This window comes from Chryseosolibacter indicum (genome assembly GCF_018598585.1).
GTDB lineage: Bacteria > Bacteroidota > Bacteroidia > Cytophagales > Cyclobacteriaceae > Chryseosolibacter > Chryseosolibacter indicus.
Genome location: NZ_JAHESD010000008.1, coordinates 57,672 through 115,342 on the forward strand (window position 1 = coordinate 57,672; position 57,671 = coordinate 115,342).

Below are 57,671 nucleotides of genomic sequence, written 5' to 3' on the forward strand. Positions count from 1 at the left end.
TAATTATTAAACTCGCTCTTCGACCTTGTTCATTATCTTTGTTTGAACCTGGATTGATTCGTGGTGGATAAGCTTTAATAGTTCATTAGTAAATTCAGGGTTTAATCCCATTGCTTTTCCTAAGTTAATACGCGTCTCAACAATTTCTTCCCAACGGTTTACCTGTAAGATAGTAACGTTGTTCTCTTTCTTGTACTGACCAATTTTTTCTGAGATCTTCATCCTCTGTGAAAGTTTCTGCATAATCTCATCGTCCAGTTGGTCGATCTGTTCCCGTAAGATGCTGAGCGTATCTTTGAAGGTTTTGTTATCAGAAGAAGGCGTGCGTACCACAAGGCCATCAATGATTTTTGAAAGTGCTGCAGGAGTAACCTGTTGTTTTGCATCGCTCCATGCAGCATCAGGGTTGATATGACTTTCAATCATCAATCCCACCATATCAAGGTCTAATGCCTTCTGAGATATTAAGGCAATCAATTCTCTGTTACCAGCAATGTGGCTAGGGTCACAAATAATATCAAGTTCCGGAATTCTTGTTTTCAATTCTATTCCCATATCCCACATGGGCGCATTGCGGAAAGGTCCTTTTTCGAATGCAGAAAACCCACGGTGAATGGCAGCAAGCTTTGTGATGCCCGCTTTGTTTAAACGTTCCAGCGCACCGATCCAGAGTTCAAGATCGGGGTTTACGGGGTTCTTTACCATTACTGGAATATCCACACCTTTAAGCGCATCCGCAATCTCCTGTACAGAGAAAGGGTTTACTGTAGTACGTGCACCAACCCATAGTATATCTACTCCAGCCTTTAAGCATGCCTCTACGTGTGCTGCATTGGCAACTTCTGTGGTAACAGGAAGTTTTGTTTCCTTCTTCGCCTGAATGAGCCATTTCAATCCTTCTTCACCTGCACCTTCATACTGACCAGGGCGTGTGCGTGGTTTCCAGATACCAGCACGTAATGCGTGTACTTTACCCGTTGCTGCAATTTGTTTTGCTGTAGCGATCATTTGATCTTCTGTTTCAGCGCTGCATGGACCGCTGATAATAACTGGTTTGCTTGCTGTTGGTAACCAGGTAGAGATAGACTGTAATTGCAATGCCTTCTTCATATGGATTGGTTTTATTTTGCTACTAATTGATTTTGTTGTTGTTTATGTTCAATGCCTTCAAGTACTTTTCTGATTCTGTTTGCATCTGTCATGATGCGATGCAGTTCTTTTACGTCGCGTTTCATCAGGTAGTATTGAAACTTCTGTAAATGCATGATGTATTCCAATAATGCCTGGCTAAGATATTCTGCATTCTGTTCGAATATAGGAGCCCACATTTCAGGAGAACTCTTTGCCAAGCGAACCGTTGACGCAAAACCACTGCCTGCCAGGTTGAAAATATTCTTTTCGTCCTTCTCGATATCAAGAACGGTTTGTCCGAGAAGGAAAGCACTTACGTGAGATAAATGTGATACGTAAGCTACATGTTTGTCATGTTCAACAGGATCCATAAAAATGGTTCTCATACCCAATACTTCAAAAACACGGTTTGCTACCTCAAGGGCTTCTGCTGATGACTTCTCCTGTTCGCAGATAATATTTGTCTTTTGTGTAAATAAACCACTAAAGGCTGCCTCTGGTCCCGAATTTTCTGTGCCTGCAATAGGATGCGCAGCAACAAACTGTTTACGTTTGGCATTGCCTTCTATAGCTTTGCAGATTTGTGATTTCGTTGATCCTGTGTCGATAACTACTGCTCTGGGTTTAATGCGTTCAAGGACTTTTATAATAACAGAACGTATCGCGTTTACAGGAATTGCCGTGATAATGATGTCAGCATCAGCTATAGCTTCTTCTAGCGTAGTAGTTTCATCTACTAATCCTAATTCAACCGCTTTAGTTGCATGAGCTGGATTTTGGTCTACGCCCACAAGTTTTGTTGCAAGGCCCGATTTACGCAAATCAATAGCTATACAACCTCCAATTAATCCAACTCCAATTACTGTTGTTTTCATGTTAAGCGGTAACTGTTTTGGATTGATTTAATTGTTTGCTGGCAGTAAACTTTTGAATTCTGTCCAAAGCTTCCTGCAGCATTTCTACCGTACAGCATAGGGAGATACGGATATATCTTCTGCCTGCCTCCCCAAAGATGAATCCGGGTGTGATGAAGACTTTTGTGCCGTAGAGGATTTCGTCAATCCACTTCTCGATGTCTTTAATGGTGTCGGGAGCTTTTGCCCATACAAACAAACCCGATTGGTTTTCGGCGTATGAACACCCTAGAAGATCCAAAAGTTGTTTTGCTGCTTTCTTTCTATTAGCATACATCTTGTTCAATGATGTGAACCATTCTTTTCCATTTTTCAAAGCTTCAACAGCTGCGTGCTGAAGACCTAAAAACATTCCGGAATCCATGTTGCTTTTAACCTTCAAAACCGCATCGATATATTCTTTCTTACCCGCAATCCATCCTATTCGCCAGCCTGCCATATTGTGTGATTTAGAAAGAGAGTTTAATTCAAGTGCAATATCCTCAGCTCCCTCAATGGAGAGTATACTCATAGGCACATCGTTAAGAATCATGCTATAAGGATTATCATTAACAATGAGGAACTGGTGCTTTCTTGCAAGGTCTACCAGTTCTTTCAATTCAGCCCTTGAAGCCGTTCTGCCAGTAGGCATATGGGGGAAGTTCACCCACATAAGCTTCACTTTAGATAAGTCACTTTTCTTTAACGCTTCTATATCAACACCCCAGTTCAATTCTTCTTTCAAGTCGTAGGTACGAAGCTTTGCGCCAACGAGGTTTGCCACTGATGAATAAGTAGGATATCCTGGATTAGGAATCAATACTTCTTCTCCTTCATTAACAAAAGCCATGCAGATGTGCATAATCCCTTCTTTCGATCCCATGAGGGGTAAGATCATAGACTCAGGATCAAGTTGGGTGTCGTAAATATTTTTATAAAGATCAGCAATGCCTTTTCTTAATGCAGGAATACCCTTGTAGTTCTGATAACCATGATTTGCAGGATTTTTGGCAGAGGTTATCAACGCTTCAATAGCATTTGATGAGGGAGCCTGATCCGGACTTCCTATACCAAGATTTATCACTCGTAACTCTGGCGTGTCAAGGCCCCTTACTTCGGCAAGCTTTCTGCTGAAGTAATATTCCTCTACGCTGGCAATTCTATTGGCTGTCTGTATCATAGTAGTCACTGTCATTAGGCATTAGTCAATGGTCATTAGTATCGGCATTTGGTGTTGCTATTTATTGCCTTCTGCTTCTGCTTACTGCCTATTGTTTTTATCTGTATTCAATTTTTGCTTTCTTGTATTCTCCTAACACATTCAGGTTTTTTACTTGTCTTAGCACCTCGCGCATCGCTTCATCGTAGTTCTTTCTTCGTTTCCATTCTACATCAATATGAATGGAGTACTCGCTGGGCTTACCTATAATAGGTATTGATTGTATTTTACTTAGGTTAATATTGTTGTTCTTGAAAGTCATTAATGCATCAGCCAGGCTTCCTACTTCGTTGGCTACTTCAAAGCTTAGTGAAGCTTTATTGCTTTCAATCTTTCCATTGCTCTTTTTTGAAAGAACTAAGAACCTTGTAAAGTTCTTTTTGTTTGTTTCAATCCTCTTCTCAAGAATTTGTAATCCATATTTCTTCGCTGCAAATTCATTGGCAATAGCCGCAGTGTTCTTTAGCTTTAGTTCTTTTACACGTTTTGCTGATAAGGCGGTGTCATCACTTTCGCGAACCTCAACGCCATTCAGTGTATGAATAAACTCAGTGCATTGCCGTATAGCCATTGGGTGAGATTCGATGGTCTTAATATCCGCCAGCTTTACATCAGGCAACGCTAGCAGGTGCATGTGTATGGGTAAATAGAGCTCTCCAATAATATTAAAGTGATAACTCTGTAATAAGAAGTAGTTTGGAAGAATACTTCCTGCTATAGAATTCTCAATAGCCATCACTGCAAAATCAGAAGTGCCATTCTTCAGGCTCTCGCAGAGATCATGAAAGGAGAGGCATTCTACTGTTTCAATAGCTTCATTAAAATACGTAAGCGCAGCTATCTCGTGAAAACTTGTAGCTATACCTTGAATTGCAACTTTTGTTTTTTTCTTCTTTGCCATAAAACAAAAAGTCCCGGTTTTGCCGGGACTTCTCTGAGTTTATTTGTTATTTTTTAACAACACGCTACTCTTAAAGTCCCGTCTGGGCTCCAAAAAAGTAGTAATAAAAGTAAAAAGTGTTGTTAAGATTCATTTCTCGTAGTCTTGATGATATAAAGATAAAGTGATTTTGTTGTCACTTGCAAGAAGTGATAATAAACTTTGTAAACTTTTTTACAGTTTAGGTGTGTAACTAATGTGTGTTAGCCGAATAACTTAAAGATTAGAGCCAGGCTTATGAAACATCATAAGGCTAAGGTATTACCTGGTTCCCCTGCAGCTTTTACGCGCCAAGACCGGCTCGGGTAGGGCGCATTCGATTTAAAAGGTCGGAAACGAGGATGCGATTTCCGGATATAGTCTGGTCATTTGTCTGGCTGGTCGCTATTAATAATATATTAGTCAGTCCTTCTAACGAATTAAACTTTTGTTCATCCTTTTGATAAAGGAATTTATTACAGCTGGCATGTACTTATTATGGGTATCCTAAAGAATCATTGTATGAGAATAGCATCATTAATAATAACGTCATTATTTATAGTAATAATAACGTTCACCGAAAGTATTGCTCAGGATGATACTTTGCTTAAGAACAACAAAGGGAAATTGAATCATAGTAAGAAAGGCGTTGTAGCTGTTGAGCCTGAGGAGATTCCAGTAGATGTAAGGAGAACGTTAAGTGAAAGTGAACAGTATGAAGGATGGGAGGAAGCTGATTTTTATTATGAGAAGCGCAAGAAAATATATATAGTTTATGTTGGTGATGGTAATGAAGAGCGAGTTTTTCGATTTGATAAAAAGGGAAATCCCATAACAGATCATACGTCTGCGAGGAGAAAGAAGGATGAATATTAAAACGAAATATTTAATTTAGAAAGATTGAGGAAGCCGGAGTGCAACTACTACTCCGGCTTTTATAATTATAACTATTCAGATTTTAATATTTCAGCAGGATTCGTTCTCGCTACTTTAAATGTTTGAGTTCCAATTATGACAAGGGCAAGTAAGAGTACTGCTATAACACCAACGAAAAGCTCGCTGAGATTTAGTGGAGCATGATTGGCAATTTCTGGAAATAATACTTGTTGAAAGAAGAAGTAGATTAGCGGAAGAGCGATAGACGCTGCAATGAGTAGCAATGTTAAAAAACTCTTGCTAAGTAAATAAAGTAGTCCTCTTTCGCTTGCACCCATCACCTTACGGATACTGATTTCTTTCAGGCGTGTTTCTGTTGTAAAAATTACCATTCCAAGTAAACCCACTGAAGCAATACAAATTACCAGCACAGCGAGAAAACCTCCTAATTTCATTGCAGCTTTTAATCCATTGAATGCCTCTTCAATTTGATCATCATAAAACTTTGCTTCGAAGGGATGTACAGGATCTATTTTCTTCCAGATGGCTTCCAGCTCGGCATACGTTGCGGGCCAATCAGCTGATAATATCTTTACATTCAAATGACGTGGCTTTTCTTTCAGGTAGCGTATAATAACTTCCTTGCCTGAGTTATTATTAACCTTGCCATATTCAAAATTCTTTATTACACCAATGATGCGTAAATCTTTTCCGTCAACTTTTACTACCTCGCCAATTGCTTTTGCAGGATTTTGTTCTGCAATATTAAATCGCTTTAATACATGTTGGTTTACGATTACTTCGGTTTCTATTGAGTCCTGCGTGTTCGCGGTAAAATTATTTCCTGCTATTAATTCATGATTATGAAGAGGCAGGTAGTTTTCATCAACACTGTTATAGTATACACCAGCAGAGTCTGTTGGATTATTTGGGTTTTTCATGTGAACACCCCAATAATTACCAACACTGGTAACAAGCAATGATTGAGAAATGCCTTTTACTTCCGGTAGTTCTGAAAGCTCCTTTATCAGCAATTCTGCTTTATTGTCCTTAAGCGAAATGTTAAGGATGTTGGCTGTTGAAAAGCCAAGATCAAATGAAATAAAGTGTTTGTACTGTTTGTAAATGATAAGGGTAGCAGTAATAGCTATGATGGAAAGACTGTATTGAAATACAATAAGTACTTTACGAAGGGTTAGTCCTTTCAATACAGGCACAGATCCTAAATTCTTTAATACCTGCACGGCATTTATGCGCGAGAAGAACAATGCAGGGAACAACCCAGCCAAAACGCCCACCATTATCGCAAATAAAATGAAAAGAAGCACCAATGCAGGAGTAAGTTGTAACTTCAGCATTTGCAGTGATGATTCGAGACTGATAAAATGAGGTCTGATAACTAAAAATAGTCCGAATGCAACGAGCAATGCCAACAAAGAAATGAATACGGATTCGACAATAAATTGAGATACAACATGACTCTTCAGTGCTCCAATTGATTTTCTTATTCCTACTTCTCTGGATCTGCGCAACGACCTTGCAATCGAAAGATTGGTATAATTAAAACACGCTGATAATATAACGATAAACGAAAGGCTGCCTAATATCCATACCACGGTACTCCCTATTGTTGTTCCAATCTGGTTATTCAGGTTTTCGCCAGCCATAATGTTGGTTAAGGGCTGCAGTGCCAGTTGGATATGTGTATGCTTTATAGTTTTGTCTTCCCGTTCACTTAGTTTATTTAACTCTTGTTGAAAAGTGTTTAGGTCGGCACGCGGTGGCATTAATACGTATGCCCATGTACTCCATATGTTATTCCAGGCCATCTCATGCTTGTTGTTTTTTTCCAGTACTTCACGTGTGCTAAGCGAGGTCAGCATATCAAACTTGATGTGGGAAAAAGTAGGAACATCTTTTACAATGCCGGTAATGGTGTATTGCTTGTCTTTGAGGTTGATGGTTTTGCCCAGCGCATCAACATCACCAAACATCTTCTTTGCCGATTTTTCGGTAAGAACTATGGCAAAGGGTTGCTTCAGTGCTGTTGCAGGATTACCCTGAAGCAATTCAAAAGAGAATACTTTAAATACGGCTTCATTTGCCCAAAAGCCTGATAAAGGAATAGTCTTATCATTATAAGAAACATCACCGTTAAATGCCCAGCCAAATATGGCCACGTCTTCTATTCCGGAAAATTCTTCTTTAATTGCCTTTGCAGCTTTCAACGATGTTGTTGCCATAAAGCTATTGTCTTTATGGTCGAGGAATTGATATTTTGAAATAATCCTGTAAATGCGATCGTGGTTCTCGTGAAAACGGTCATACGAAAACAGATCCCACAACATGCTAATCATAATAAGACCCACCGACATACTTATGGATAAACCAACGATGTTGATACTTGAGAACAACTTGTTACGAACGATATTTCGTCCTGATGTTTTGATGTAGCTAACTAGCATGATGAAATGAATTAAAAGGTTGATGAACTCGGGTTTGCGGATAGTATATAGTCTGAAGAATTTTAAGACATCAATAACATAAATGATCCTGGCACGTGCGATACTCTTGTTTTTTAGATTCCTTCTGAAATATTCATTCAAGTCGCCTTCCAGGTCTTCAAGCAGTTCTGGTTTGCAATACCAGGCCAACAAGCGCTGTGCCCAACGGGGAGGATGAGGGTCTTTTTGCTTTTTCATCAGATGGCTTTAAAACCGAAATCAGGAATAAGACTCCAAAGTTGATCACGCACTTCTTTTGCTTTTAGAAGCGATGCCTTGCCCGCATTGGTAACTGTGTAGTATCTTTTTCTTTTGCCTCCCCTTACATTGGTAGCTTCGCCGAGTGAACTTTTCACAAGTCCTTTATCTTCAAGTCTGTTCAATACAGCATGAACTACACCCAACTTCACTTCGCGGCCTGTGTACTTTGTCAATTCATCGCAGATGCCTACGCTATAAGCATCATTAACAAGTGCGGCTACCGTAAGCAATACAAGTTCTTCAAACTCACCCAGGTTTGAACCTTTCATACGTGTTCTTTTTATTAATTACGTAAATGTATGTAAAATGGTTGATATTAATTCTATATTTGTATGTAATATTGTGGATGCTGGGAATTGGATGCTGGATTCTTGATACCGGATTCTTGAATCTGGAAACTTGATGCTGGGAACAACCTTAAGCCTTTAGCTTTAAACAATCGAACTGAGTTGTTGCAAGTTTTGAGGTTTCAGGTTACACGTTGTTAAAAGGTTAAAAACCTGAAACCTGTAACAACCTAACCCTGAACCCCGAACTCAGAACCGACTTTCCCCCTTCGCCATTTCCCAGCCTATCATGCTCTTCTTGCGTGCTGATGCCCACCGGTATTCACCGAGGATGCCATCCTTGCGTATCACGCGGTGGCAGGGGATGAGGTAGGCAATGTGGTTAGAGCCAACGGCTGAGCCCACGGCCTGCATCGCTTTTGGTTTTTCAATAAGCTGTGCAATGTCTTTATACGTTGTTATGTGGCCTGATGGAATGCGGAGTAATGCCTCCCAGACTTTTACCTGGAAGTTGGTACCCTTTACAAATACATGAAGTTTCTTGGTGGTGTTGGCCTGAAGAAATATCTGGTTGATAAACTCTTGTGTAAGTTGCTGGTTCTGATGGAAGACAGAGTTATGCCAATATGCTTTCATCTCTTCCAATGATGTACGCTGATCTTCGTCCGATAATAAAAACGACATCCAGCATATTCCTCTTTCGGTAACACCAATAAGACAAATACCAAATGGGGTAGGATGAAAGCCATACTCGATTTGAATACCGGAACCATGAAGTTTATATTCATGTGGTGTTACAGCTTCAAGGGTGGTAAACAGGTCGAACACGCGCGATTGGCTGGAAAGCCCTGCTGATTCAGCTGCTTCCAAAATGTTTTTAGATGCCAGAAGTTTATCTTTCAGGTAATCAACGGTAAGGTATTGAAGAAACCGCTTGGGACTGATGCCGGCCCATTCGGTGAAGATGCGCTGAAAGTGAAAAGGACTCAGGTGTACTTTCTCTGCTACCTCATCAAGGTCAGGCTGGCTCATAAAATTCGCTTCAAGGTATTTTATCGCCTGCTCTATGCGTAGGTAATTGATATGGTGCTGTTCAGATGTCAATGGCATACAAAGATAATTTAGATTCTGAATACTCGATTCTCGATGCTGGTTTCTTGATTCTTGGTCTTGTAAAGATGTGGTACGTGTTATTGAAGTGAAACCCGTTTCTTGTGATTCTTCCCTTACGGGGAACATCTTTTACACGCCCTGAATCCTTGCTGCAATGCTTCTTCAACAGAGGTGAAAAAGATTCGGTTTTGCTTTTTCATTCGCTTACCCGATGAACAGTTGAGCTTGCCATATATTTTCAACTTGATGTTGCCGGCTATGGCAATTTTACCCGATCGTATCAATCGCCATACTTCTTTCTCGGTAAGATGTTGATGGAGGTACATGTTATTGGGCATCATGAAAAATAATTCCAAGGGCATAACGCCTTCCGGATGTTACGGTACTCACACCGTGTTTCATGTTTGCGCGGTAGTATCCTTTGCTGCCCTTTGCAGGACGGAAATTTGTTGTGAAGATCAGCGCATCTCCCGCATCTAATTTCAATACATGCGCCCTCGACTGCGCTCTCGGTATTTGTTCTGTCATCACAAACTCGCCGCCTTCATAATCCTTTCCTTCCTGGTTAAGAACAAAGAGTATCTGAAAAGGAAAATACAACACTCCGTACAGATCCTGATGTAATGTATTGTACCCGCCTGCCTCATAGGTTAAGATCAAAGGTGTTGGTCGCAATTGATTTACCGCATGACAGCTCTTTATAAAAGTATCATGATCCAACGGGTATTGATTGTCGATTTGTAAATGCTGCATCCATGCATTAGCCAGCGTTGCAAGGGGAGTATAGAGTTCGTTTCGCAGTTGTTGAATAAGCGCAGGAAGCGGATAACTGAAATATTTATATTCTCCCTTACCAAAACGATAGCGTTCCATTACAATGGTATTGCGGTAGCGAGCCGTTGCGTGATAACCCTCAATAAGACTACCACAATCTTCTTTTGAGAGCGCGTTTTTTATTTTTGCAAAACCATGTTCATTCAAATCCTGATAAAGCAATTTCCAATCAAGTAATTCCAGGTTTGTCATCGCTATAATTTTTAAGTAAAGATGGAAGTGGCTAACGCGTTTCTCAACCCGAATCTTGCTAACCTTTAGTCTGTATTTGTATTTACCTAAAGAAACCAGCTACTTTGCTGTATGTCGAAAATGCAACTGTCACTGCCGGAAGAATTTGATTTTAATCTTAACCTGGAGTTTCTGAAGCGCTCGCCTCGCGAACTGCTGCATCAGGTTGAGAACGACACGGTACTTAAAGCGTTAAAGTTTAATGATGAAAAAATGCTTTGCAGAATCCGCTGTAGCGGGAAGACATTGATTGTTGAATTTCTTAATGGCGAGCCAACATCATCAGCGAAAGATTGGATCAGAGCCTATGTTCAGGAATGGTTTGACCTGGAGACGGACTTAAAACCGTTTTATGCATTGGCAGCAAAAGATAAATTACTCCAACCACTTGTCGATAAATTTTATGGTTACAGAATTATGGGCCAGCCCGATCTTTTCGAATCGCTTGTATGGGCTGTATTGGGTCAGCAGATTAACTTACAATTTGCCTACACGCTGAAAGCAAGATTTGTTGAGAAGTTTGGCGAACGCTTATTCTGGAATAATGAATCGTTCTATCTCTTTCCAACAGCCAAGCTGGTAACCACACTTAATGATGACGTACTGTTACCCCTTCAGTTCTCACGACAAAAAAGTAAGTATACCATTACCATTGCCGAAGCTTTTGCATCCGGCGAAATCTCCAAAGAAAAGCTGGCAGGGCTTCCGTTGGTGGAAGCCAAAGAACAGCTAATAAAGATCAAAGGTGTCGGCAACTGGACCGCCAACTATGCCTTAATGAAAACCTTTCGCTATCCTGATGCCTTCCCCCTGGAAGATGCGGGCATCCATAACGCCATCAAAAATCTCAAGAAGATGGACCGCAAACCAACCCTCGACGAGGTGAAGAAGATATTCAAGAAATACAAGGGCTGGGAGGCGTATGCTACGCTGTATCTATGGAAAAGCCTTTGATGCTCGATTCCGATGACTGGATTCTTGCATCTTAAACTGCTCGCCCTCCTTAAGATTGCTTGTAGGTACGGGAGTGCCTCTAAATTGAGAACCATGGTGATAGGGTGGTGATAGGGTCTTGGTTCGGATAACATAGGGAAAAACCGCCTTTTTACCGATAAAACACCCTATTTTCCCTGTTTTTGCCCTATTTCACCATGAAATCCGAACCGAAGGTACTCTGATGGCGGTTGGTACCTGCTTCTATCCGACAATTTGATGAATCCTGACCGAAGGCGGTCGTCCTGGTCCGGCATTGGACATCAGTACTTTTAGATAACGTGTAATGCGCTCTATCTGGCGTGCAAGTACGTGGCATACTTGTTGGATTGGGGGGTGATAAAATAAATAGACTCCTATGCTTATCAACTTTCTCCGGGTGGCCATTCGTAACCTACAGCGCAATCGCGGATATGCTTCTATTAATATAGCAGGCCTAGCCATCGGAATGGCCGTTGTCATCCTTATCGGGATGTGGATGTTCGACGAGTTGTCGTTCAATAAAAATCATAAGAACTACGATCGGATTGCTCAGGTCTATATGAATCAGACAGTAAACGATCAGGTTACGACACGTGCTGAGTGTCCTATGCCTACGCATCAGGAGTTGAAAACTACTTACGGCAACTATTTTAAGCATGTAGTTACGGCGTGGTGGGAGAACAATCACTTGTTGCAAGTAGGTGAAAAGAAACTCATGCAGAACGGAACATTCATAGAGCCTGCAGCGCTGGAAATGTTTAGTTACAACATCAAACTGGGTTCGCTGGCAAGTTTACAGGATCAGTCGTCCATCGTTCTTTCAGAGCCTGCTGCAAAAGCTTTGTTTGGTGACAAGAATCCTTTGAATCAGACTATCAGAATTGATAATAATATTGATGTGAAAGTGACTGGCGTCTTTGAACAAATGCCTTACAATTCCCGCTTTCATGATATACAATTCCTGGCAAGCTGGGACATGTGGGTAGCACGCAATGCGTGGCTGGAAGCAGATACTCACAATTGGAGCAAAACGGTTTCAACATTTGTAGAGCTGAAGCCTGGCTTATCGCTTGATGAAGTCAATCAAGCCATCGGCGATCTGAAGAAGAAAAATATTTCGGAAGAGCAAGCCGGGGCAGAGAAGCCCGAGCTGTTTCTCGAGCCCATGTCGAGATGGCACCTGTATTCGGTATTTAAAGATGGAAAATCTATTGGTGGCAGAATTCAGTTTGTGTGGTTGTTTGGTATTATTGGTGCGTTTGTTTTGTTCCTGGCGTGTATCAACTTCATGAACCTGAGCACAGCGCAGTCGGAGAAACGCGCCAAAGAGGTGGGCATACGAAAGTCGATCGGCTCCATGCGATCGCAGCTTATCCAGCAATTCCTTTCCGAGTCATTCGCTGTAGTAGTGTGTGCTTATTGCATAGCACTTACGTTGGTTACAGCCCTATTGCCTGTATTTAATGAGCTTACTGATAAACGGATGACATGGCCGTGGGATAATCTGTACTTCTGGGGAGCCAGTTTGATATTTATTTTGTTCACCAGTTTCATTTCAGGAAGTTATCCTGCGTTATATCTCTCATCATTTCAACCGGTGAAGGTGTTGAAAGGTACATTCAGAACAAGTAGGTTTTCAGCCACTCCACGCAAGGTTCTGGTTATCGTTCAATTTACAGTTTCCATTGCATTGATTATAGGAACGGTTGTCATTTGGCAACAGGTTCAGTATGCCAAGAACCGCCCCGTTGGCTATACGCGTGATGGACTTATTATGGTGCGAAAGACGCTCGACGAATTCTTTAGCAATAACAACTCTGAGACATTGCGAAATGAGCTCATGCGGTCATCAGCTGTTGAAGGTATGGCGGAGTCATCTAATCCTGCAACTGAAGTATGGTTTAATTCCAGTTCGCTTGCCTGGCGCGGAAAAGATCCGAATGTTCAGGCAGACTTTGTAACCATGGCTGTGACACACGATTTTGGAAAAACCATTGGTTGGAAATTTGTGCAAGGCCGCGACTTTTCCCGAGAACACTCCACGGATTCAACTGCAGTTGTGCTGAATGAAACAGCAGCACGACTTATGAACTTTGAAAACCCGCTCGATGAGGAGATCGTTTGGGATGGAAAAAAACGTAAGGTAATTGGTGTCATCAAAGATATGGTAATGACTTCTCCATATGACCCTGTAAAACCTACCGCTTACAAACTAAGCTATGAAGAAGCTTACATGATTACAATACGGGTCAATCCCGCGATGAGCATGAGTGAAGCGTTATCAAAAATAGAGAAGGTGTTTCAGGCTGTTATCCCATCAGCCATGTTCGACTATAAGTTTGTGGATGAGGAATATGCCCGCAAGTTTGCCAGTGAAGAACGTGTTGGAAAGCTTGCCAGTACCTTTGCAGTGCTGGCCATATTCATCAGTTGTATGGGCTTGTTTGGAATGGCCTCTTTTGTTGCCGAACAACGAAGAAAGGAGATTGGTATTCGCAAGATTCTGGGCGCATCGGTTGGTAACTTATGGACAATGTTGTCTGTTGAATTTGTGCAAACTGTTTTGATAGCATGTGTGATCGGAATACCTGTTGCGTGGTTATACCTGGACGAATGGTTGCAACAATTCACATATCGGGTAAGTGTATCTGTATGGGTTATCATACTTTCCGCGGCATGTGCCTTGATCATCACCATTATTACCGTAAGCTTTCAAACAATCAGGGCATCAATGGGAAATCCGGTGCATTCGTTGCGATCTGAATAGATTATATTAAATTATAGGTAAAGCAAGTTCTTTTTTATCGTTACGAGATAAGTAGGAAGTATGCTGTTAGGTTAAGATCAATTTTACAATTTTATCCGTAATGCATACCTTACTTCAATTATTAACCTGAAAAGACATGATACCGAAAAAGATTATTAGAGGCATACTGGTTTCTCTGCTAGCAATGCCGTCTCTTGCTCAACAAAACATACCCGTTCCTGACAATCTTGTTACCGAAGGAATACCTGCATTGCCTGTTACGCTTGTGAGTGATGTTAAAAGTTACACAGAGTCACGTGGTGCATCGCTTGTAGAATGGCATCCTTTAAAAAAGGAAATGCTCATCGGTACACGTTTTGGAAACAGTAATCAGATACACCATGTGGCGTTTCCTGGTGGTGACAGGAAGCAGCTTACCTTTTTTGATGAGCCTGTTGGTTCAGCAACGTTCGACCCTGTAGCAGGTTCTTACTTTCTTTTTCTTAAAGATATTGGTGGTAATGAGTTCTCGCAGATCTATCGCTACGACTTTTCGAATAAGAAGATCACGCTATTGACCAATGGAAAACGCAGCCAAAATGGAGGAATCAGGTGGAGCGAAAAAGGCGACCGGATTGCATACGGATCTACACAACGAAACGGAAAAGACAGGGATATCTTTGTTATGAATCCGCTTGATTCTGCCTCTAAAAAGCTGGTAGCTCAAAATACTGGTGGCGGATGGGGTGTTGTTGATTGGTCTGTAGATGATAGCAAGCTTCTGATCAGCGAAGGTATTTCTGTTAATGAGTCACGGTTGTATATGCTTGATTTAGCTACGGGAAATAAAACCAGGTTATTGCCTGAGAAAGATGAGCGATCTTCATTTTCTGGTATAGCGCTAACTGAAGATGGTAAGGGCCTTTACCTGATCACCAATAAAGACAATGAGTTTAACAGACTTGCTTATTATGAACTGGCGAATAAAAAGATCAATTATATTACCAATATACCCTGGGATGTAGAGGATGCTGAATTATCGAAGGACGGCAAGCAATTGGCTTTTATTACCAATGAAAATGGTGTCTCCAAATTATACATACTGTCAACAGCTAATAATCAATACAGTGCCATAGCTAATTTGCCAACTGGAGTAATGGGAGGTGTTAGCTGGTCTGGAGATTCGAAATCAGTAGGGATTACGTATGTAACATACAACTCGTCGTCAGATGTCTATGAATACAACACGGATACAAAAGCTTTGACACGCTGGACGGAAAGTGAGCTTGGCGGAATGGATATATCTACACTACAGGAGCCAAAATTAATCACATGGAAAACGTTCGATGGAAAAAACATCTCTGGCTTTCTGTATAAGGCTTCATCTAAGTTTACAGGAAAACGACCTGTCGTTATTAATATTCACGGTGGCCCGGAAGGCCAATCATTACCTGTATTTCAAGGTCGATCTAATTACTTCCTCAATGAGCTTGGCGTCTCTATTATTTATCCTAACGTGAGAGGTTCTACCGGTTATGGTAAAACTTTTGTAGACCTTGATAATGGTGTGAAGCGCGAAGAGTCAGTAAAAGACATTGGTGCCTTAATAGATTGGATAGCACAACAACCCGATCTTGATAAAGACAGAATTATGATTACCGGCGGAAGCTATGGCGGGTACATGACGTTGGCTGTTGCTTATTTGTATAGCGATAAAATACGGTGTTCGCTTGATGTTGTTGGGATTTCAAACTTCAACACGTTTATGAAGAACACAGAAGCCTATAGAAGAGATTTGAGAAGAGTTGAATATGGCGATGAGCGCGATCCGAAGATGGCTGAGTTCTTTGAGAAGATTGCACCGCTTAACCACACGGATAAAATAAAGAAACCTTTATTTATTGTACAGGGCGGAAATGACCCTCGTGTACCTTACACAGAATCGATACAGATGAAAGATAAAATAAAACAAAATGGTGGAACTGTATGGTTTCTAATGGCAAAAGATGAAGGTCATGGTTTCAGGAAGAAGAACAATGCCGACTTCCAGTTTTACGCTACCATAGCCTTTGTAAAGCAATTTCTCCTTAATTAATTTTTGTTAAGTTTTATAATTGTTAACGCCTGGATGTATAAATGCATACCAGGCGTTTTGCATACTACACCGATGCAAGATCTGAGCGCTCTCTTCTCTTTAATACTCGTTCAAGTACAGCATCCAGAGAATAAGCTCCACTGCCTTGTAATAGCAGGGGTATGCTTAATCCGAATGTTAAGAGATCAAACTCATAACCTTCGCCTTTCTGGTTGCCAAACCAGTTCATGAAGAAACCGTGCTGTGCATGATCAAAATAAAGTGCCCCGAGTATGATGATGAAAAGACTTGCAGCAGAAAATCTTCCGAATAGTCCAAGTATAATGGCAATGGCCCCAAAGCTTTCGCCGATAATAACCAGTAACCCGATTATATAAGGTATACCCACAGAAGAGGTAAAGTAATTCATGGTGCCGTCAAAGCCATATCCTCCAAACCACCCGAGAAGCTTTTGAGCGCCATGCGGAAAGATTACGATGCCCAGTGCTAGCCTCATAATTAGTAATGAAATATTCTTGAATGTATTTTGATTCGTTGTCATTGTTGTAAATTTTTAGTTTCCGTAGAAGAATTGTTCTTTGATGATGAGGCCGTCTTTCCAATGTTGAACAGACGCCTGCGTATATTTCCTGGTGCCCCATTCTTTATGCGTGTAGTCATAGTGCCAGATAACTGTTGAAAAGTTATCGCCTGTGGCAATACCTTTTACTTCCGCATTTCTGAATTCTGTAATTGCCGAGAAGAATTAAATCTCACGTGCACGGTTGGCTTCTTTGCCTATGGTAGGTGCGTTTTCATTTTCCTGCATCACAACATCAGGATGGTAAAACTTTTCAAAAGCTTCGAGTGCGTTGCCACGAAGAACCAGATCATTTAGTTCTTCGAGTTTTTGTTTTAGTGTAGTCATAACTTTGTGTTTGTTTTTGTACAGCAAAGTTGACATGACTATACCGCTGCGGCATTGATGTAGCGCAGGAAATGATCTTGATGTAGATCAATAAAGTAAAAATGGCTCGCGTTTTTAACGCAGTTTTCTGATCCTGCTGATGGTTTCAGGGGTTATTCCGAGGTAGGAAGCAATCTGGTGTTGAGGTACACGTTGCTCGATAGTTGGATATTTTCCTATAAAGGATTTGTAACGTTCTTCAGCGGTCTGGCTTATCCCTGCTAGGATGCGTTGCTGATGGGCAACAAAGGCATTTTGCAGGAGGATTCTGAAGAGACGTTCAAACTTGGGTACCTGGAGGTAGAGGTTTTCAAGGTCTGTTTTCTCAATACAAAATACCTCGCTATCCTCCAGCGCATCAATATTCTGTGAGGCTTCGCTGCCGGTTAGCAAACTGTAGAAGTCAGAGATCCACCATCCTTCAATGGCAAACATGGCAATGTGCTCATGACCTTTATCATCAACGGTATAAGCACGAAGACATCCTTTTATAACAAATGTTTCTACTTTACAAACATCGCCGGCCTGTAAAAGGTATTGTCTTTTTCTCAACTTCTTATGCCTGAGTACGGGTTTGGTTAATTCAATTTCTTCATCCGTAAGCTTTATGTGCCTGGATATGCTTTTAAAGAAAAAATCGAAAACCATGATATGTTGGATACTTAGTGTGACATTACTTCAGTGTTGACAACAGGTTGTGAAGGAATGGCATTTTTAAGATTCTTCTTCAATGTATTACGCGCCATAATGGTAGCAACAATCGTCAACACGGCGCCAAGTAACATGGGAGCTCCAGGTAAGTAAATGGGTGCATCCTTTTCAATAAAGTATGCGAATGTGGTTGTCATTAACGGAGGACCAACAACAGAGGTAATGCTCATGAGACTTGTCAAAGCACCTTGTAATTCGCCTTGTTCATTGGGCGGCACTACCGTTGATATAATACCTTGCAATGCCGGGCCAGCAATAGCACCGAGACAATATACGATGGTAAAGGCAAACATCATCCAGCTTTCAGTTGCTAGCGCATAACAAACAAAGCCAGCAGCACTTAATCCTAACCCTACGTATACGCTTTTTTCCTGACCTAACTTGGGGATGATAAAACGGATTAAGCCACCCTGCACCACCGCAAATACAAATCCTACTACAGTTAATGAAATTCCGATCATTTTGCTATCCCAGTGGAATTTTTCTATTGTATAGTAAGGCCAATTGGTTTGTACGGCATGTGCAGCAATGTAGACGAGCACAAGTGAGGCAACGAGCCCCGTAATAACAGGATACCTTTTTAGATTCATTAATGATCCAATAGGGTTCGCTCTCTTCCATTCAAATTTTCTTCTATGATCTTTTGATAAAGACTCAGGTAAGATAAAGAATCCATAGAGCCAGTTAAGTAATGTTAATGCAGCAGCAACAATAAAAGGAACACGTGCACCATAAGGTCCTAACAGTCCACCAATGAGTGGTCCTACAATAAACCCTAATCCAAAGGCTGCACCTATTAATCCAAAGTTCTGTGCTCTTTTCTCAGGTGTACTTATGTCTGCAATGTATGCTGAAGCTGTTGTGAAACTGGCACCCATCATGCCGGCAATGAGACGCCCCAGGAATAACTAGGCTATGGTAGGAGCGAAAGCCATCAGGATATAATCTAACCCAAATCCAAAAAGAGAAGCAAGCAAGACCGGTCTTCTTCCAAAGCGATCACTTAGTCCTCCCATTATAGGAGCACATAAGAACTGCATTGCAGAATAAGCAAACAACATCCATCCTCCATATTGAGAGGCTTCACTAAGCGTTCCACCAGTTAATTCCTGGATCAGTTGAGGTAGTACCGGGATAATAATGCCAAGTCCAATAACATCAATGAGAAGCGTAATAAAAATGAAGACTAGTGCTGGTTGTTTATTAGCCATAAGGATACTTTTAGGGGGTGTGAAAATAACTAATTCTTTTTATTTGAGACTAAAGTCCTAACACTGTTTTTAATTTGGCGTACCCGGTTTTGCTCAGCGGGATGCGCGCTCCGCTTTTTAACAGTGCTACGTGTGTGTCTTTTTCCAGCGGTTCGACTCTTGTTAAATGGCTAAGTTGTATTAAGTACGATCGGTGAACACGTATAAATTCTTTGTCGTCAAGAGTGTTTTCGTAGAAGCTCATGGTTTTCTTTTTCAGAAACATTTCCTTTGTTGTGTAGATCTTTACGTAGTCGTCATAGGCTTCAAGATATTGAATGTCCTGTACAGGAATTATCCTGATGTTGCCTCCTTCCTTCACAACAATTCTATTGCTCTCTTCTGGTTGCCTGATTTGCTCGGGAAGTGGTGGGGTTAATTTTACTTCTGTTTGTTTATACTTAATAAGCCATTTTTGAACGGCTTTGTCGAATCGCTCTTTGCCGAAAGGTTTTAACAGGTAGTCTATGGCATGTGCTTCAAAAGCCTTGAGTGCGTACTCGTCATACGCTGTCGTAAAGATTACAGCCGGAGGTTGTTCAATAAGCTCAAGCATTTCAAATCCATTGATTTTTGGCATTTGTATATCCAGGAAGATAAGATCGGGCTTGTGTTGTGTTATTGCTTTTACACCTTCAAAACCATCGTTACATTCCTGAATTATTTCAAGCTCAGGATATGTTTGTAAGTACTCTGCTATTACGCTTCGTGCAAGCGGTTCATCATCAATGAGAATAGTTTTGATCATTATTGAGGTATTCTTATTTGTGTTGAAAATGTAACTTCGTCCTGCATAGTGGTTAGTAGGTCTTGTCTTGCATATAGTAGGTATAGCCTGCGTTGTATGGCATTTAGGCCAAAGCCTGTACCTTGCTTTGGCTTGGAGGTTTCGGGGTCATAAGGATTTTCGACCGTCACAACAAGAAAGTTGTTTTCGGTGCGTGCTTTGATTCTTATTATTATCTCGCCCGTGGTGTCGTATAGCCCAAACTTAATTGCGTTTTCTACAACAGGTTGCAATAACAACGCAGGAAGTACTAAGCCCAATGCGTCATCATCATGTTCAATATGTGTTTTAAGGCGATGACCAAAACGTACTTTTTCAATATCAAGATATAATTCAAGATGTTGAAGTTCTTCAGAGAAGGGAACAAGCTGTTGGTCATCTTTCTTTAATGTACTTCTGAAAAAATCAGAGAGCTGTTGTACCATCTTTCGGGCTTCCTCTGGCCGTGAGCCGATAAGCGCATTAATTGAGTTTAAACTATTGAAAAGAAAATGTGGTTGTAATTTTTGGCGTAGGCTCGCCAGCTCCGCTTCGCGGGCAAGTTTCTCAGTAGTGAGTTTTCGTAGCTCTGACTCTTTTTGTTCTTTTATATTAAACCATAACCAGCTAAGAACAGTAACCACAGCAAGCATTAGCCAGTTTATAATCCCCCTTATGATAATCCAGTTGTTTACAAAATTCAGGTAGTCTTCATTATCAGGAAAGATCTGAGTGGTGGCGAGCTGAAATAACAACACCGCGAAAGCAGTAAGCACTGTTGCTGCTATTAACTGGTAGGTAAGGCCGGGATGATAATACTTTAAACCTTGAAACATGGCGTATCCGGCCATTGCGAGTAAGATGTTGTTTACAAGGGCATCCGTAACCGACAGATATAAATTAAGTCCTACTACTATGTAAAGTATGAGTGCCTGGATAACAGTCCATCCTGCTATCCATGAGACATTAGCAATAACAGTTGTTCTGTATGAAAGATTTTTGATCATGTTAGAATACTGGCTTCTCACTCATTCTAATAAAAATAGCTTTTTGATGTGCATTATGTATGTAAGCTTTGGCTTCGTCGGTTTCATAGATCTGAGAATAAAGTTCAATACCATCTTCAAGGTTTTTCACAGGAACGATTTCTGTTACGTTAATAAACTCCCACTTCACTTTGTTATGGTTATCATTTAAAAATGTATCTTCTTCTCTCAGTCCCAATGTCCGTGCTTTATAAAAAGCTTCTTCTCTGCTTTCAGCTGCAATAAGCCTGAGTTGTTCATCAAACTGCGGTTTATGCGTTGTGTTTTCTGCTGAAATGTTAAATACGATTTTTGCAATGTACCAATTCATAATCAGTGCCTGAATAAAGATTATTAAAAGAGGCATTATTAAAAACTTTTGATATCAATGCCACCGAAGATACAAGTGCCCTTGATAACTAGTACCTTATTGTGGTCAGTGTTAGGTTCTGGCATCACAGGGCGTTTATCATCAAGACCACCAAAGATGTTTACAAGATCGTCCGATTGTATTTTCCAATGTGCAGGTACTATAAGTTTTGCGCCTCCAAATACCTGCGTGATATCCAGCACAATTTTTCCCTGGACATCAGCTTGAGTTAGGTTCAAATCAGTGCCGCCAAATATTGTTGTAATTTCTCCTCCTTTAAACGTTTTAGAGATTATGTTCTTTTTTACGCCGCCAAAAATTACGACAGAATCAATAACATCATTGTCTGATTGTATGCCTGAATCAACAACAGCACCTTCCCAGTTCTTCCATCCTTCTGCTGATCGTGGTCTTCTTGAGCGGAACATAACTGCGAGCCCGATACCAATAATCACAATAGGCCAAATGTATTCTTTAATATGAATACTGGGATCAATATCATCAAGCATGAAGAGGGATCCAATAAGAATCAGGACAATCCATACTGGCCCTCTGAAAGAATGGCGAACACCAACATAAAATCCTAATAGGATCAGAAGCATTTCCCATGACAACATCCAGTGTGGTATACCGATATCCATCTTTCTTGCGAGCAGAAGAACGCCAGCCGTTATTATTAACAAACCACTAAAAATGCGTCCCGAACGTGCTCCTCTAGATTCACCAAAGCCTCTGTTTTCTGTTGGACCTGATGATGTGTTATACTGTGCTTCCATAATTGCTATTTTTATTCAAATGTACGCGTAGCTTCTAATCACAGCCATGGTAGTTAGGCAGGTAAAGGAACAAAGTAGGTGAATGAAGGATTGGGGGCGGTGAAAACAACTTCGGTTAAAGGTTAAATGTTAATTAGTTTTATGTTCTGAGTTATGGGTTGTTAAAAATTCGATGTTCGCTGTTCTGTGTTCAGGAAATAGAAGTTAAGGTTTACATGTTTAATGTTTTTAGGGTTTGTATTATATTAAGGGATGGTTTCTTCTAAACTACAGCGTGCTTTTGAGTCGTTTGATGCTTATAATTCAAACGACCCGCACCAGGAGGTTGTAAACGGCAAGTCGTATCCCAAAGAATATTTATATGGTGTAAGAATGACGGAAAGGCTTAATGCCTACGCACCTGATGCAAACGAACATGTTCAGCTGGCAGCACGTTGTCAGCATATCGGAAGGTGGGAGATTCCCCGTAATTCTTTTCCAATGGACAGAAAAGGATATTTGCAGTGGCGTAGCAGGTTGGCCCTTCACCATGCGCGTATCGCCTCTACTATTCTTGCTACCTGTGGCTATGATGAAGAGATGATTGAAAAGGTGAAGTTTCTTTTGCAGAAGAAAGAGCTTCATCAACATCATCCCGAAACTCAGCTTCTTGAAGATGTAGTTTGTCTAGTGTTTATAGAGTTTTATCTAGCTGACTTCGCGCAGCAACATGAGGATGATAAAGTGGTTGACATCCTAAAGAAGACAATAAAAAAAATGTCTTCTAATGCCTTGAATGTGGCAACAACAATAAGCATGTCGCCGAAGATAAGTCAGTTAGTTGCCCGGGCGTTAAATTAGTTTTTACTGTATTGCCCTTGCAAATGGTTTATCAGGTTTTCCATTGATCTGTCAAGAATATCAAAAACTTCCTGGAAACCTGTTTCACCACCAAAGTATGGGTCAGGTACGTCTCCTTCCCCAAAAGGGTCAAAGTCCCGCATCATCTTAACCTTATGTTGAAGATTTTTGCTGTTAGGGAGTCTTAAAATATTTTGAAAGTTGCTGCTGTCCATGGCGAGTATCAGATCAAACTTTTCCAGGTCTGCTTCACAAAGCTGCCGGCCGCAATGTTCTATAATAATGCTGTTTTTAGTTGCGTTTGCGATGGTTCTTGGATCAGGAGAATCGCCAATGTGATAATTTGAAGTGCCGCAGGAATCAGAGAATATATGTTGTTCTAATCCTTTTTGTTTGATCTTATTTTTAAAAATCGCCTCCGCAAGAGGTGATCTGCATATGTTACCCAGGCATACGAATAAAACGTGTATTTCCTTCATGTTTGGCTGAAGCGTCAATTATGGCTTTAAATAAACCGCAAAGAAAGTTAAAATATATGATAGAAAATGGTTACTTATCTTACACGAAACCTATTTATAGACATAGGACACTAAACCATATGGTTTAGAAGGGCCCATCTCACCGCCTAAGAGGGCCCTTCTTTTTTTAATCACGCACTATCAGTCCTGCCAGGATATCTGATCCAGCACTTTATAAACATCCAAAACCTTCAAATTTTTAGAATTAGAGGGTTGCAAAATTTTAGTCAATTTACTTAGGCTCTTAGCTTTCTAAGTGCAAAGGGGTCATCTACTCAGGAGTTTTGAAGGGGATATTCTATTGGATTGTGTAAGAAGTTAAAAGAAGGACGAAGGCATGGAGAAGAGAAAGTCCTGTCAAACAAATAAAAAGGGTATGGATAACAACCATACCCTTTTAATATTTAAGTTTTTCAGGATACTATCGGATACTAAGACCAACCCCTACAGTTAAGCAATTATATTTTTGAAGTGTATAATCTGCATGAAGGGTCAGAACTGCAAGTTTTAATCTGAACCCTGCTGTCATTCGTGGTCCTGATGATCCAAATTTCAGGTCGAATGGGTTTTTCTCTCTGGCATCGTTAAAATCACCATCGTCATTAATATCGTATTCACCCTGAAGCGCCAGCTTTGATTTGGCAATGTTGTAACCCAAGCCCCCATATACTGTAAGAACAGAGATTTTTTTTGAGATTAGCGCCTGGATGGTGGTAGCATTCATTTCGAATACACCCTTGGCGTTGCGGGTTCCTTCATCATCAAACTCAGTAGAAAGTTCAAATTTGGTATAAGCCACAAAAGCTGAGAGATCAAATGGTAATGCTCTTACACCGGGGATCCATTGTTTTACATCGTGCATAAGACCAAACCCGATCATCTTTAGTTGCCCTTCATCACCTAGATCTACGGTAGGTACAAACCTTATTTTAAGATCAGTTCCTTTTGGCAAGCCAATACCCAGGTGGGCGATGGGTACAGGCATAGAATTCATTTTAATATTTTTCTTCAGATCAATACCTCCAGGTCCATTAAAGGTATCACCGTAATCACCGTTAGTTGGGTCGTTAACAACAAAAACTGGCTCATCTTCAGATCCAAAAATGGTCGGTGCTAACTTCTGGGACGGGCTTTTATAATGAGGGGAAGATGGATCAAGATCTACAACCTGAAGGTCAAGGTCTGCCACATTGTAAAACATTTCCTTTTTAGGGATGTTCATTAAGTTAGCTGTTACGGTAATGTCAATTCCTGCAACTTTGTGTGGCTTAGCGGTATTATACCAACCCTGATTTAGTCCAGAGCTTACGCTTTTCATCAGCGGAGCGGCATAGGCGCTTACAAGCTTTTCAGCGTCATCCGCACTTTGATTTAGAAGTTTGTCAATGTCATCCTGCGCAATTACTTGTGAGAAGGATAGAAGCACAGAAAACAGGAGTAAGGGAAACTGTTTTAGTAATTTCATGATTATGTGGGGTTTATCAACTTTAAAGTTAGTTATTTTAAATCATTCGAAGTTTAGGGAGGTAATAATATTTTGAGAAGACTGATGTATTTTTGTAACCGTAATGACCATAATCTATAGCCTTTCAATATATATCGTTCAGCTTCTAATCAAGGTGGCCAGTCTCTTTAATACAAAAGCAAAGGCGTTTGTGACCGGCCGCAGACAATGGGCAAATAAGTTAAAGGATAAGTTTGCCGTCAATACATTTCCGGTTGTTTGGGTGCATTGCGCTTCATTGGGTGAGTTTGAACAGGGTAGACCAATAATTGAAGCAATACGGAAACAATACCCGCAACATAAAATTTTACTTACATTCTTCTCACCTTCCGGCTATGAAGTAAGGAAAAATTATGAGTTAGCAGATTATGTATGCTATCTTCCCTGGGATACAGCAAAGAATGCAAAGTTGTTTATCGAAACAGTAAAACCAGTACTCGCAATATTTGTGAAGTATGAGTTCTGGTATCATTACGCTGTTGGACTAAAAAAGTACAATGTTCCGTTGATATCAATATCTTCTATTTTCAGAAGTGATCAATTTTTCTTCCATTCACTTGGTGGTTTTTACAGACGTATTCTTAAAAACTTTTCCTACTTCTTTGTTCAAAATAGCGAATCGGTAAAGTTACTTCAATCAATAGGAATTAATAGTGTAGCACAGACAGGCGACACGCGTTTTGATCGGGTATATCAGGTAGTAAAGCAGGCAGATGAGATTGAGATCGTAAGAAATTTTAAGGGAGATCAGCGTGTTTTTGTTATAGGAAGTTCATGGCCTGAAGATATGGATATACTTATACCTTTTATTAATGAAAACAGGCTTAAGTTTATCGTTGCGCCTCATGAGATTTCGGAGGTGTCAATCACAAACCTTGAGAAGGCACTGCGTGTAAAATCGATTCGATACTCGCAGGCCTCCGGACTAAATCTTGATGACTATACTGTTCTTATTATAGACAATATAGGTATGCTGTCAAAGCTTTACCGGTATGGAGAGTTTGCATATATAGGTGGTGGTTTTGGAAAAGGACTTCACAACATTCTTGAAGCTGCGTGTTATGGTGTTCCTGTATTGTTTGGTAACAAAAATTATGAGCGGTTTCAGGAAGCTGTTGATTTGATTAACAGGGGAGGAGCTTTTGAGATAAGAGATTACCCCGACTTAAAAGCCAAGTATGAGATGTTAAATGTTCCTTCTAGCTTTCTGCTGGCTTGTGAGGTGACCAAGCAATATGTTGAGGAGAATCTCGGAGCGACAGAAAAGATAATGCAATACTGTAACAAGGTTTTGGCACGCTAATTCCTGCTCATAATCCGAATTATAAAAAACTAGAGTATGAAGGGACAAGTATTACGTTCTACTGGATCGTTTTATGACATTCTGGCTGAAGACGGCAATACTTATGTATGTAAAGTAAGAGGCAAGATTCGGCTTGAAGGAATAAAGGAAACAAATCCAGTTGCCGTTGGCGACAGGGTTGTGTTTGAAAACTCCCGCGATGTAGGAGCAATAACAGAAATTCTGCCGCGCGACAATCACATACTGCGGCAGTCGATAAAAAAATCTGCTCATGCCCATGTGCTTGCCGCTAATGTTGATCAGGTAATGCTTGTTGCAACAATAGCGTTACCAAGAACATCGTTTGGATTTATAGACCGCTTTCTGGTGTCAGCAGAGTCATTCCGTATTCCACAAATCATCATATTCAATAAACAAGATTTATTAGATGAAGATAGCCTTGCCATACAGAAGGAAGCTATCGCGATCTATGAAAATATTGGTGTTACGTGTATGGCTATTACGGCAACGCAGGATGACGTGCCTGATTTAAAGGAGGTGTTAAGAGGGAAGACAACACTTATTGCGGGACACTCAGGTGTAGGTAAATCAACGCTGCTTAATAAACTTGCTCCTCATGTAAACCAGAAAGTGGGTGAGATTTCGGAGTTCTCGTCTAAAGGAATGCATACCACAACCTTTGCTGAAATGTTTTTATTAGAAGATAAAACATTTGTTGTAGATACACCGGGTATTAAGGAATGGGGACTTATAGACATGGAGGAGCAGGAGATCTCTGATTACTTTCCGGAGATGAGAGAGCTACGTCTTGACTGTAAGTTTGGATCAAAATGTTTGCATATCAATGAACCAAAATGTGCTGTGATAAAAGCAGTAGAAGAGGGTAAAATTGCAATCAGCCGATACGAGAGTTATTATAGTATTGTGTTGGGAGAAGACAATAGAAAATGAAGTATACCGTCAATAATATTTCTATATCTTATAATGCAGAGGGCACTAAAGCGTATGGGGAAGATGTAGTATTACTAAGACAAGCATTGGATTTAACAGCACAAAAGCCATGGGGCAATGAAGGCTATACCGTTGAAAAGCTTTTTAACGATGATATCGAATATAGATTATTTGAAAGGAGTGTAGCGGAGCTTTTATATAGTTGCTGGCGAAAGGCCGGCCTTTTGGTGCCTGCTGACTTTCAATTGGACCAATATCACGCGTTAATTAAAGATCGTGTACAGCATTTAGCCGCAGTGGATCAAACGAAGTTGCTTTCAGTGGATGACTTTCCTTTAGGCATAGAGAGAATTGAAAAGCGGATCTCCGAAATTAGTGGTGTCGCCTTGCGGGCTCATAACCCTTATGATGAGCAACGCGTATTTCACTTTCGTGTGATTCGTCCCGAAAGCAGAGATAATAATCCATTGCATCGAGATGTATGGCTTGAAGATTACGAAAGTTGCATTAACTTGTATATCCCAATAGCAGCTAGCAATGAAAACTCTTCCCTCATTATCTTTCCTGGAAGTCACTTGTGGCCAGAATCAAGAATAGAGCGAACTACAAAGGGGGCATTAATAGATGGAGTTAAATTTAATGTGCCAGCTGTAACAAATATTAAAGGAGAATATGTAGTTAAAAGACCTGATCCAAAACCAAATCAGGTTCTTGTCTTTTCCCCTTACATCATTCATGGTGGTTCTGTTAACTTTAACAGTGACAAGACAAGGATTTCTATAGAACTTCGGTTATGGAAAGTATAGTTTCACTTCCCATATTTTAATTTGTGATATAACCTTCGGATTCCTGATAGCGGTAACTTTAACCTGTTAAGTAACATAACAAAAGTACTCATTACATCGTCCCGATTTATCTCGTGAAGTAAAGCATAAAAGTTCTCTGCTTCTTTCCTGTTCTCTGAAAATACTGATTGTCTTATTTCATAACGCAAGCGTTTTGCCAGCGCTTCGTGATCTTGATTGTTCTTGTTTAATACTTGTGCTTTTTTGCAAACCAGGTAAGTTGAGTATAATTGTTTGTCTCCTGGAATGTACCACCCTCGTGACATGGACCTGACGCTTATCCTCACTTTCGTTGTGATCTCATTAAGAAATGAATACTTGAACTTTCGGGATGAACGTACCCAGAAATCAAAATCTTCATAGGAGAGCCGTTCATCGTAACCCTGGAGGCAGTCAAATACTTCCTTGCGGGAAATCATTGTGGGTGAAGAAATAAAGTAAGTAGATAATATCTGTTGATATACATCTCCTTCTGGTACTGTATGTAGTAATCCCTTATCTTTTAAATACGTGTAGTGAGATCTTATATAGTTTCCTTTCTCATCAATGTAAATGGAATCGGTAAAAACCACACCATACGATTTATCCAGTAATGAAAAATGCTTTACCTGCTGTTCAATGCGTTGGCGGAGCATAACATCATCTGTAGCAAAGTCAATAACGAAATCTCCTTTAATATAAGGTAAACTTCTGTTAAAGGCCCTGCAATTTCCTATATTCTCATTCAACTGGATAAACTGAATAGTAGGATGGTTGTTAATAATTTGTTTTATAATAGCTGCGCTGCCATCTATACTGGCATCGTCAATAATGATAACCTGTATATTCTTATAAGTCTGATCTATTACAGAATGGATCGCTTCTTTAACAAACTTCTCGTGGTTATAGCAAAGACAAACAACTGTAACAAGAGGACTCACGCTACGCTAATGTTTTTTCAAAGGTGAATTTAGTTGAAGGAGTGGCTCCCAGTTTAAGTTTGAAGTTCAACAGTGAAACATTTGTGCTGTTGTTAATTGAAGATGTTCCAAGGTCGAGTAGTTTTATATCCTCCATATAACAATATTCAGCTATTCCATTTATAAGCATTACAACGGGACTAAAGTAGTTGAAATCTTTGTGATGATCGTGGTAAAAATCATATAGTACATTACGTTTTACCCGAATAGAAATTGACGCGGCCGCTATTCTATCGTTGTAAAACACAGCGAATAACAGAAAGTCATGGGGAAATGTTTGAACCGTTTTTTCAAGGTCTCTGAACTCCATCGAAAGTTTATAGCCTTTGCTGCTTCGGCATTCCTCGATGAATGTGTAAACGTCTCTAAGGTGATCAATATTTAATTTCTGAAAAGTTAACCCTGCTTCTCTTGATTTTAAAAGTCTTCTCTTATCTGAATGCCTTAATGAAGATTCAATGTTTGGCGCATTAATTTCAATAATTGCACTTATGTCTTCCATTTTGTTGTAACCGTGGTCAATTAACATAGTTGTTACAGCGGGCAACAAGTTATTATACTTTTCCGGCGGATTCTTCAAGATGACTTTAGTGACTTTGTTTCTATGAAGTATTTCCTCGACAAAAAGCAGAAAGTTAAAAAGTATCGGGTTAGGTACGTCTTCGCAGAAGTCAATACCTCCAAAAGGACTTTTGAAAGGGCTTATGGCTACTCGATCTTTAGTGTTGAAGAATATAGCTGCAACAATGCTTCTTTCTTTTTTATTTATGATATAGAATGAAGACCATCCCGTTAATGACTGAAGAAGTAAATGCTCTCGCCTGTTGAAGATAGCTAGTTCAAAGGCCAACTTATAATCAGGTGTAAGCTCACCTTCATAAAAAGAATATTCTTCCAACTAATATGGTATTCCTAATCTTTTATAAATGAAATGCATAAGCCAGGCAGGGCCTATCAGCAGGAATTGTATATCTTTAAAGAACGACGGTTTCTTTCCCTCGACCTTATGCCCATAGAACTGGCCGATCCATGCCACTACAAAAATAACAATAGAAGTGAGCCATAAAGGGGCTACTCCTGATTCGCTGATAACTCTTGCCATAAACAGACACATAATAGCAAACAGCAACATGCCAATACTTAGCGAGATAGAAAGAGAAACATAGTATACGAGCACAAGAATAAGTATAACGGCTGCCCAGTTTGCGTAAGGGTTGCCCTCTCCGAGAAAGCGCTCGATTACTCCAGAGGGTATAGAAGCAATTAAACCAACAATACTGAAAAATATAAGGGGCACGCAAATCCAGTGAATTGCTTTATTGGTGGCGTTTCGGTGACTTTCACCATACTCCGCTAAAAGTTCATCTATCCTGCGCATGTGGATTAGTTTAAAGTAAGTTAACGATAATGGGCAAATGGGTCAATAGCAACTTGCTAAACATTCAACTACTTTACTTTTGTTTTAACTTTGCTCCAATCCTTTACCTGCCAGAAAACCTTTCCCGTAGTTAAATGATTTCCTTTCTCATCATGTATCTTCACTTCACAGGTCAGGTTTACAGCATCCTGACTTTGCAGAGGTTTGTAAATATTCTGCTCAAGCCAGTCCTGAGAAATCGAAAAGTGTGCATATGAATCTGTTTTTCCCTGGTAATGATAGTCCATTTCAAGGCGTTGCATGATTATTCTGTACTTCTTGCCGTCAAGTTTTGTGATGAGAAGAAAACCAGTGGTAAATTCAGAAAGGGTAGCAAGAGCACAGGCATGGAGTCCGCGAATGTGATTAAAGTTTTTCTTTTTATAAGGGATGAAAGTTTTAAGGGAGTAGTCGCCTATCTCAATGATCTTAAATCCGTGAGGTTTATTAAAGGGAATCATCCTATCAAGTGCCCAGTTAAGAAGCGTTCTGTAAAAGGATGAGTGCTTGGCTTTTTCAGTAATAACAAAGGGATTGATCATAGAAAGTACAATAAAATGCATGGTAAGTTAACAAAGGATTTGTAATAACGTAATTACCATTTTTATGTACATTGTTTTTCCAATATTCGTCAAAGGGTAGAGACCATCGCTACATGCCTGTGCTTAGCTACATGCAGGATGGTGGTCTTTTTATTAACTAGATAAATTTCTAGTTTGTAGCTTCTTTTACGTTCTCTCGTGCCTCTTTAAGATCTTTTAATGTTCCTGTGGTCTTCATGGCAATTTTGCTGTCGTCAAACATCTCATTCTTACTTACAATTTTGCACGAAAAGTTTACAGCAAAGGGAGTGTCATCTTTGTTAAACAATGTATTCCATGCCAGCTTCGCTATTTTTTGTGTTTGAATGTCAAGCTGCACCGGAACTGTAGCGGAAGATTTAGCAGGTATATTGGTTATGCCTGGAATTGTCCCATTCATTTCAAGGTCTTTGCCTACTACTACATCGTAGTTCGCATCCTCCATTATTAAAGGATATGTATTTGGGTTCTCAACCACCACGTCCATCTTTAGAGAAGATTCTTTAAACTTTAACTTCTTTATATCAAGATCTTCTGTTTTAATTTTAGGAAGAAGGAATGAAGGGAGCTTTTTTGTTTCATCAAAATCAAAAGTACGCTTGCCCGCTATAGGAACGTCAATATCCATTGATGCCTGCAGTGTATAAACAGCACTGTCTATTTTTTGATCCTTAAGCTGGTCAAGTATAGATATCAATGGCTTTGCAAGAATTTCCATCGGCATTTCAATAGATGAGCTGTCATTCGACTTAACGCTGATCGGCTTATTGTATGAACTTTCAAGAACTTTTGTTCCGTTAATTAGTAACCGGTAATTCAGTTTCTGCGATTTTAACTCTACAGGTAACGGATTTTTTAAATTCATCTTTGCGTTCATGTCAATTTTTTCATCGTCGATATTGTTAATCGATACCGATGCTACTGATAACTCGGGCTGCAACATTGAATTGTTTTTGTTGTTTATTTTTGCTGCTCTCCACCATATTAATGCAATGGCAACAAATACCATTGCAATTGCTACTACCCATATTCTCGATCTCATGCTGTTCAAGTTTAAATTGGTAGCTGTGTCGTAATAATTCGTACCCCTAACTATATCGTTATAAGCAGGTGGTTTGCGTAGATGAAAATTCTCAAAAGGATATACTCCTTCCATCAATATGGGTATTACTTAATGGGTACACGCACTACCGTGCAGATTGCGGGGGATGACGAAGTAATAAATTCTTATTTATATCCTTCTAACGGCCAGTCTGCTTTTCCAGTAGCCGTAACTAAAATAGATGACAAGACCAAAAGCCATCCAGCCGAAGAAAACAACCCAGCTACGCGCAGGTATTTCAATCATCAGGTAGAGGCAGCACAACATGCCAAGCACAGGAATGAGAGAAAACTTTTTGATGAAAGTAACAACAGCGATTGCAATTGCAATCCCAATAAATATGAGGAACAGTAATTCCTGACGTGAGTCATGACTTAAATTTAATGCTGCATCACTTATGCGATCCTGAAAAGAGTAGAGAAATATGATGAGCAACACCGGAATGATGAACTGCCCGTTAATGTAGGGGAGCCTGAACCGCTTAACACCGGGATTAGATTCTTTAGGGAGTACGAGTACACCACCACATACGAGAACAAAGGCAAACAATGTCCCTATGCTGGTAAGGTCTGTCATCAATGCACTTTCTACAAAAAGTGATGGTATACCAACGATAATACCTGTAATGATGGTAGAGAAAGCAGGCGTATGATGCTTTGGGTGAATACTGGCAAATCTACCGGGCAACAAGCCATCTCTGCTCATGCTCATCCAGATTCTCGGTTGCCCAATTTGAAAAACAAGAAGAACGCTTGTTGCAGCAACTACTGCGCTTACAGAAATGAAGAATCCTACTTTGCTTAGATTAATTTTTTCAAATACATAAGCCAGCGGATCAGACACATTGTTGAACTCGCCGTAGTGTACCATACCTGTTATTACCAGCGTAACCACAACGTATATAAGCGTACAGATAATAAGTGAGTATATCATTCCTTTAGGCATGTCACGCTGCGGATTTGCACATTCTTCAGCTGTAGTTGAAATGGCATCGAAGCCAATGTAAGCAAAGAATACTGCAGAGACGCCTTTCAATACACCGCTAAAACCATTTGGAAGAAAAGGGGTCCAGTTATCTGTATCAATGTAAAATAAGCCGATGATCACAATGATGGCCAGTACAACAAGCTTGAGGGCCACCATGAAGTTTGCGCTCTTTTTACTTTCTTTAATGCCGATATAGGCGAGGATGGTGATAATTAAAATGATTAGGGCTGCTGGCAGGTTTGCGATAAACTTGAAGCCTATTATTGTAGGCGCTGTTGTCCAGGCCATACCAATAGTAGTTTCACCTGCTTCCTGTGCGCGTAAAAAAGCCTGATGCGCCGTCTCCGGATCAGTTGCCAACCATGGCGGCAAGTGTAGGCCCAGGCCTTCCAATAAGTTAACAAAGTAGCTGCTCCATGAAATAGACACAACAACATTTCCGATACCATATTCGAGAATCAGGGCCCAACCAATAATCCAGGCTGTTACTTCGCCAAAGGTTACGTACGAGTATGTATAGGCACTTCCAGCAACAGGTATTCGCGACGCAAATTCGGCATAACACAAGGCGGTAAAACCACACGTAATAGCGGTAATAATAAATAGGAAAATAACACCAGGGCCCCCATTGTAGGCTGCTTGACCAATTGTTGAAAAGATTCCAGCTCCAATAACAGCGGCAATACCCATTGAAGTAAGGTCACGTACTCCTAAAACTTTCCGTAGTTCACTTCCATGGCCGTCACCACCATGCCTTGCATCTTCTATTGTACTTTCGAGCGGTTTCTTTCTGAAAAGAGAATTCAACATTTAGCAGCGTTTAGGTGCCCCGAAAATAGTAAAATAAACCAGTTCAATAAATTCCGTGTTGTAAGTGGCATAGTTTAAATCCGAAAGGAGCATGAAAGTACTACTTCTTGCGGGAGCATATAAACATTTTGTCAGTTGCTTGCGATTGAACCGAAATAACTCCACAAGAACTTACTGAAGTTAACGGATTTACTTAAATTAATGGCGCCTTAAAAACTAAGGTGTGCTAATTTTTTAAACTTACTTAAATTTTTTTATGGACGTGGCACCTATTGAAAATGAAGCTTTACAATCAAGTTCAGATGAGGTAAGGGTTACCATTACGCAGGAGGAAATCAATATCCTCCCCTTAAAAACTTTTGATGGGAAAACTTCGGTAGTTAGTGAAGCCGATAAACTCCCGAAGATTGTTAAGGAGATTGAGAAATACGATGTGGTTGGGTTTGATACGGAGACGCGTCCGAGTTTTAAGAAAGGTCAACTATATCAGGTCTCATTGTTGCAGCTTGCTATACCGGAAAAGGTTTTTCTGATCAGGGTAAACCATACGGGCGTAACAGACGAAATAGCGCAACTTTTTGAAAATGAAAAAATTGTAAAGGCAGGTGTAGGTATCCGTGATGACCTGAAGGCACTGCAGAAGCTTAGGGCTTTTGAGCCGAAGAACTGTTTCGACTTGCAGACGTTGGCTAAACAAGCAGGTCTGCAGGTTGAAAGCGTAAAGAAATTGTCGGCTTTACTGTTAGGTTTCCGGATATCGAAGGGAGCCCAAACTTCCAACTGGGAAGCTCCGACCTTAACGCAGAAGCAAATTGAGTACGCAGCTACAGATGCCTGGGTGTGTTTGGAGTTGTATAAGAAGCTTAGACACAACTAAATTTTCTATGTCTCGTATTGTGAATTTAAAAAGCTATGGCTGACGTAAAGATCGTAGAGAAAAAACTCTTATCCGATAATTGGTATAAACTCTATAAGTATACTTTCGAGATCAAGGACAAGAAGGGGAATACCCAAACCCAAAGCCGTGAGGCGTATGACAGGGGAAATGGGGCTACCATTCTTTTATACAATGTTCAACAGAAAACAGTGGTGCTTACCAAGCAATTCCGACTTCCCTCGTTTGTTAATGGAAATGCTGACGGGATGATGATTGAGGCTATTGCCGGATTACTGGATGAGGATAGTCCTGAAGAATGTATTAAACGCGAAACTGAAGAAGAAACAGGCTATCGTATTTCGCGTGTCGAGAAGATCTATGAAGCCTACATGTCGCCCGGCTCGGTAACAGAGATATTATACTTCTTTATTGGCGAGTATACCAAAGATCAAAAAGTAAATGAAGGTGGCGGTGTAGATGAAGGTGAGGATATTGAAGTACTTGAAGTTAAGGCGGACGATGCCTTTAAAATGATAGCAACGGGCGAGATCCGTGATGCAAAAACCATCATGCTCCTCCAGTATATCAAATTAAAAGGTATCCTGTAACCTTTAACTTAACGGAAGACTGTTAAAAGCTATCCACCTTTTAATGATTCCCAGAAATCGCTTTAAATGATCTTTGTTAAGAAAGATGTTCGACCACGTGTCAAACTTCTCGCATTGAATTCTTAAGTAGAAGAACCAGATGCTGATGGCAATAAAAGACATAATGCGCTTTTCTTCGTCAGAGATGCGTATCATGCTCTCATATCCTTTTAAAAAGCTTTCTGCTTTCGGTTGATAATCACTTGTATTGGCGTTGGTGTTGAAAAGTTGTATCAGAAAATAACTTATATCATAACAAAGCCATCCATTACCACAGAAGTCGAAATCGAAAATGGTGATCGTTCCATCATCCTGAATATGCATATTATCAAACCAGATATCCAGGTGGATGGCACCTGTACGTACATCGCCTGAATTTATTTGCTCATAGAAATCCAGCAATTGATGCGTGGTTCGCTCAATAAAATGTATTTCGTCTGAAGATTCTTTAAAGAATGACTTAATGGTTGCTAATGAGTCTGTTAATAGCACCTTTGGCGTATACGATACCCGTTCTAGCCTCAGGTGTTGCGTTGCCTGATGCATTTTTGCCATGGCAACGCCTATGGTATAACTTATCTCTGGTGTAAAGTTGCTTACCTTTCCACCTTCGGCGTAAGAAAAAAGTACACCATAACGTTTTCCTTCAGGAGCATGTACCTCGTGGATATAACTATCTTCTTTATCAGGTAGGGGATAGGAAACAGGTATATTGTTGTCTTTAAGATGTAGAAGAAGTCTTACCTCTTCCAAAATCTCAAGTTTTGTTCGCCAGTTAAATGTATAAATCCTGAATACATATTTTTTGTCGGCGTCGTTTACAAAATAAAGGTGATTAATGCCCGTGCGAAACAGACGGCACGTAACGCTTTCACTAAAGGTATATTTTTCTTTCAGATATTGGGCGAGATGTGTGGCAGAGAGGGTTGACGCTGTAACAGGGAAGACGGACGTGTGCATAAAGGTGCTTGAAGGCCACAATTTAACCAATATCATTGAACCCAAAATTGTCATTAGAAAGAAGGAAGTAAACTTCTGGTATCCATGGCTCTGTAAGCAGTGATGAGCCGCCAATCAGCTATTAGTAACCCATCAGAGTGCCTGGGAAGTGCCTGCGGTTAATCTCGGGTATCCTTCGGTCAAAATGCTCCTGACCGAACACCACCGTAGGCACCCAAGGGGCATCCAGGAAGCACTCTACCGCTATTCTCTATCGTTATTCTATTATTAGTCAATATTAATGAATAAGCAAGGAAGCTATTCGCTTCCCTTTCCTGTTTCCCTTTGCCTTTCCATATTTGCTCGCCCTCGCGACTGCCGTTTTTCTTCTTGCTGCAACGGGGGTGTTCGCTTCCGGGATAGATCTCTCATGGCAGGCGATGTTTTCTGAAGCTCAACGGTTCTGTGTTGTTGTGGGATAACAGTACGTTGTTGAAAATCTGTATTTATGTTAGACTCTCGTTTTAAATCCTGTTGTCTGAATTGTTTTGTATCGCGATTATTACTCATATCTGGTTTGCTGAAATGATCACTTTCTCTTGGTGTTAGGCTGCGCTGACGATCATTTCTTTCTGGCTCAGAGAAATGCCTGCGCGATGACATATCTCTCTCCTTTGTGTTGGTTCTTCTGTCATTAAAATCTTCTCTGCGTCGCTCTTTTCCATATTCTCTCCTTGCGTTGTAATCATGGCTGTGTGAAGGCCTTGTGTCACGTCTGTCTCTTCTGGCGTATTCGTGATGATGTTCTTTTCTAAAGTGTTCAACCTTACTATGATGCATGTTATATACTATCACAGAAGTTGTTCTGTGTGGTCGATAAATAGGTTGAGCATAAACAATGCGCCTTGTGCTGCAAACAACATAATGAGGTCGGTAAGGGCGCCATACAGGATAATAATGCACATAAGCAACAGGCCTCCAGGTCCGCCACCATACCGGGCGTGAATACCATCCCCAGGGTGAAATCCAGGCGGTATAACGTGGTGCATACACATATTGAACAGCAGGCCATGCCCACACATTTACAACGGTATTTGTTGTTGTAGCACCTGCGTATGTTCGCACTTCCTGTGTTGGTTCTATGATGGTTTCAATACCATAAATATCTTCATCACCGATGATCTGAAGTACAGCTTTTCCATTCGCTAGCTTTTCAAGTTCAATTACTGCTATGTCCTGGTTTTCGTTGTCAGAAATTACAGCTTGCATAATAAAGGCATGTATGTTTCCCTCATAGCGGTCGAATACTCTGATGTAATCAATATAACCATCACCATTCAGGTCCAGGTTGTTTACTTTCAAATCGGATGAGTTAAGCAGTCTTTCAAATTCTTCAGGAGATGCGGATTTCTTAAATAACTCAAGAGCACCTTCAAGGCTAAACTGATCACCCGGCACTTCAGGTTCAACAGCTTGCGAATACTGTGAATAAGATGTCACCCATCCCAACACCAATATCGCCGTCACCAATAACATTCTAATCGGTTTCATACTTTACAACGTTTGCGTTGGTACTTAAAATGCAAAGAGCAAGCCAGAAAGATGCTGTGTTTTAGAGGGCCGTGTTGTTATAGCTGGTTGAGTGGACCAAACCAGGAACTTTCTTTACTTAATGTCGGTTGAAGGAGACATAAATGCATTCCATTTTTAAGTCCCAATATGAAACTAGCCAACAAACAACAAGCACCTGACTTTACAGTAACCGATATCAGTGGTAAGACCTTGAAGCTTTCTGATTTTAAAGGTAAGAAAGTACACCTCGGCTTTTTCAGGAATGTGAGTTGTCCTTTTTGTAACCTGCGTGTCCATCAGCTCAGTAAGCTTGCTGCGAGCATGAAAGATAAAGGACTCGAGTCTATCTACTTCTTTGAAAGCAAACCGGATGTCATACGCAGAAGCAGTTTTCACCAGGGTGTATCGCCCATACCACTCGTTGGCGATCCGGAAAGAAAAATATATACACAATACGGCATAGAGGCATCTGTTACTAAAATGTTGAGTACACTATTTTCAAAAGGTGTAGCTAAAGACTTTAAGGAAGGCAGGGCACTAGACCTTCCGCAGGATAAGGAGGCAACACAATCGCTTATTCCTGCCGACTTCTTAATCGATGAAAATGGAGTAATCGTGAAAGCGTACTATGGAAGTAATCTTAACGATCACATTTCGATTGATGAAGTAAAAGCTTTCGCAGGCATATAAGCAATCTCTTCAATCATAGAACTAGTAGTATTACCCGAATCAACGGGTAGTACGCTCGTATTTATCATTACTTTAGCATATTCTTGTCTAAATAAGTGATAATGAAATCAGACACGATCAAAACGTTTAATCAGAAGGAATTCCTGAGCAAGTTTATGGGGCCTGCTCCTAAGCTCAGGAAGATGATTAAAGATGATCAGGGTCGTTTCTTTATGGTGCCGGTGCAGGATATGATCAAAATATCGCAGGTGCCCGTGCCTCCTACAAGAGCCACAACGCATACCCTGATTTATTTAACAGAGGGTGTCGCCAGCATGACAATTGGTTTTCAAAAGGTGAGGATCAGAAAAGATGAATGTCTTGTTGTGGCTGCAGGGCAGGTGTTCAGCTACGATAAACATGAGGTAAACAGAGGTTTCATTTCCAACTTTGATGATGATTTTCTGATCAGTCGTATTTCTGGTAAAGAGTTACTAAAGGAATTTGATTTTTTAAACATCTGGGGCAACCCTGTTATTAAACCAAAAGGCAATACTGTAAATTATATAAGGCAGACTCTGCAACGCGTGCTGGATGAATATCAGCATAACGGATTAACCAATGTTGCTCTTATTAAATCGTATTTTATTGCTGCGTTATGCGAGCTGAATACAGCCTATCAGCCTATAGCAAAATCAGGAAGCCAGGTAGCTCTTACATTGGTGAACGGGTTTAAAGAAGCGATCCATAAGTATATTAAAGAAAAACATCATGTTGCTGATTACGCATCGCTACTCCATGTTAGTCCGAATCATTTAAACAAAACTGTCAAGTCAGTAACAGGTAAGCCCGCATCAGCATGGATCAGTGAAACGTTAATTACAGAGGCTAAAGTAATGCTTGTGCACACAGATCATTCTATTAGTGAGATTGCAACAGCACTTGGTGTTTATGATCAATCTTATTTCAGCAGGCTCTTTAAGAAATACGAAAAAGTTACACCACTTGAATACCGGAAAATGATTGATTTATCCTAATTATTGAATTATCCATCCTAATACCTGCATGAACAGTTTCAGCACTTTTGCAGGAATTGTAATTCAATATGTATCTAACCTTACTGGCATTTCATTCTGCTTTCCGATGGCTTGTTTTGCTTTCACTATGCGTGTCCATCTACCAGGCCTTTAAAGGTGTAAGAAACAACAAACTGTTTTCAAAAAACGATAATGCATTAAGGCATTGGACAGCCACCATCGCACACATCCAACTTATCATCGGCATCTTGTTGTATACACAAAGTCCGATTGTAAAATACTTCTACAGCAACTGGCACGAAGCAGTAAATAACATCGACATGCTTTTCTTTTCTATCATCCATTTCCTGTTAATGATATGTGCCATTGTTGTCGTTACCATTGGTTCAGCTTCTGCCAAACGAAAAGAAACCGATCACGAGAAATTCAAAACAATGCTTACGTGGTTCAGCGTAGCGCTTGTACTTATTATCATAGCAATACCCTGGCCGTTTTCACCATTGGCAAACAGACCTTATTTAAGACCACTATAACATGATACAACTTTTAACAACCAACATTGGCCGTCTACGCCTTCTCGCCATGCTCGAAGGCATATCACTTCTTGTACTGATTTTTATCGCCGTGCCCATAAAGCATTTTTACGACAACCCGGCTTTGGTAAAAATGATAGGCCCCATTCACGGCGCCCTGTTCCTGCTTTTTGTTTTTAATACCTTGCACGTAGGTGTTGAACAACGTTGGCGGTTCGCCCAAACCACCTGGAAAGTTTTGCTCGCATGCTTTATCCCTTTCGGTACATTTTACATTGATTATAGGGTTTTAAGGAATTTGCGGTAGCACCGCTCCAGAGTAGCTACCGAGTGGCTTTAGATAAGCTATAGATGATCTCTCATATTCTCTCATTGTTTCCAGATGGTGTCTTATTAAGCACCCTTTTTCTCCCATGGTTCTCCCATTACCCTTCAGATAAGGCCAGTGTTTTATGAGATACCGTGCGATAAAATACACCGTTATGGAACAATCACTAGGGCCACCCTCCACCTACTCTGCGGCTACACTAACCTCATTGCTTATACGATTCAAGGATGGGCATTCGTGATCGGGCTTTCACTTTTGGGAAATATCCGGGCAAAGTTAATTTCAGCTTTCAATATCAAACATCTGCTACACTAAAGTTTTACAAGCACCTGCAATGTAGAGCGTGAGACTTGCTCCATTAGCGCTCCTTTCATGTGGTGGTATTTTTCGAAGGTTTTGGCGTCGTAGTTTTTTACTGTAATCAGTGTAAGGCCAGTGTTGTAGTACACTTCAAAATGCTCATGTAATCTTTTGATCAAGGCCGCTATCTTATCCTGCCTGAAGTCAATACAAAACGAGAATGAGATAGCCGAGTTTTGCATTACATTGATCCTTAGGTTCAATTCCGATAAGGTAGAGAAGATACTTCGCATCTGATCTTCCGATACAAAAGTGTAGTCGGTGACCTTACAGGATACCAGGCACTGGTTGTCCTTAAAAACAATGAGGGGGGGAAGGTGATCTATTTTGCATTCATGAATTTTTGTGCCAGGAAGGGAAGGGTCATCGAAGTTCTTTACATAGAGCGGAATACCTTTATTTGCTAGGGGTTTAATTGTTTTGGGATGTATTACAGACGCGCCATAATAGGTCATTTCGGCTGCCTCTTTAAAAGGCAGTTCATCAAATACAATTGCAGCGTCCGGAACTCTTTTAGGGTCAACGTTCATCACACCCGGCACATCTTTCCAAATGGTTACAGATTGAGCATGAAGGCATGATGCAAAGATGGCTGCGGTAAAGTCAGACCCGTCTCTTCCCAACGTGGTTGTAAGTCCTTCTCTGCTTCTGCCAATGAAACCTTGTGTTAATATGATTTTCTTTCGTTGCAGAATCGTAGGAATCTGCTGCATCTTTTCTTCTGTGGCTTCCCAATCTATTTTGCCTTCGCGATAGGTGCTATCAGTAACAATAAAATTTCTGGCGTCAAGCCATTCAGCAATAAGTTGCTGGTTAAGGAGGTAGCGGTGAACAATAATGGTAGAGATTACTTCGCCCAGTGAGACGACCTGGTCATATTGCTGATCGTCTGCCCGTTTCTTCTTTAGCTCATTTATAAGCGTAGCAAATACATCGTCAATATCTTTCCATACCGGGTGCAGCTCCAGGAAGAGCTCGCGCATAATATCGTAATGATACTTTTTCAGCTTGTCAATTTCAGCGAGGTAATTCTGATTGGCGTAATAAAGGCTTAATATTTTCTCAAGAGCATTTGTGGTTTTGCCCATTGCCGAAACAACAATAATAAGGGGATGTTGGGTGTAAGTATGTAGAATAGCCGCTACATTCTTAACGCCTTCTGCATCTTTAACAGAAGCTCCTCCAAACTTAAAAACTTTCATTTATAGTGTTCTAAATCGATTGCATCTTAACTTTACAACATAATCCTAAGACCATGATGAAGACAAATTCAACCAGTATTGAAACCTCGCGCATAGCTCAACCCATAGGTTCAGCGCTTGATCGTTTCATAAAAAACAATCAGAACCAGTTTCAGTATGCCAGTGGTGAGTTGTCGCAGATCTTAAGAGACATTGCACTCGCCTCGAAGGTAGTAAATCGTGAGGTAAACAAAGCAGGACTTATCGATATTATGGGAGCTGTAGGATCTACAAATATGGCAGGCGATCAACAGCAGAAGCTCGACGTGCTCGCTAACATTCGCTTTACAAGAGCACTAGCAAAAGGAGGCGAAGTAGCCGCTCTGATCTCAGAAGAATCAGAGACTTATGTAGATTTGAATAACGATGGCAAATATGTAATTGCTATCGATCCCCTGGACGGATCGTCCAATATCGATGTTAATGTTTCGATAGGTACAATTTTCTCGGTGTACAGAAGGAAGAGCCCTGCAGGCCTACCTATCCAGGAGGAGGATATTTTACAGAAAGGATCAGAACAGGTTGCGGCGGGTTATATTCTGTATGGATCATCAACTATGCTTGTATACACAACAGGTTATGGCGTTAATGGTTTTACTTATGAGCCAAGTCTGGGTGAATATTTTCTATCGCACCCGGATATGCAGATGCCTGATAATGGAAAGATTTACTCTATTAATGAAGGATTATCAAACTCCTTTGATACTTCTGTGAAGGAATATCTAAACGATTGTAAAGAAAAAGCTTTTACTGCGAGGTATATCGGTTCTTTGGTAGCAGACTTCCATCGAAACTTATTAAAAGGAGGCATTTATATTTATCCGCCTACAGCTAAAGATCCTAAAGGAAAACTGCGTCTTATGTATGAGTGTAATGCGTTGGCTTTTGTTGCAGAGCAGGCAGGGGGCAAAGCATCAGACGGAAGAGGCGGAAGGATATTGGATATTCAACCTACAGGGTTACATCAGCGAACACCATTCTTTGTGGGCTCTAAGCACATGGTCGAGCATGCTGAGCGCTTTGCTTAATTTTGATAAATTTAAGAGAAGAGTTAACGAAAATTAACTCTTCTCTTCTTTTGTTCCTTCTTTTTCGGTTGTTTCTGCTTCCTCGTTATCAGTAATAACTTCAGGGGCAAATTTGAGAATGAGCTCGTACCATTTTACAAGCTTCTTCATGTCTGAAGTGTAAACACGGCTTTCGTCAAAATCTGGTAACACTGATTTGAGAAATGCTTTTAATTCAGAAGCATCAGAATTAGTGTCAACACCAAGGTCATTGTTATATTCCTTGTGAATTCTTTTCAAAATCTCCAATAAGGAAACAGTACCTTCTTTCGAAGTAGTGTAGATTGAAATCTCATTTAACAAGGATAATCTATGGCTGCTGGTAGCTACCATTTTGGTTTTAGTATCATCCAGAGATTCTAGTATTACACCAGATTTTGTTGGAGCTACTACTTTAAACAATCCTCCTTTACCACTTACAGTTGCTATTTCAGATAACTTCATAATCGTTGTTTGGGGCGGCAAACTAAAACATTTTAAGCATTATCTGCTAATGCATTTTCGATAAATAACAGTAAGTCGTCTTTGCCGGTTTTCTCTGTTGCGGAGGTGACCAGGAGTGATGGCAACTCAGACCAGGTGCGTTTTAACGTAGCCGAATAAACACTTATATTTTTGTTAAGTTGATTTCGGGTAAGCTTATCGGCTTTTGTAAAAACAAGGCAGAGTGGAATTTCTTTTGAGCCGCACCACTGAATAAACTCAAGGTCTATTTTCTGTGGTTCAAGTCTTACATCAATAAGAATGAACAGGCAATAGAGGTTTTCTCTTTTTAGAATATACTGTTCAATCATTTTTCCGAAACCTTGTCTTTTGTCACGGCTAACACTTGCATATCCATAACCAGGCAAATCTACCAGATACCAATTACTGTTTATTATAAAGTGATTAATTGTTTGGGTCTTACCAGGCTTGCCCGATGTTTTGGCAAGGTTTCTGCGGCTTGTAAGCATATTGATAAGCGACGACTTGCCTACATTAGACCTTCCAATAAATGCAAATTCCGGTTTATCGGGCGGCGGACATTTACTTACATCTGCATGACTAGATACAAACTCGGCATTTTTAATTTCCATAAAGCAGATAGCTTAAAGTAAAGATTGAAGGGCAAAATACTAATAATGTAAGGTTCGTGTAGCTTATGCAGACAATTTTAACGTGTGAGTGCTGCTTTTTTCGTATATTGCTAATATTTTTTGATTTCTAACTTTTATTGTTAATTTTTTAAGCGATGTCCAGTATCCGTGTACTGATTTTTTCAGCTTTTACACTGGCGCTCCTAAACCCCGCATTTGGTCAGCAAGACAACAAAGAACTGGCTAAACAATATATGGAGCAGGCAGAATTGATTCTCGAAGCAACGAAAGCTTTGGATGACGCGCGGGATAATATGGTAACAGCAGCTGACCTTGATACAACGTTGTTGAAGGCAAACTACGGTGCGGCCCATCTCCATTTAATTACGATTAATAAGAATCTTGCAGTAAAATACCTGATGCGTGTTTATCGCCAAGACCCAAACTACAGGTTTGATCTGGAGTACTGGATCGGGAAGAGCTATCAATATGGTCTGGAGTTCGACAAGGCAATTGATTTTTATAATCGTTATAAACGTAAATTACAACAAAAGTCCAATTACCAGGGTAAGGATAAAGTTGCAGTAACTACCGTTGACCGCGCTATTTTTGAATGTGAGAACGGGAAGAACTTCGTATCTAATCCAAAAAACTTTTCTATAGTTAATATAGGAAGAGAAATCAATTCTGAATACGATGATTATGCTCCTGTGTTTAATGAAGCAGGAACTGAAATAGTTTTTACAACCAGAAGAAAAGACGGCAACTTGAATGAAAACGTGGCGGATGACAACAAGCCGTGGGAAGATATTTTTTACGCAACAAAGTCAGGCAAAAATTGGAATTATGCGAAGAATATTGCTGCGCCAGTAAACAGCCCTACACATGACTCGAACCTAGCAATGTCAGCTGACGGTAGTTTACTATTTAAATATACCGATAATAATGGGGGAGATATTTACTACTCAGAAAGACAAGCGGATGGAACGTGGAGTATGCCAATTCCCCTTCCTGGGATTATCAATTCCAGTTATGAAGAGAAATCAATTTCTATTTCCAAGGATGAAAAGACTTTATACTTCTCAAGTAACAGACCTGGCGGATTTGGAGGTTTAGATATTTATAAGGCTACCAAAGATACCAAAGGCAATTGGACCTACGTGAAGAACCTTGGACCAAAGATTAATACTGAGTTTGATGATGACGGTCCTTTCATTGATTATGATGGGGTTACTTTGTATTTCTCAAGTAAAGGCCATAAGGGTATGGGTGGTCATGATATTTTCAAAGCTACTGCGCTTAACAATAACGATTGGAGCGATCCTGAAAATTTAGGTTATCCTATAAACACACCTGATGATGACGTGTTCTTTATTAGTTCACCAGATGGTAAAACTGCTTATTACTCGTCGTTACGGGATGATGGAATGGGGTACCAGGACATATACATTATTACAATTCCCGATGGATTAAAAAACACTGAACCTGTTTCAGCAAAAGAATCAACATCAGAAAAGAAAAACGAAGTAACTACAGCGTCTAACAACCAGACACCTGCAAAGACAGAACCCGTTAAAACAGAACCCCTTAAAATAGAGCCTGCGAAAACAGATCCTGTTAAAACAGAACCGATAAAAACAGAGCCTAAGGTAGAGCCAACAAATACGGTGGCGAAAGATGAACCTAAAACGCAACCTGTTAATACAGAACCGAAGAATACAACAGCGCCGAAAGCAGAACCACAAAAAACGCAGCCTGCGACGGAACCTCAGAAGGCATTGATACCAATGAAGTATGTAGTTACTGTGGTAGATGCGGAGGGTCATCCGGTAAGTGCTAAGGTAAGAATGCAGGGTCTTAAGGATAATGTAATTGTAAAGTCTACTACACCTCAATCAGGTACGTATGAGTTTTCAGTAACAAGTAAAACACCTAAAGACTATCGCCTCTCAATAGAAGCTGATGGTTTTGTATTCGTTAATGAGAATGTTAAGCTTGGCGGGGCCGCTACAGAAGAAAAAGTACAGGGCAGAACAATACAAATGAGAAAGCTTACGGTGGGAGTAACTTCTATATTAAGAAACATCTACTTCGACTTTGATAAAGCAACTTTCAAAACAGAGTCTTATGGTGAGCTAAACAAGCTTGAAGCGATGCTTCGCCAAAATTCAAATGTAATGGTGGAAATTGGCGGACATACAGATGGTGTTGGTAGTGTAGCTTACAATACTTTCTTATCGCGGAAGCGTGCTGAAGCTGTTAAGGATTTCCTTGTTAAAAAAGGTATTGATGCACGCAGGGTGAAAGCTGTCGGTTACGGGAAAACAAAACCACTGGCAAGTAACGATGACGAAGAGGAGGGAAGAGAGCTTAATCGCCGCGTAGAATTCAAGGTTCTCTCTAATTAGAAAGTGCTTGTTCAAGAAGTCTAATAACTGAATAATTTCTTTCATAAGTCTAAACCCTCTAACTTGAGGCCTGTTTTATATTCTTAAGTAGAGGGAATGGCAGTTTTACCATATAAACAAGATCAGGCTGGTAAGAAACAGCAGGTGGCTAAGATGTTTGATAACATTAGTCACCGTTATGATTTTTTAAATCACTTTTTAAGTCTTGGTATTGATAAGGGTTGGCGCAAAAAGGCCATAAACACCCTTAGAGCCATCCGTCCAAAGGTTATTCTTGATGTTGCCACTGGTACTGGCGATTTTGCCCTTCAGGCACTCTCTTTAAATCCTGAAAAGGTTATAGGTGTAGATATATCAGAAGGCATGCTAGAAGTAGGTCGAAAAAAGATCCAAAAACTGGGGTTGTCGCATATTGTCGAGTTAAAAGGCGGAGATTCGGAAAATCTTGGTTTTGAAGAAAATAAATTCGATGCTGTCACCGTTGCTTTTGGAGTCAGGAATTTCGAGAACCTTGAAAAAGGATTAACAGAGATACACCGTGTGTTGAAAAGCGAGGGTATGATTGTTGTACTCGAATTTTCCAGACCAAGGGCTTTTCCATTTAAACAGGTTTATAGTTTTTATTTTAAACACATTTTACCTAAAGTGGGCCGTCTGATAAGCAAGGATAGTGCTGCATATACCTACTTGCCTGAATCAGTCGAGGCCTTCCCTGATGGAGAAGCATTTCAAAACATCCTGACAAAAGTTGGATTTAAAGACACTACATGCAGACCATTGACGTTCGGAATCAGCACAATCTATACTGGAAGAAAATAGTATTACTTATTGGTGTATTTGTTCTTTGTCTCTCAACTGTTAGCCAAGCACAAAGAACACGTTGGGTTCAAAAAAACAATCCCAACTACGATGACAGAAAATTTACTTATGGTTTTCTTATCGGTATACATTCAAGCTCATACAGGGTTAAATACTCTGATCGTTTTGTAACCCCCGCATTTGATACAGTATATTCAGTAGATGCAAAATGGTCTCCTGGTTTTGCGCTTGGGTTCATTGTTAATTACAAGCTTGCTGACTTTTTTGATCTTCGTTTAACTCCCTCGGTGGCTTTTCTTGAAAATAAGTTGACATATCGTTTTACAGATGAGACAAAAACGCACGAGGAAGTTGTAGAAACATCTATGGTAGAAATTCCCCTGTTGCTCAAGTATAAATCGGAGCGAAGAGGTAATGTTAGAATGTATATGATTGGGGGAGTGAAGCCGAGTATAGAAGTGTCAGGAAAGAAGCAAGAAGAGAACGTTACAGGATCGCTAGAAGTAACAGGTTCAAACCTTAGTCTAGACTTTGGCTTTGGCTTCGATCTTTATTATCCCCTTTTTAAATTTTCACCAGAAATACGGTTCTCAAAAGGTATGGTGGATATTCTGGATAACAAAAATAATAGCCTTGGCCAACCCCTTAACCGTCTAAGTACCAATACAATTACTGTCTACTTCTTATTTCAATAATATTATTTATGTTGCCATCGGCTGGCAAGCATTAATGTTTCCCGCTCTTTACTCTTGGTGTGATATTCCTGTTGGGATATATTTGTTTCTTTAGTGTTATGGAAAAAAGAAATGTTCTAATAACAGGAGCCACTTCAGGAATAGGAGAGGCGACAGCAAGATTATTATCTGAGAAGGGTTTTAACCTTATTCTTTGTGGAAGGCGCAAGGATAGACTTGAGAAACTGAAAGCTGAACTGTCTTCTAAAACAGAAGTAATTACATTGTCTTTCGATGTTAGAAAGAACGAAGAGGTGCTGGATGCATTATCAGGTTTAACAGGAAAATGGCGGAAGATAGATGTTCTTATAAATAACGCGGGTAATGCACATGGCCTTGATCCTATTCAAAACGGTGATGTAGCTGACTGGGATGCTATGATTGATATTAATGTAAAAGGCTTGCTCTACATGTCAAAGCAGGTGTCAGCGTGGATGATCGAAGGGAAAAGCGGACACATCATTAATATCGGCTCTATCGCAGGAAAAGAAGTTTATCCTAACGGAAATGTTTACTGCGCAAGCAAGTTTGCTGTAGATGCCCTTACCAGGGGAATGAGAATGGACCTTAATCCATATGGGATCAAAGTAACATCTATTAATCCTGGAATGGTAGAAACAGAATTTTCACTTATACGTTTCAAAGGCGATGCTGACAGAGCCTCTAATGTTTATAAAGGATTAACCCCTTTAAAAGGAGAGGATATTGCAGATATAATACTCTATGCTTTGTCTGCTCCTGCACATGTTGTTCTTGCAGATATAACTGTTTTTCCGACGGCACAAGCCAGCGCTACAATTGTTAATCGCAGTAATTAAAGGGCTTATATTATATTTAGCAGAAGTACTTGTTGTACCTATTTCAGGGCGGGAGATAATAAATAAAAAAGGCTTCTTATGAAGAAGCCTTTCGTATTCAAATGAATTTATGTTATCGCTTGAAGCCTAATGCGCTACCACCGCAATAATTGGTAGAACCATCAAAAGTATATTGGATATAATAGATGCCAGTTGTGTTGCAGGGATATGCAATTGCTGATATAAACTGTCCGCCTACTTTACTTGTGGCTACTTTGTTTCTGTTTGAGTCATATAGACTTACTACAATACCATCTGTATTTTGTCCTGCAGCACAAATATTTATCATGTATTGAGTACCTTTTGTAAATACATAGGAGTATTCTACGTAGTCTTTTCCGCCTTTTTCTATTTTGTAACTTTTAAGGAAGTTGAAGCCTTCTGCAAGCTTAGGTATACATTCTGAGCTTAACGCATCGGCATTGCATTGTCCAATTACTTCTAAAGTGCTGAAAACAAAAACAGACAGAACAATGAATATTAACTTTTTCATATTGGCTCTTTATTGATCTTAGCTGATTACCTTGGTTCTGATGTTTGTAATAATTTCGCTGATGCTCTTAATATCATCAGGCGTGATGTCAATAGTGCTTGTGCTATTGTCCTTAATAACCATTACACCATTTACAACTTCGAATGTTGACTCCTTGTATGTATAAGTGATCTTCACTTTATCAAAAGCGGCTTTCAGCTGCTCCATATCGGTCAACAATGATGCCATGTTTTGGTCTGTGTCTTTGTAGAAAGAAAGCAAAAGAATGATATTCTCAAGGATCACTTTTTGTTCACCGATGGTTTCCTGTAATTGCTTGTTATCAGGATTTGCTTTTGAGACCTCACACACAATGTGCAATGCTTCTAACCATCCACCTGTAAGGAAGAGCACGCTTAAGTTGGCTCTGCTTTGCGTCTGAAGGTAGTGGTTAATGCTGTTGAAGTTCTGTGTTGTAATCAATAATAAAGAATCAAGGTTCTTGCTGTTTGTGGCAAGTCTTCCGATTGTTTCAATATCAAAAAACTGGCCAAGGTTAAGACCATCAGCTAGATCCTTAATAGAAGCCATATACTTAACGCCATCCTGATTTTGTTCATAGATGTTAGTATATCCCAAATCGGTTCCGTATACGCCAAGATTGAGAGCCTTTTTGTAATTACTGTTATACTTAGGGAGGTTATCGTTAGAGTTAAGATAAGATACGTTGTATTTCTTACCTGACTCTTTCAGCAATACAGATATTTCCAGCGGGCTGGGTATCGATTGCAGAATATCACCAATTACCTCTTCAGATATAGCAGGGCCTTCGGCTTTTGCAGTATCAAGCCCCTCAAGAAAGGCTTGTTCTTCCGTTTTTTTTCCGGAGCTGCAAGCGAACAAGCAAGCTATAATGAGTCCGGTTGTAATAATTCTCATAGGTGTAAAATTATCCCGTTACAAAATTAAAAATTCAGCATTCCTTGCCAAAATGTTACTTGGATAGGTTAATTCTTTTTTGGTAAAGGCATCTTGAACTTCATTCCAGGCACTTTATCAAAAGCATTAATGATTTTTCTAAATACTTCGAAATATAAAGTAAGGTAAAGTATCGCGCTCATTACCCAGATGATCAAAATGTCAAACCAATACGTGTCGACTGACACCCCAAACAAATTCTTTCTTGGAGCAAAAAAATGTGTTCTGTAGTCCAAAGCATGTTCGGGTTTAGGATCAAGGAAAACAGGGTTAATCTGTTGATAGAGTTTCCCATTAAATTCAATAACCCTGTCTTTTACGGATATATTGGTTACAAGGTCAGCAAGGCTCTCGTTGTGATATCTATTCTTATAGTCATTTAGTTTATAATCGCTGCCTTTTTCTGATTCTCGTGCGTAGATCCTACGTTCGCGTTCATTTACCGCTTTGTTATAAGCATCCTGATAAAACTTCTTGTATCCTGTAAAGTATGCGTCAAGTTTCTGATCAAAAGCCGAGGTAAATTCATTTAGTGTCCATGCTTTATTCAGGTTTAAGCCCTCAAGACCCTTTTTGTAATAGGGTTCCTCCTGAATGGTGTTTTGAATGATAGCTAAATACTGACCCATAGTAGCACGAACTGAGTCATTCTTTTGGCTGATATTATCATTAATAAATTTTCTCCTTTTATTTAACTCATCGACCAGAAATGAAGAATTAAAATCCGACTGTGCTTCGACTTTTTCTAAAGCATAATAAGGTTCTTCGTATGAATTGTTCTTGAATTGATAAACAGCCATCGCTTCATATGCCCAGCGTGATGCCATCATGTCGGCTACAATAGGTACTTTGCCCTTTGTACTGATCATGTTATTAAGCTTGTCGAAACTGAATAACAATCCGCTGAGAATCATTTGTGGGATAAGCAATAGCGGAATCATTACGTAAACAGTAACAGCAGAGTTGAATGCAGATGATATGTTGAGTCCTAGCACATTTGCCATGCAGGACGTTGTAAACAATACAAACCAGAATGGTAATAGCATGCTCCATTCAATCTCAAGAATTAAATGCCCCACCAAAACGAAAGTGAGTGTTTGAATGGCAGAGAGCACGAATAGGATCGAGATTTTGGATAACAGATAGCTATTCCAGCTTAGGTTTAAGAATGATTCACGCTTTAGAATTTTTCTATCACGAATAATTTCTTCAGCACTTACTGTTAACCCCATAAACAGGGCAACAATAATGCTCATTAGCATAAACGCAGGGAAGTTATCATTAAACCGGAACATGTATTCCTTGCCACCTGGTGCACTTCTGTACTTAATAATAAAGGCAAGAATAAGTGCCAAGAGTGGTCCTTCCAAAAGGTTAATCAGAAGATATTGTTTGTTACTTATTTTGGCTAACGTATCCCTTATTGTAAAAATAATTGTCTGCTTGATCTTGCTGGGTAGATTCAGGGAGTGAGGAGGCTCCTCCTTTACATCTTCAACACGGTTTATTTTAAACCTTTCTTTGTATAAGTCATACCATTGTGGGGGAGTGATCTTTCTTTTACTGGTTGGTTGCCCGTACTCGTCAACAACCTTTGCTTCAATGATATTAAATATCTGCTCAGGGTTTACATTACCACAAGTCTCACACTGACCTCTGTTGCTGTCTACCTGAAGGGTAGATTTCTTAAAGTAGGTAATGGCTTCAACAGGAGGGCCATAGTAAGCCTGGTATCCACCGGTATCCATAATAATCATCTTATCGAACATCTTGTAGATGTCTGATGACGGCTGATGGATTACAACAAATATTAATTTACCTTTTAGTGAAAGTTCTTTTAATAAGTCAATTACGTTTTCAGAATCTCTTGAAGATAAACCAGAAGTAGGTTCATCTAGGAAGAGAATTGCAGGTTCGCGAATAAGTTCAAGGGCTATATTTAAACGCTTACGTTGCCCTCCAGAAATTGTCTTGTCCAAGGCATTTCCAACCCTCAAATCCTTACGCTGATCAAGGCCGAGGTTTTCGAGAACTTCCATTACACGTTTATGTAACTGCTCTTCCGTGAAATCAGCGAAGCAAAGTTTTGCGTTGTAATATAAGTTCTGGTAAACCGTAAGTTCTTCTATTAATAAGTCATCCTGAGAAACATAGCCGATAACTCCATGAATCTTTTCTTTCTGTTCATGAATATCAAATCCGTTAATGAGGATACGCCCTTGTGTTGGGGTTACCAATCCGGCCAGTACATTTAATAATGTTGTCTTTCCTGCGCCACTGGCTCCCATAATGCCTATAAGCTTTCCGGGACCTTCAGATATCAATACGTTTCTGAGCCCAATGCCTCCGTTAGGAAATTTTAATTCATCAATAGCGGCGTTAAAGGAAAGCTTAGTTGTTTTTAATTCTTCATTATAGTTCGCAACGAGATCACTGTAATATAGTGCATCGCCAGCTTGTGTCTTTATCGTGCTTCCATGCGAAAACAGGTATACCCTGTTCGGTTGCATAGGAAAGCCGTTGAGAATATTGGCCTCATCACCAAGGTACTTGGTAAAGTACATCTCAACACTGCGCACGCGCATGAAAACAAGGTTCCCCTGAATATGACCATGGACATGCTTATATGTTTTTGTACCATCTGCATGTTCAGAGTTAAGAAGGAGTATATCGGGGAAAGCAAGTGACTTAGCATTGTCAGTGATAACAAAGTTTTCAATCAGCTCATACTCACCTTCTGTGATGTTAAAGACTGTTGAAACTGTATTGATAATTTCCCTGCGTTGTGGCGAAAAGTTTTTATCGGTACCAACAAGTTCGAGAAGTTTAATAAGAACAACTACTTTCTGTTTTTGTGTAAGTGTTTTGTTGATCTTCTTACATATACCCAGGGTCTTTACAGAATCCTTTACAGAAGTTAATCTCGATTTGCCTTCGTCTTCTTCTTTACCATAACCAGAAAACTGATCATATAGCGCCAAGTACTCCTTTACAGAATCCTTATCTAATTCAGTTTGAAAAAAAGTAATTACGTATTGGCGTTCCTTCTCTGTAACTCCGCCATCCTGTTTGGTAATGATGGCAAAAAGCTGGGTTAAAGCTTTGAGTATTTCCTCACTCATGGGATTTAACTAGTTAGGGGCTTAATCTATAAAGATAGCAAAAAAATATCGGTTACCGGTCAGTTTTATGCATAGCATGGAAAAACTATTTTGACTGGTAACCGATCCTCTAAAAAAATCGATTCGTCTTTAGTAAGTTCTAAAGTCGAAAGGGATTTCAACAAGTTCGGAGAACTCTTGTCCTGCTTCTTCCATGTCTTCGTCATCTTCATGGAAGTACCAGTTTATTTTCATTCCTTTAATATCTTCCAATGCTGATAGTACATCGAGAATCAGTTTAGAAGATGCTGTATTGAAATATTCAAGTTTGAATACAAATTCAGTTGAAGGATTAGGCTCTGCACTATATTTCGCAATCCACTCAAGTACAGGTCTGTAAAATTCAGCTGAATCTTCTGGCAGCGAACGGCCTGAAATTTCAAAGATTCCGTTTTTCTTATCAAGGATTATTTTCGGTGTATCTTCGGTTCCTTCGAGGTTTAAGATTTCCATGGTATTTATGCTCGTTTATGTTCTAAAATTAATTATTCAGCATTTTCACGCTGTACATTTACTTTAAGGCAAAAGAAGCAGTACTCTGCATTCATTTCGGGAAATGTATATTCAAGTCTGTCTCCTGATTTTCTTGCCATATCAACGAAACCTAATCCTGCTCCTCCTTTATCTGATATCGTTGTGTTTTTGATAATCTCTTTGTAAAGATCTTTTAATCCTTCCTTATCCAGGCTATTGATTCGTTCAAGCTTATCTTTCAGGGGACCAATATTCTCCTTACGGATCGGGTTGCCAGACATAATCGTGTAACGTGTTGATTCCCGCCCTATCAGGAAGATAGCAGAATGGTTATGGATAGTTCCATCAATCAATTCATCACTATGTTTTACTATATTCTGTAGCGCTTCAACCATTACATTGAACACTTTGCGCTTGATGCTTGAATCTTCTCCTGAAGAATCAATGTTTCGTTCTGCCATGGCCAGAATAGACTTGGTTGTTTCCTGCGTGAAATCGCCCTGGTAAACCAATATCAGCTTCTGTGACATCATGGTTTGGTGCAGGTCAAAGATAAAGTTCATGTGCTAATGGATTACGTTTGTAATTTGCTAAGTTATTAAGTTTTTGTTAAACCCAATCGTTTAACGGTTATAAAGGAGTTCTATGTTTTAAAATTTAATTCCGATTAATAAAACATCATCTGTTTGCTTATGGTCACCTCTCCAGCTCTCCCACTCATGATCAAAGATGTTCACCGCTTCGTTCATTGATAAGGTATGCACCCGCTCAATGATTTCACGTGTTCTCTTCGGGCCGAATTTTCTGCCTTCAGGACCTCCGAATTGATCAGGGAAACCATCTGAGCTGAAATAGATAGAGTCTCCTTTGCTCAATTTAATTTTCGTGTTGGTAAAGTTTGTCTGGTTCTTAAATATGCCTCCACCAATAGGGAACTTGTTACCTTTAACTTCTTCCATCGCGCCGTTCTTCATGATATACAAAGGTCTGTGCGCTCCGGCGTATTCTACCTCTCCAGTTGCCATATTTATCTTACACAACGCTATGTCCATACCATCTTTGGTGGTTGCGTCTTCATCTTGTCTCAGCGTAGTAGTAACACCTTCATCCAGCAGGTCGAGGATTTTGCCTGGTTCTGTTACTTTTCGGCTTCGTACAATGTCGTTCAATAAGAAGTATCCAATTAAAGAAAGAAGAGCTCCTGGTACGCCGTGTCCTGTACAATCTACGGCTGCGATAAAGATTTCGTCTTTGATCTGAACAAACCAAGGGAAGTCTCCGGAAACAACATCACGTGGTTTATACAGGATGAATGAATCAGGAAGAGCGCGGTTAATTACGCGGGTATTAGGGAGAATAGCAGTTTGTATTCTCTTCGCGTAGTTAATACTTTCTGTGATCTTCTTGTTCTTATTCTGGATTTCAAGTTCGATGATCTTTCTGTCGGTGATGTCGTGCGAAACGACAAGTACTGACTCAAGTTTTTCCGTCTCATCAAATTCAGGAATTGCATTTACCTGCATTACGCGCTTACCCATTTCCGAAGGGAAGTCCATTTCAGTAGCAACCTTACCGCTGGTCTGGTTAACTTCTTCAACAATCTTCAACCAAGCTTCAAAAACTGTAGAATCAAGTGCCGTTTCCCTTACGTTTTTGTTTAAGAAGTCAGAAGGATTCTTGCCTGTATATGCTTCAATAATCGGGTTGATGTAAGAGATAGAGCCTTCTTCCAAACGTGTGATAAGATCAGGCGAGTTTTCTGATAACGCTTGCATTTTGCTTCGCATACGCTGTTCTTGTTCGGCTCTTCTGCGCTCTGTAATATCCCTTGAGTTTAAGATATAACCGTGAATAGCAGGGTTAGCCATACAGTTCGTTCCGGTAGATTCAATCCACATGTAACTACCGTCTTTTGCCTTATATTCATACTGAACAGTAACTTTTTCATCAGGAGACTCAATCATCTTTTTGAACAAGTCTTTGAAGATGTTTCTGTGGTCAGGATGAACTTTGTCAACGTCGCTCTTACCGATCATTTCTTTCTGTCCGTAACCAAGAATAGTTTCTACTGATGGCGAAATGTAACGGATCGTTTCATCTTCTTCATAAATAGTGATTACCTCAGACGCGTTTTCAAGAAGAAGCTGCATCCGCTTCTGCGTGCGGTTTACTTCTTCTATCTGCTCTTCAAGCTTTTGGTTAGAACGTTGTAGTTCCTCCTGCGTAGCCTGCATTTCTTCTGCGTTCTGACGGAGTACTTCCTGCTTCTCTTTCAACTCATTACTCATTTCCTGAGATTCAGCAAGTAGTCTTCTGGTACGTTCGTTTACTTTGATATTGAAAATTGTTCTCGCCAGGATTAAGCTAAGCTCCTGAACAAATTTTACTTGTGACTGATCGAATTTTTTAAAGCCCGCAAACTCAAGGATACCATATACTTCTTCATTTGTTATAAGCGGGACAATCAATATACATTTAGGTCTCTGGTCTCCAAGAATACCTGAAGTAATGGATACGTAGTCATCAGGTATTTCGGTTCTTAATATTGTATCTTTTTCTGCGGCAGCCTGTCCTACAAGACCTTCAGCAAACTTAAACTTGGCTTTCAGGTACTTCTTACGGTTGTATGCCCAACTGGCTCGCATTTCAATCATCGGTTGCTTTTCATTCTCATCATTGATTACGTAAAAAGCTCCCTGTATCGCACCTATTTTGTCAAGAATAAAACGGATAACATCTTCACCAAGATCGTCGGTGCTGTCGTGCATCCTTAAAATTTCACTGATCTCTGCAACGCCTCTTACAATCCAGTTACGTTCTTTATCTCTGCGTTCATTCTCAATCAGATTATGACGCATGTTGATAAGCGACATACCAAGGAGGTCGTTCTCACTGGCTGGCTTGAATTGCGTGTCGTATTTTCCTTCTCCGATTCTTTGGGCAAAGTCTGCGTTTCCTTTCAGTGTTTTTACTAACTCATCTACTTTCGCTTCCATTTGCCCGAACTCATCATTGGCGTGGTCTTCCGTACTCTCTGGTAAAACACCCTGTGCTACCATGCTAAGCTTATTACGCATGCCATATAAAGGCCGGGTAAGCGAACGCGACAATACCATGGAGAGCATTGTTGCAATAATGATAACTCCAATGCCGGCATATACCTGTGTCCTAATGAGAGAACCTGTATCACCGTTAGCCTCTTTCGTATCAATTTTTGATAAAAGGACTATGTTACCGTAGTTAACAGGGCGAGCTGTTTCTAAAACCTTTTCTTCTCTGTAGTCAATTCCTTCAGGAGCAACTGCCTTTTTGTCAAGTGTGTTCTTGATGGCAGCCACTACGTTGTCTTGTTCGTTAAAGGGTTTTAGCGTTACGTCTTCACGTAGGGGGCTAATGAAAGAAATCTTTTTTGCAACAGGATTGTATTGTGCTAAGATAACTTCGCCTGTTTCTCCTAATCCTGTGTAGTTTTTAAGTACACGGTATGCCTCTTTAAGATTGATTTTTGTTATTAATAGTTGTGTTCCTGAAGGTGTCGTTACTGGGGCTGCGGCAAAAGAGTGATAGCCTAAAGAATCTTCTCTTACCATACTAAAGTAAATGCCGCGTTGTGCCTGTTCAAATGTTATTCCGTCAGGGTCAAGGAGGTTACCTGTTTTTCCATTGGTAGAAGTTGC

At 40.1% G+C, this 57,671-nt stretch carries 55 protein-coding genes and 1 pseudogene (1 of these 56 only partly in view); 19 read left to right on the top strand and 37 right to left on the bottom strand.

The window, feature by feature from the left end; all coding sequences use genetic code 11:
• Positions 1 to 6 precede the first annotated feature (6 nt).
• The 4 genes from KK060_RS05600 to KK060_RS05615 form a co-directional block, all read right to left on the bottom strand.
• Entirely contained in the window at positions 7 to 1,110 is a 1,104-nt protein-coding gene (locus KK060_RS05600; protein ID WP_254152713.1) for a chorismate mutase, read from the bottom strand.
• A gap of 11 nt (positions 1,111 to 1,121) precedes the next feature.
• A complete protein-coding gene (locus KK060_RS05605) occupies positions 1,122 to 2,006 on the bottom strand; it encodes a prephenate dehydrogenase (protein ID WP_254152714.1) in 885 nt (294 codons plus the stop codon).
• Position 2,007: 1 nt separating this feature from the next.
• Positions 2,008 to 3,204, bottom strand: coding sequence for a pyridoxal phosphate-dependent aminotransferase (locus KK060_RS05610; RefSeq protein ID WP_254152715.1), 1,197 nt, complete (start codon positions 3,202 to 3,204; stop codon positions 2,008 to 2,010).
• A gap of 97 nt (positions 3,205 to 3,301) precedes the next feature.
• Positions 3,302 to 4,144 (bottom strand): prephenate dehydratase, encoded by an 843-nt coding sequence (locus tag KK060_RS05615; RefSeq protein WP_254152716.1) that lies wholly within the window; start codon positions 4,142 to 4,144, stop codon positions 3,302 to 3,304.
• A 540-nt stretch (positions 4,145 to 4,684) separates the two neighbouring features.
• Between KK060_RS05615 and KK060_RS05620 the strand changes: the two genes are divergently transcribed.
• Positions 4,685 to 5,038 (top strand): hypothetical protein, encoded by a 354-nt coding sequence (locus tag KK060_RS05620; RefSeq protein WP_254152717.1) that lies wholly within the window; start codon positions 4,685 to 4,687, stop codon positions 5,036 to 5,038.
• A 71-nt stretch (positions 5,039 to 5,109) separates the two neighbouring features.
• Here the strand turns inward: KK060_RS05620 and KK060_RS05625 are convergent, their stop codons facing one another.
• The 5 genes from KK060_RS05625 to KK060_RS05645 form a co-directional block, all read right to left on the bottom strand.
• A complete protein-coding gene (locus KK060_RS05625) occupies positions 5,110 to 7,740 on the bottom strand; it encodes an ABC transporter permease (protein WP_254152718.1) in 2,631 nt (876 codons plus the stop codon).
• Positions 7,740 to 8,072, bottom strand: a complete 333-nt coding sequence (locus KK060_RS05630; protein WP_254152719.1) for a PadR family transcriptional regulator — start codon at positions 8,070 to 8,072, stop codon at positions 7,740 to 7,742. The genes KK060_RS05625 and KK060_RS05630 overlap by 1 nt, the downstream gene beginning before the upstream one ends.
• A gap of 267 nt (positions 8,073 to 8,339) precedes the next feature.
• On the bottom strand, positions 8,340 to 9,200 hold the full coding sequence (locus KK060_RS05635; protein WP_254152720.1) for a methylated-DNA--[protein]-cysteine S-methyltransferase: 861 nt from the start codon (positions 9,198 to 9,200) through the stop codon (positions 8,340 to 8,342).
• A gap of 116 nt (positions 9,201 to 9,316) precedes the next feature.
• Entirely contained in the window at positions 9,317 to 9,565 is a 249-nt protein-coding gene (locus KK060_RS25000; RefSeq protein WP_367397465.1) for an Ada metal-binding domain-containing protein, read from the bottom strand.
• Positions 9,531 to 10,229 (bottom strand): 2OG-Fe(II) oxygenase, encoded by a 699-nt coding sequence (locus KK060_RS05645; protein WP_254152721.1) that lies wholly within the window; start codon positions 10,227 to 10,229, stop codon positions 9,531 to 9,533. The genes KK060_RS25000 and KK060_RS05645 overlap by 35 nt, the downstream gene beginning before the upstream one ends.
• A gap of 111 nt (positions 10,230 to 10,340) precedes the next feature.
• Here KK060_RS05645 and KK060_RS05650 point away from each other — a divergent pair, with 111 nt between their 5' ends.
• The 3 genes from KK060_RS05650 to KK060_RS05660 all read left to right on the top strand — a co-directional run bounded on the left by KK060_RS05650 (position 10,341) and on the right by KK060_RS05660 (position 16,084).
• Positions 10,341 to 11,222 carry a DNA-3-methyladenine glycosylase family protein gene (locus KK060_RS05650; protein ID WP_254152722.1) on the top strand — a complete coding sequence of 294 codons (882 nt, stop codon included), beginning with the start codon at positions 10,341 to 10,343 and terminating at the stop codon, positions 11,220 to 11,222.
• 397 nt (positions 11,223 to 11,619) lie between these two features.
• The gene (locus KK060_RS05655; protein WP_254152723.1) at positions 11,620 to 14,010 is read left to right on the top strand and encodes an ABC transporter permease; all 2,391 of its coding nucleotides are present in this window, start codon (positions 11,620 to 11,622) and stop codon (positions 14,008 to 14,010) included.
• A 136-nt stretch (positions 14,011 to 14,146) separates the two neighbouring features.
• Positions 14,147 to 16,084 (top strand): S9 family peptidase, encoded by a 1,938-nt coding sequence (locus tag KK060_RS05660; RefSeq protein WP_254152724.1) that lies wholly within the window; start codon positions 14,147 to 14,149, stop codon positions 16,082 to 16,084.
• Positions 16,085 to 16,148: 64 nt separating this feature from the next.
• On the opposite strand, the gene KK060_RS05665 is transcribed toward KK060_RS05660, so the two are convergent.
• The 9 genes and pseudogenes from KK060_RS05665 to KK060_RS05700 form a co-directional block, all read right to left on the bottom strand.
• Positions 16,149 to 16,625, bottom strand: coding sequence for a DoxX family protein (locus KK060_RS05665; RefSeq protein ID WP_254152725.1), 477 nt, complete (start codon positions 16,623 to 16,625; stop codon positions 16,149 to 16,151).
• 12 nt (positions 16,626 to 16,637) lie between these two features.
• A complete protein-coding gene (locus KK060_RS25155; protein ID WP_367397466.1) occupies positions 16,638 to 16,817 on the bottom strand; it encodes a hypothetical protein in 180 nt (59 codons plus the stop codon).
• 12 nt (positions 16,818 to 16,829) lie between these two features.
• Entirely contained in the window at positions 16,830 to 16,991 is a 162-nt protein-coding gene (locus KK060_RS05670) for a Cif family virulence factor (RefSeq protein ID WP_254152726.1), read from the bottom strand.
• A gap of 114 nt (positions 16,992 to 17,105) precedes the next feature.
• Positions 17,106 to 17,678: a Crp/Fnr family transcriptional regulator gene (locus KK060_RS05675; RefSeq protein ID WP_254152727.1), complete on the bottom strand. Its 573-nt coding sequence runs from the start codon at positions 17,676 to 17,678 to the stop codon at positions 17,106 to 17,108.
• Between the two features lie 14 nt (positions 17,679 to 17,692).
• Positions 17,693 to 18,952: pseudogene (locus KK060_RS05680) on the bottom strand (TCR/Tet family MFS transporter).
• Between the two features lie 49 nt (positions 18,953 to 19,001).
• Complete coding sequence (locus KK060_RS05685) at positions 19,002 to 19,739, bottom strand: LytR/AlgR family response regulator transcription factor (RefSeq protein ID WP_254152728.1); 738 nt, start codon at positions 19,737 to 19,739, stop codon at positions 19,002 to 19,004.
• Positions 19,739 to 20,764 carry a sensor histidine kinase gene (locus KK060_RS05690; RefSeq protein ID WP_254152729.1) on the bottom strand — a complete coding sequence of 342 codons (1,026 nt, stop codon included), beginning with the start codon at positions 20,762 to 20,764 and terminating at the stop codon, positions 19,739 to 19,741. The genes KK060_RS05685 and KK060_RS05690 overlap by 1 nt, the downstream gene beginning before the upstream one ends.
• A gap of 1 nt (position 20,765) precedes the next feature.
• Positions 20,766 to 21,113: a DUF4288 domain-containing protein gene (locus KK060_RS05695; protein ID WP_254152730.1), complete on the bottom strand. Its 348-nt coding sequence runs from the start codon at positions 21,111 to 21,113 to the stop codon at positions 20,766 to 20,768.
• A gap of 38 nt (positions 21,114 to 21,151) precedes the next feature.
• Positions 21,152 to 21,928: a LiaF transmembrane domain-containing protein gene (locus KK060_RS05700; RefSeq protein WP_254152731.1), complete on the bottom strand. Its 777-nt coding sequence runs from the start codon at positions 21,926 to 21,928 to the stop codon at positions 21,152 to 21,154.
• A 252-nt stretch (positions 21,929 to 22,180) separates the two neighbouring features.
• Between KK060_RS05700 and KK060_RS05705 the strand changes: the two genes are divergently transcribed.
• Positions 22,181 to 22,768 (top strand): DUF4202 domain-containing protein, encoded by a 588-nt coding sequence (locus KK060_RS05705; protein WP_254152732.1) that lies wholly within the window; start codon positions 22,181 to 22,183, stop codon positions 22,766 to 22,768.
• On the opposite strand, the gene KK060_RS05710 is transcribed toward KK060_RS05705, so the two are convergent.
• Positions 22,765 to 23,247, bottom strand: coding sequence for a low molecular weight protein-tyrosine-phosphatase (locus KK060_RS05710; RefSeq protein WP_254152733.1), 483 nt, complete (start codon positions 23,245 to 23,247; stop codon positions 22,765 to 22,767). The genes KK060_RS05705 and KK060_RS05710 overlap by 4 nt on opposite strands.
• A gap of 460 nt (positions 23,248 to 23,707) precedes the next feature.
• A complete protein-coding gene (locus KK060_RS05715; protein ID WP_254152734.1) occupies positions 23,708 to 24,751 on the bottom strand; it encodes a DUF6588 family protein in 1,044 nt (347 codons plus the stop codon).
• A 103-nt stretch (positions 24,752 to 24,854) separates the two neighbouring features.
• Here KK060_RS05715 and KK060_RS05720 point away from each other — a divergent pair, with 103 nt between their 5' ends.
• Genes KK060_RS05720 through KK060_RS05730 form a run of 3 tightly spaced genes read left to right on the top strand, consistent with a single transcriptional unit; the run spans position 24,855 to position 27,850 of the window.
• A complete protein-coding gene (locus KK060_RS05720; protein WP_254152735.1) occupies positions 24,855 to 26,093 on the top strand; it encodes a 3-deoxy-D-manno-octulosonic acid transferase in 1,239 nt (412 codons plus the stop codon).
• Between the two features lie 36 nt (positions 26,094 to 26,129).
• The gene (gene rsgA, locus KK060_RS05725; RefSeq protein ID WP_254152736.1) at positions 26,130 to 27,044 is read left to right on the top strand and encodes a ribosome small subunit-dependent GTPase A; all 915 of its coding nucleotides are present in this window, start codon (positions 26,130 to 26,132) and stop codon (positions 27,042 to 27,044) included.
• Positions 27,041 to 27,850, top strand: a complete 810-nt coding sequence (locus KK060_RS05730; RefSeq protein ID WP_254152737.1) for a phytanoyl-CoA dioxygenase family protein — start codon at positions 27,041 to 27,043, stop codon at positions 27,848 to 27,850. Before rsgA ends, KK060_RS05730 begins: the two co-directional genes overlap by 4 nt.
• A 2-nt stretch (positions 27,851 to 27,852) precedes the next feature.
• Here the strand turns inward: KK060_RS05730 and KK060_RS05735 are convergent, their stop codons facing one another.
• The 6 genes from KK060_RS05735 to KK060_RS05760 all read right to left on the bottom strand — a co-directional run bounded on the left by KK060_RS05735 (position 27,853) and on the right by KK060_RS05760 (position 33,745).
• A complete protein-coding gene (locus KK060_RS05735) occupies positions 27,853 to 28,809 on the bottom strand; it encodes a glycosyltransferase family 2 protein (RefSeq protein ID WP_254152738.1) in 957 nt (318 codons plus the stop codon).
• A gap of 1 nt (position 28,810) precedes the next feature.
• Entirely contained in the window at positions 28,811 to 29,746 is a 936-nt protein-coding gene (locus KK060_RS05740; protein ID WP_254152739.1) for a GNAT family N-acetyltransferase, read from the bottom strand.
• Complete coding sequence (locus tag KK060_RS05745) at positions 29,747 to 30,226, bottom strand: Mpo1 family 2-hydroxy fatty acid dioxygenase (RefSeq protein WP_254152740.1); 480 nt, start codon at positions 30,224 to 30,226, stop codon at positions 29,747 to 29,749. It lies immediately after the preceding gene.
• Between the two features lie 68 nt (positions 30,227 to 30,294).
• Positions 30,295 to 30,828, bottom strand: coding sequence for a DUF4442 domain-containing protein (locus tag KK060_RS05750; protein WP_254152741.1), 534 nt, complete (start codon positions 30,826 to 30,828; stop codon positions 30,295 to 30,297).
• Between the two features lie 148 nt (positions 30,829 to 30,976).
• Entirely contained in the window at positions 30,977 to 31,888 is a 912-nt protein-coding gene (locus KK060_RS05755; protein WP_254152742.1) for an LEA type 2 family protein, read from the bottom strand.
• A 189-nt stretch (positions 31,889 to 32,077) separates the two neighbouring features.
• A complete protein-coding gene (locus KK060_RS05760; protein WP_254152743.1) occupies positions 32,078 to 33,745 on the bottom strand; it encodes an amino acid permease in 1,668 nt (555 codons plus the stop codon).
• A 256-nt stretch (positions 33,746 to 34,001) separates the two neighbouring features.
• On the opposite strand from KK060_RS05760, the gene KK060_RS05765 reads away from it, so the two are divergent.
• Together KK060_RS05765 and nudK are read left to right on the top strand one after the other, a co-directional pair.
• Entirely contained in the window at positions 34,002 to 34,622 is a 621-nt protein-coding gene (locus KK060_RS05765; RefSeq protein WP_254152744.1) for a 3'-5' exonuclease, read from the top strand.
• A 35-nt stretch (positions 34,623 to 34,657) separates the two neighbouring features.
• Positions 34,658 to 35,230, top strand: coding sequence for a GDP-mannose pyrophosphatase NudK (gene nudK / locus KK060_RS05770; protein WP_254152745.1), 573 nt, complete (start codon positions 34,658 to 34,660; stop codon positions 35,228 to 35,230).
• Between the two features lie 3 nt (positions 35,231 to 35,233).
• On the opposite strand, the gene KK060_RS05775 is transcribed toward nudK, so the two are convergent.
• Positions 35,234 to 36,229, bottom strand: a complete 996-nt coding sequence (locus KK060_RS05775) for a phosphotransferase (RefSeq protein ID WP_254152746.1) — start codon at positions 36,227 to 36,229, stop codon at positions 35,234 to 35,236.
• A gap of 297 nt (positions 36,230 to 36,526) precedes the next feature.
• A complete protein-coding gene (locus tag KK060_RS05780; RefSeq protein ID WP_254152747.1) occupies positions 36,527 to 37,759 on the bottom strand; it encodes a hypothetical protein in 1,233 nt (410 codons plus the stop codon).
• Between the two features lie 168 nt (positions 37,760 to 37,927).
• On the opposite strand from KK060_RS05780, the gene KK060_RS05785 reads away from it, so the two are divergent.
• The 4 genes from KK060_RS05785 to KK060_RS05800 all read left to right on the top strand — a co-directional run bounded on the left by KK060_RS05785 (position 37,928) and on the right by KK060_RS05800 (position 40,326).
• Positions 37,928 to 38,470, top strand: coding sequence for a peroxiredoxin family protein (locus KK060_RS05785; RefSeq protein WP_254152748.1), 543 nt, complete (start codon positions 37,928 to 37,930; stop codon positions 38,468 to 38,470).
• Positions 38,471 to 38,571: 101 nt separating this feature from the next.
• On the top strand, positions 38,572 to 39,486 hold the full coding sequence (locus tag KK060_RS05790; protein WP_254152749.1) for an AraC family transcriptional regulator: 915 nt from the start codon (positions 38,572 to 38,574) through the stop codon (positions 39,484 to 39,486).
• A 68-nt stretch (positions 39,487 to 39,554) separates the two neighbouring features.
• A complete protein-coding gene (locus KK060_RS05795) occupies positions 39,555 to 40,019 on the top strand; it encodes a hypothetical protein (RefSeq protein WP_254152750.1) in 465 nt (154 codons plus the stop codon).
• 1 nt (position 40,020) lies between these two features.
• The gene (locus tag KK060_RS05800; RefSeq protein ID WP_254152751.1) at positions 40,021 to 40,326 is read left to right on the top strand and encodes a DUF3817 domain-containing protein; all 306 of its coding nucleotides are present in this window, start codon (positions 40,021 to 40,023) and stop codon (positions 40,324 to 40,326) included.
• A gap of 332 nt (positions 40,327 to 40,658) precedes the next feature.
• Here KK060_RS05800 and KK060_RS05805 read toward each other — a convergent pair whose 3' ends face one another.
• Complete coding sequence (locus KK060_RS05805) at positions 40,659 to 41,909, bottom strand: aspartate kinase (protein ID WP_254152752.1); 1,251 nt, start codon at positions 41,907 to 41,909, stop codon at positions 40,659 to 40,661.
• A gap of 56 nt (positions 41,910 to 41,965) precedes the next feature.
• On the opposite strand from KK060_RS05805, the gene fbp reads away from it, so the two are divergent.
• Entirely contained in the window at positions 41,966 to 42,976 is a 1,011-nt protein-coding gene (fbp, locus tag KK060_RS05810) for a class 1 fructose-bisphosphatase (RefSeq protein WP_254152783.1), read from the top strand.
• Positions 42,977 to 43,009: 33 nt separating this feature from the next.
• Here the strand turns inward: fbp and KK060_RS05815 are convergent, their stop codons facing one another.
• A complete protein-coding gene (locus tag KK060_RS05815; protein WP_254152753.1) occupies positions 43,010 to 43,459 on the bottom strand; it encodes a DUF5606 family protein in 450 nt (149 codons plus the stop codon).
• A 32-nt stretch (positions 43,460 to 43,491) separates the two neighbouring features.
• Positions 43,492 to 44,091 carry a ribosome biogenesis GTP-binding protein YihA/YsxC gene (gene yihA, locus KK060_RS05820; protein ID WP_254152754.1) on the bottom strand — a complete coding sequence of 200 codons (600 nt, stop codon included), beginning with the start codon at positions 44,089 to 44,091 and terminating at the stop codon, positions 43,492 to 43,494.
• 155 nt (positions 44,092 to 44,246) lie between these two features.
• On the opposite strand from yihA, the gene KK060_RS25335 reads away from it, so the two are divergent.
• From KK060_RS25335 to KK060_RS05840, 4 genes are all read left to right on the top strand, one after another.
• A complete protein-coding gene (locus KK060_RS25335) occupies positions 44,247 to 46,499 on the top strand; it encodes an OmpA family protein (RefSeq protein WP_254152755.1) in 2,253 nt (750 codons plus the stop codon).
• A gap of 96 nt (positions 46,500 to 46,595) precedes the next feature.
• Positions 46,596 to 47,318, top strand: a complete 723-nt coding sequence (ubiE, locus tag KK060_RS05830; protein ID WP_254152756.1) for a bifunctional demethylmenaquinone methyltransferase/2-methoxy-6-polyprenyl-1,4-benzoquinol methylase UbiE — start codon at positions 46,596 to 46,598, stop codon at positions 47,316 to 47,318.
• Entirely contained in the window at positions 47,267 to 48,013 is a 747-nt protein-coding gene (gene porT / locus KK060_RS05835; RefSeq protein WP_254152757.1) for a type IX secretion/gliding motility protein PorT/SprT, read from the top strand. The genes ubiE and porT overlap by 52 nt, the downstream gene beginning before the upstream one ends.
• Before the next feature lie 98 nt (positions 48,014 to 48,111).
• On the top strand, positions 48,112 to 48,870 hold the full coding sequence (locus KK060_RS05840; RefSeq protein WP_254152758.1) for an SDR family NAD(P)-dependent oxidoreductase: 759 nt from the start codon (positions 48,112 to 48,114) through the stop codon (positions 48,868 to 48,870).
• 112 nt (positions 48,871 to 48,982) lie between these two features.
• Here KK060_RS05840 and KK060_RS05845 read toward each other — a convergent pair whose 3' ends face one another.
• The 6 genes from KK060_RS05845 to KK060_RS05870 all read right to left on the bottom strand — a co-directional run.
• Positions 48,983 to 49,402, bottom strand: a complete 420-nt coding sequence (locus tag KK060_RS05845; RefSeq protein ID WP_254152759.1) for a hypothetical protein — start codon at positions 49,400 to 49,402, stop codon at positions 48,983 to 48,985.
• A gap of 18 nt (positions 49,403 to 49,420) precedes the next feature.
• Positions 49,421 to 50,320: a hypothetical protein gene (locus tag KK060_RS05850; protein WP_254152760.1), complete on the bottom strand. Its 900-nt coding sequence runs from the start codon at positions 50,318 to 50,320 to the stop codon at positions 49,421 to 49,423.
• Between the two features lie 68 nt (positions 50,321 to 50,388).
• Positions 50,389 to 53,481 (bottom strand): ATP-binding cassette domain-containing protein, encoded by a 3,093-nt coding sequence (locus tag KK060_RS05855; RefSeq protein ID WP_254152761.1) that lies wholly within the window; start codon positions 53,479 to 53,481, stop codon positions 50,389 to 50,391.
• A gap of 129 nt (positions 53,482 to 53,610) precedes the next feature.
• Positions 53,611 to 53,973: a DUF1987 domain-containing protein gene (locus KK060_RS05860; RefSeq protein WP_254152762.1), complete on the bottom strand. Its 363-nt coding sequence runs from the start codon at positions 53,971 to 53,973 to the stop codon at positions 53,611 to 53,613.
• 32 nt (positions 53,974 to 54,005) lie between these two features.
• Positions 54,006 to 54,557, bottom strand: a complete 552-nt coding sequence (locus tag KK060_RS05865; protein ID WP_254152763.1) for a SiaB family protein kinase — start codon at positions 54,555 to 54,557, stop codon at positions 54,006 to 54,008.
• Positions 54,558 to 54,644: 87 nt separating this feature from the next.
• Positions 54,645 to 57,671 carry the 3' portion of a PAS domain S-box protein gene (locus KK060_RS05870; RefSeq protein ID WP_254152764.1) on the bottom strand. Its footprint extends 441 nt past the window's final position, so only the last 3,027 of its 3,468 coding nucleotides appear in the window; the start codon falls outside the window, past its right edge — the gene reads right to left on this strand; it ends in the stop codon at positions 54,645 to 54,647.

What these genes read in the sequence shown, in the direction of transcription:
- KK060_RS05600 (WP_254152713.1), bottom strand. Translation starts at nt 1,110, where the DNA reads ATGAAGAAGGCATTGCAATTACAGTCTATCTCTACCTGGTTACCAACA.
- KK060_RS05715 (WP_254152734.1), bottom strand. Translation starts at nt 24,751, where the DNA reads ATGAAATTACTAAAACAGTTTCCCTTACTCCTGTTTTCTGTGCTTCTA.
- KK060_RS05610 (WP_254152715.1), bottom strand. Translation starts at nt 3,204, where the DNA reads ATGATACAGACAGCCAATAGAATTGCCAGCGTAGAGGAATATTACTTC.
- KK060_RS05780 (WP_254152747.1), bottom strand. Translation starts at nt 37,759, where the DNA reads ATGAAACCGATTAGAATGTTATTGGTGACGGCGATATTGGTGTTGGGA.
- KK060_RS05860 (WP_254152762.1), bottom strand. Translation starts at nt 53,973, where the DNA reads ATGGAAATCTTAAACCTCGAAGGAACCGAAGATACACCGAAAATAATC.
- KK060_RS05710 (WP_254152733.1), bottom strand. Translation starts at nt 23,247, where the DNA reads ATGAAGGAAATACACGTTTTATTCGTATGCCTGGGTAACATATGCAGA.
- KK060_RS05760 (WP_254152743.1), bottom strand. Translation starts at nt 33,745, where the DNA reads ATGTTGAATTCTCTTTTCAGAAAGAAACCGCTCGAAAGTACAATAGAA.
- KK060_RS05790 (WP_254152749.1), top strand. Translation starts at nt 38,572, where the DNA reads ATGAAATCAGACACGATCAAAACGTTTAATCAGAAGGAATTCCTGAGC.
- KK060_RS05795 (WP_254152750.1), top strand. Translation starts at nt 39,555, where the DNA reads ATGTATCTAACCTTACTGGCATTTCATTCTGCTTTCCGATGGCTTGTT.
- KK060_RS05690 (WP_254152729.1), bottom strand. Translation starts at nt 20,764, where the DNA reads ATGATCAAAAATCTTTCATACAGAACAACTGTTATTGCTAATGTCTCA.
- KK060_RS05815 (WP_254152753.1), bottom strand. Translation starts at nt 43,459, where the DNA reads ATGAAGTTATCTGAAATAGCAACTGTAAGTGGTAAAGGAGGATTGTTT.
- KK060_RS05755 (WP_254152742.1), bottom strand. Translation starts at nt 31,888, where the DNA reads ATGAGATCGAGAATATGGGTAGTAGCAATTGCAATGGTATTTGTTGCC.
- KK060_RS05685 (WP_254152728.1), bottom strand. Translation starts at nt 19,739, where the DNA reads ATGATCAAAACTATTCTCATTGATGATGAACCGCTTGCACGAAGCGTA.
- KK060_RS05635 (WP_254152720.1), bottom strand. Translation starts at nt 9,200, where the DNA reads ATGCCATTGACATCTGAACAGCACCATATCAATTACCTACGCATAGAG.
- nudK (WP_254152745.1), top strand. Translation starts at nt 34,658, where the DNA reads ATGGCTGACGTAAAGATCGTAGAGAAAAAACTCTTATCCGATAATTGG.
- KK060_RS05700 (WP_254152731.1), bottom strand. Translation starts at nt 21,928, where the DNA reads ATGGAAGCACAGTATAACACATCATCAGGTCCAACAGAAAACAGAGGC.
- KK060_RS05745 (WP_254152740.1), bottom strand. Translation starts at nt 30,226, where the DNA reads ATGCGCAGGATAGATGAACTTTTAGCGGAGTATGGTGAAAGTCACCGA.
- yihA (WP_254152754.1), bottom strand. Translation starts at nt 44,091, where the DNA reads ATGGAAATTAAAAATGCCGAGTTTGTATCTAGTCATGCAGATGTAAGT.
- KK060_RS05705 (WP_254152732.1), top strand. Translation starts at nt 22,181, where the DNA reads ATGGTTTCTTCTAAACTACAGCGTGCTTTTGAGTCGTTTGATGCTTAT.
- KK060_RS05615 (WP_254152716.1), bottom strand. Translation starts at nt 4,144, where the DNA reads ATGGCAAAGAAGAAAAAAACAAAAGTTGCAATTCAAGGTATAGCTACA.
- KK060_RS05620 (WP_254152717.1), top strand. Translation starts at nt 4,685, where the DNA reads ATGAGAATAGCATCATTAATAATAACGTCATTATTTATAGTAATAATA.
- KK060_RS05675 (WP_254152727.1), bottom strand. Translation starts at nt 17,678, where the DNA reads ATGGTTTTCGATTTTTTCTTTAAAAGCATATCCAGGCACATAAAGCTT.
- ubiE (WP_254152756.1), top strand. Translation starts at nt 46,596, where the DNA reads ATGGCAGTTTTACCATATAAACAAGATCAGGCTGGTAAGAAACAGCAG.
- KK060_RS05840 (WP_254152758.1), top strand. Translation starts at nt 48,112, where the DNA reads ATGGAAAAAAGAAATGTTCTAATAACAGGAGCCACTTCAGGAATAGGA.
- KK060_RS05695 (WP_254152730.1), bottom strand. Translation starts at nt 21,113, where the DNA reads ATGAATTGGTACATTGCAAAAATCGTATTTAACATTTCAGCAGAAAAC.
- KK060_RS05855 (WP_254152761.1), bottom strand. Translation starts at nt 53,481, where the DNA reads ATGAGTGAGGAAATACTCAAAGCTTTAACCCAGCTTTTTGCCATCATT.
- porT (WP_254152757.1), top strand. Translation starts at nt 47,267, where the DNA reads ATGCAGACCATTGACGTTCGGAATCAGCACAATCTATACTGGAAGAAA.
- KK060_RS05765 (WP_254152744.1), top strand. Translation starts at nt 34,002, where the DNA reads ATGGACGTGGCACCTATTGAAAATGAAGCTTTACAATCAAGTTCAGAT.
- KK060_RS05775 (WP_254152746.1), bottom strand. Translation starts at nt 36,229, where the DNA reads ATGCACACGTCCGTCTTCCCTGTTACAGCGTCAACCCTCTCTGCCACA.
- KK060_RS25335 (WP_254152755.1), top strand. Translation starts at nt 44,247, where the DNA reads ATGTCCAGTATCCGTGTACTGATTTTTTCAGCTTTTACACTGGCGCTC.
- KK060_RS25000 (WP_367397465.1), bottom strand. Translation starts at nt 9,565, where the DNA reads ATGCCCTTGGAATTATTTTTCATGATGCCCAATAACATGTACCTCCAT.
- KK060_RS05845 (WP_254152759.1), bottom strand. Translation starts at nt 49,402, where the DNA reads ATGAAAAAGTTAATATTCATTGTTCTGTCTGTTTTTGTTTTCAGCACT.
- KK060_RS05630 (WP_254152719.1), bottom strand. Translation starts at nt 8,072, where the DNA reads ATGAAAGGTTCAAACCTGGGTGAGTTTGAAGAACTTGTATTGCTTACG.
- KK060_RS05645 (WP_254152721.1), bottom strand. Translation starts at nt 10,229, where the DNA reads ATGACAAACCTGGAATTACTTGATTGGAAATTGCTTTATCAGGATTTG.
- KK060_RS05865 (WP_254152763.1), bottom strand. Translation starts at nt 54,557, where the DNA reads ATGAACTTTATCTTTGACCTGCACCAAACCATGATGTCACAGAAGCTG.
- KK060_RS05605 (WP_254152714.1), bottom strand. Translation starts at nt 2,006, where the DNA reads ATGAAAACAACAGTAATTGGAGTTGGATTAATTGGAGGTTGTATAGCT.
- fbp (WP_254152783.1), top strand. Translation starts at nt 41,966, where the DNA reads ATGAAGACAAATTCAACCAGTATTGAAACCTCGCGCATAGCTCAACCC.
- KK060_RS05800 (WP_254152751.1), top strand. Translation starts at nt 40,021, where the DNA reads ATGATACAACTTTTAACAACCAACATTGGCCGTCTACGCCTTCTCGCC.
- KK060_RS05805 (WP_254152752.1), bottom strand. Translation starts at nt 41,909, where the DNA reads ATGAAAGTTTTTAAGTTTGGAGGAGCTTCTGTTAAAGATGCAGAAGGC.
- KK060_RS05625 (WP_254152718.1), bottom strand. Translation starts at nt 7,740, where the DNA reads ATGAAAAAGCAAAAAGACCCTCATCCTCCCCGTTGGGCACAGCGCTTG.
- KK060_RS05750 (WP_254152741.1), bottom strand. Translation starts at nt 30,828, where the DNA reads ATGCATTTTATTGTACTTTCTATGATCAATCCCTTTGTTATTACTGAA.
- rsgA (WP_254152736.1), top strand. Translation starts at nt 26,130, where the DNA reads ATGAAGGGACAAGTATTACGTTCTACTGGATCGTTTTATGACATTCTG.
- KK060_RS05720 (WP_254152735.1), top strand. Translation starts at nt 24,855, where the DNA reads ATGACCATAATCTATAGCCTTTCAATATATATCGTTCAGCTTCTAATC.
- KK060_RS05660 (WP_254152724.1), top strand. Translation starts at nt 14,147, where the DNA reads ATGATACCGAAAAAGATTATTAGAGGCATACTGGTTTCTCTGCTAGCA.
- KK060_RS05730 (WP_254152737.1), top strand. Translation starts at nt 27,041, where the DNA reads ATGAAGTATACCGTCAATAATATTTCTATATCTTATAATGCAGAGGGC.
- KK060_RS05785 (WP_254152748.1), top strand. Translation starts at nt 37,928, where the DNA reads ATGAAACTAGCCAACAAACAACAAGCACCTGACTTTACAGTAACCGAT.
- KK060_RS05655 (WP_254152723.1), top strand. Translation starts at nt 11,620, where the DNA reads ATGCTTATCAACTTTCTCCGGGTGGCCATTCGTAACCTACAGCGCAAT.
- KK060_RS05670 (WP_254152726.1), bottom strand. Translation starts at nt 16,991, where the DNA reads ATGACTACACTAAAACAAAAACTCGAAGAACTAAATGATCTGGTTCTT.
- KK060_RS05850 (WP_254152760.1), bottom strand. Translation starts at nt 50,320, where the DNA reads ATGAGAATTATTACAACCGGACTCATTATAGCTTGCTTGTTCGCTTGC.
- KK060_RS05665 (WP_254152725.1), bottom strand. Translation starts at nt 16,625, where the DNA reads ATGACAACGAATCAAAATACATTCAAGAATATTTCATTACTAATTATG.
- KK060_RS05650 (WP_254152722.1), top strand. Translation starts at nt 10,341, where the DNA reads ATGTCGAAAATGCAACTGTCACTGCCGGAAGAATTTGATTTTAATCTT.